Source organism: Microcella frigidaquae (assembly GCF_014200395.1).
GTDB classification, from domain to species: domain Bacteria; phylum Actinomycetota; class Actinomycetes; order Actinomycetales; family Microbacteriaceae; genus Microcella; species Microcella frigidaquae.
The window spans coordinates 2,428,753-2,486,423 of sequence record NZ_JACHBS010000001.1 but is presented as its reverse complement, the minus strand read 5'-3'; the positions used below and the strand labels follow the sequence as shown (position 1 = coordinate 2,486,423).

The window sequence follows — 57,671 nt, the reverse complement described above, 5'->3', positions numbered from 1 at the left end:
TCGCAGCATCCGTTGTTGACACGGTCTCAGCGGGCTCACGCGGAGCGAGGGCGGCAGTGAGCAGAGCATCGGGCACCTGCAAGAGCGCCGCGACGGCCGCAAGATCTGCCACCTCGGTCGCTGACAGCACGCCGTCACTCCACGCCACCGTGGCGAGCTGATCGAGGTACTCGACGTGCAAGCGGGTGGCCGTATCCCGCCCGATACCGAGCTCGTTCGCGACGGCCGCGAGCTGGCGCGACTCGTGCTCAGACAGGTGGCGATCGATGAGGCAGCGGTCGAGCAGCGCCAAGTACTCAATGTGCTCGGCCGGACCCGAGACATCAGGCAGGCGCTCGGCAATGCGCTGCAAGAACGGCACGGATGCTGCGCTCGCCCCGCGCGCCACCCAACGCTCGCGCCTGCTCAGATGCGAGAGAGGCGGCCAGCCGACGTTCAACGCCCGATCAATGCGGGCGTACCAGAACTCGCGATCAGTGCTGGCGATGTAGCCACCGAGAAGCTCGGCCGTCGCGTGCGCGTCGACGAGGGCACGATGAGCGTTGTCGAGGGGAATGTCGAACGCGGCACAGCAGTCGGCGAGGCTTCGCCCGGCACCGGGAATGAGATCGCGGGCCAGCTGCATCGTGCAGAGCGTCGGGGCGTCGTCAGGCAACGGATGGGGCGTGCGGCCGAACTCGGCGGCGAGAAAGCCGCGGTCGAATCGCGCGTTGTGCGCGACGAGCACCCGACCCGCGAGAAGGTCAACGAGATCGTCGGCAATGTCGGCAAAGGTGGGCGCATCGATGAGATCGGCCGCGCGGATGCCGTGCACGTGTTCGGCGCCAACATGGCGCTGCGGGTTGACGAGCGTCTCCCATTCCCCCGTGATCGTGCCGTTCTCGTCCGTGTGCACAACCGCGATCTCGATGACGCGATCGTGGCCGCCGGTGAACAGGCCAGTGGTTTCCAGGTCGACGACAGCGAATCCAGGCCCCGGCATCGAGCCTCCTCTCTTTGGAGTGAGGGTAGCTCACATCAAGATGAAGCGCGAGAGCCACAAGCGTTGCGTCAGTGCAACTCGGTGGCCTCGGGAACACGCGGGAAGGAGCATCCACGGCCCGTCACGCATCCACGCCTTGCACGACAACTTGCGTGCCTGGTCGCTCCCGCCTCAGAGCTCCTGTGCCGGCCTTCTCACCACGACCTTGCTGCCGCGTCCAGCCACCATGCGCCTTTCCGCGCACACTATCGCCATGTCAAGCGAAGAGCGGTACCATTAGTGACACCACAGCGGACGATTGATCGCGCCCTGCAGCAGATGCGCGCCGCGCCGATCGATCGACTGACGGAGGACGCCGAACCCAGAGAGACGAAGGGCAACCATGCGTGACGATCACTACACCTACCGGGTCTCGTGGTCGCCGGAAGACCACGAGTATGTCGCCACCGTGATCGAGTTCCGGTCTCTGTCGTGGCTCGCACCGGATCCGGCAGCGGCGTTGCTGGGGCTTCGCGATCTCGTCGCCCAGGTTGTCGACGAACTCGAGACCTCTGGCGAGCCGGTGCCCGAGCCCCTTGCCGAACGTCAGTTCAGCGGCGAGTTCCGGCTGCGGATTCCCCCCGCCCTGCACCGAGCGCTGGCCATAGAGGCGGCAGAACAGGGCGTGAGTCTCAACCGACTCGTCAGCGCCAAGGTCGCGCAGTAGGCCGACCCGCCTTCCGACAGGTCGATGTCGTTCAGGCTGACCAGCTCGCACACCGTGAACGGACAGCGGTTCGACGACCGTGACCGCTCCTCCTGAGCCTGAAGCATGCGACGACCACGCCCGCCATGCGCTTGTCGCTCACCGGTTCGAGCGATACGGGCTCAGACTGAGCCGTCAGAACGCGCGTCAACAGAATATTGACGCTTCAGTAGGTGAGGCCTAGAGTGGAGCCGCGAATCTTGGCGTCGGCACTCAAGCACGGGGTCCTGGTTGACGACATCAGGCACGCGTTAGATCTCCCCATGCGCCTCTACGCACTCGATGACAACGAGCTCGTGGCGATCGGCCCGGCGCGCAACGGAGAGCTGCTTGAAATCGTGCTCGCTGACCCCGAAGACGATGCGCGAGTCATCCACGCCATGCCCGCACGACGACGCTTCATCCGCTACCTCGAGGGGAGAGAGAAGCCGTGAAGACTCGAACGAGCCATCGCGACATCGAGAAGCTTCTCGACACGATCGACCTGAGCACGCTTGAGGTTGACGACCCAGAAGACCTGCGAAGGATCGGACGAGCGAAGCACGCCCTGCGCGATGCGGAAGCCGAGCTGCGAGCCGCCGTCGCCGCGTCACGTGCCACGGGGCGCAGCTGGGGACTCATCGGAATCGTTCTAGGCATCAGCAAGCAAGCTGCACAGCAGCGTTACGGTGAGACGTCACGCCCGAAGGGCCCCAGCGACTGACTCTGGCCGGCCGTTCAGTCGGCAGTCAGCACCACCAGCCGATCCGTCGCCCGCGACGCCCCCACGTACAGCAGATCGCGGTGGTGCTCCTTCGTCAGGTCGATGTCGGTCAGGACCACCGCCGGCGCCTCGAGGCCCTTGAACTCGTGGATCGTTCCCCACCGAATGCGCGTCGAATCTTCGATGCCCGTGCCCGCCACAGCGGGGGCGAGGCGCGACGTGAGGCGAGCATCCGCGGCGCCTGAAGACAGCGCCATGCCGACAGCGGAACGGTCGGCGCGGTAGGGCGAGAGGATCACCAGCTCGCGCACCGTGAACTGCTCCGACAGGATGCGCTCCACCGCGTCGGCAAGCAGCCGAATGTCGGACCAGGCCCCTACCGTTGCTGGCGATCGCGAGACACCCTCAGCACCCGGCTGACCGTTCACCACCCTGCGATCAAGAAAGCGAGAAGAGACTCATGGATCGTCGCCACATCGTGGGCTTAGCCGGGGCTGCCGTCTTGGCACTCGGCACCTTTCTGCCAGCCATCAGCGCTCCGGTGATCGGCACAGTGAATTACCTCGGCAACTTCCAGGGCGACGGTGTGATCGTGCTCGTGCTGGCCGCGATTTCAGCCGGCCTGGTGTTGCTCGGCTGGTTCCGATGGCTCTGGGTGACGGCGATTGGGGCGATCGCCGTGCTTTCGATCAGCATCGCGGTCTTTCTGACGCGACTGAGCGATGCGCAAGCCGATCTCGAACAAGAGCTGGCCGGAAACCCCTTCGCCGGACTGGCGGAAGGCTTCTTGGCCACGACACAGATCGAGGTGGGGTTCTTCGTCATGTACATCGGTGCGATCGTGCTGATCGCTGCGGCCGTGATCCGACGTCCGGCGGGTAACTCCAGTGAGGTACCTCCCACCCAGGACCACTAATGATTGATCGTCCAGCGCACAACGAGCACCGGCAGAGAACCAGCAAGCCCACTGGGAATCGAGCATGCGTGTGGCAATTGACGTAATACGTCGCCTAAGCGACTATTTATGTCATGGAAACCGCAACCCGCACCGCCGCATCGCAGCTTGGCGTCAGTCAGCGCCAGGTACAGCGAATGGTGCGAGCCGGACGCCTCGCACACCGAGACGTTGCCGGGCGCACCGTCGTTTCGGGCCGCGCGGTGTTGGCGGCGAGTCGGTCACGAGGGCGCGGACGCTCGTGGGATGAGCAGACGGTGCGAGCAGCCTGCGATCTTCTCGACAGCGGTTCGACGTCAGCGATCTCGGGAAGCCAACGCAGCAGACTTCGCGCTCGCCTGCGTGACCTCAGTGCCGCAGAGCTCGCCTACCACGTACTGGGCTCACGGGTCTCGCTCTGGCGTTCCACTGCCGCGAGCGGCGACACCATCGCCGAAGGTGACCAGTCGCTCACCTCGACGGGAGCAACTCTGCGTGTCGCCGTGACTCCCGACGCCAACACTCTCGCCCGACAATGGCGCCTCATCGAGGATGTCGACGGCGAGACAGTGCTCGTGGAGCTGGAGACTTCTGCTGGGGCCGTCGTCAGTGACATCGTGGTCTACGCCTACGGCGACCAACGTTCAAGCAGTGCCGCCCTCGAACGGCTCCGCGAACGTCAAGAGAAACTGCGGTGAGCGAGAAGGACGTCATTCCTCAGCCCTCGGGCGGGTGGACGCACCCGTGGCCCCGAGTGTGGGAACTGGCTGACGTTCTCCCGCTTGATCGATGGGTTCTCGTGGGCGGCCTCATGGTGCAGGCCCACGCCATCGCTGCGCGCGTTGAGACGACGCGAGTCACGGTCGACGTCGACGTGGCAGCGCGCGTGGAGGCGGGAGTCTTCAGTTACTCCTCTGCAGCCTCAGCACTTCTTGAGAGCGGTTACACCTTGGACGAGACGACCGCTCGTGCATACCGATTCCGCCGCGGAACCGACGTGGTTGACCTCATGGTGCCTGACCACGAACGGCCTCCACCGCGATTCGGGCGCAAACTGGTGTTGCAGATCGACGGCGGTCAACAGGCGCTCAACAGAACCGAGGTGCTGCACTTCGACGCGGGTGACCGAATCGTGGCTGTTCCTGCGCCAACACTTCACGGGGCGCTCGTGCTGAAAGCAGCCGCGCACCTGGTCGACTCACGAGATCGCGATCGACACCTCCTCGACAGCATGACGCTGCTGGCCTGCATCACGGACACCGAGCCGATCGTCGCCGACCTGCGCGGCTCCGACCGCTCAAGACTCACTCAGCTGCTTGACTCGCTCGCCGGGAACGGACTCATCGAGGCGCAGGTGCCTGCCGACACCGCAGCGCTTGCCCGACGCACTGCTGATGACCTCCGAAGAGGCCTGGCACGGTAAATCAGCCGTCGGTGCGAATCGCGAAACACCTAGCTCTGCCGGCCAGCCGTGAGCACCACCAGCCGATCCGTCGCCCGCGACGCCCCCACGTACAGCAGATCGCGGTGGTGCTCCTTCGACAGGTCGATGTCGGTCAGGATCACCGCCGGCGCCTCGAGGCCCTTGAACTCGTGGATCGTCCCCCACCGGATGCGCGTCGAATCCTCGATACCCGTGCCCGCCACGGCGGGGGCGAGGCGCGACGTGAGGCGAGCATCCGCAGCGCCCGATGACAGCGCCACGCCGACAGCGGAACGGTCGGCGCGGTAGGGCGAGAGGATCACCAGCTCGCGCACCGTGAACGGCTCCGACAGGATGCGCTCCACCGCGTCGGCCAGCAGGCGCTGCTGCTCGTCCGCCGTCGAGAAGGTCAGGCGCTCGACCGACACCTGGTCGTCATCGCTGCGGCGGTGCTCGCTGTACAGAGTCGGCTCGCCGATCAGCTCGGCCACGAAGCGGCCCACCTCGGGGGTGGTGCGCACGTTCGAGCGCAGCTGCAACTGCACGAGGCCGGGCAGGCGGCGCAGCAGGCGGTCGCGGGCCGACTCGGGGGTGGCCGGCGCGGCGGCCGAGTCGGCAGAAGGGGCAGCGGGCGCGGCCGCAGCATCCCCGTGCCGCCGGTAGATCACCTGGTGGTCGAAGTCGCCCGTCACGAACACCGGCGCCTGCGCCAGCCCGCCCACCAGCAGCGCGTCGAGCACGTCGAGGTAGGCGTCGACCGCCACGTCTTGCGCCTCGTCGAGCACCAGGTAGTCGAACTGCGGGCCGAGCTCGAGCGCCGCCTCGAGCGCCTGCTCGGGCAGGGTCACGTCGTACCAGTCGCGCTCGACGCGGCCTGAGTCGAGCTTGCGCCGCGCCTCGTTGCGCCCCGCGTGCCGGTCAACCACCTGCGCCATCAGGGCGTGGATGCGCCGCACCTCCACCCCGTCGCCGCACAGCTCGACCAGCCGCTGCTCGATGAGCCGGTTGAACACCACCACGAGGGTGCGCTGGCCGGCCGCCGCCGCACGGCGGGCGGCCTCGGCTGCCACCCACGTCTTGCCCGTGCCCGCCGGGCCCTCGAGCAGCAGCCGCGGGTTGCCGGCCACCAGATCGAGCACGCGCACCTGCTCGGCCGTGAACTGGGCCTGCTCCCGCTCGCGCCGTCGCGCCAGCTCTTTCGCGCTCAACTCGACGACGAAGCGCGGAATCAGCAGGTCGACCACGCGCTGCGTGTGCTCCGCATCCGGCTGGCCCGCGACCCGACGGTAGCTGGCGATCGTCTCGCCCAGGTGCGCACTCGCCTTCTCGAGGCAGCGGATGATCGCACCCCGCACCCGGTCAGCCCCCAGATCGGCGGCATCGAGCAGCTGCCACTCGTGCCACCCGATGCCGTTGCTGAACTTGCTCTTGCTGAGCTGCGTGAGCCACGCCGCGTGGAAGATCGGATACCCCACCGGGCGGGCGCCGCGCGACTGCAGGTACTCGATGATCGAGTGCTGCGCCCCCGACGCCTGCTCGAAGGGGCTGCGGGTCACCCAGTCGCGGCTGCCGTAGCGCCAGCGCCCCTCGCCGTCGGCCTCGATGCTCTCGTGCGACTTCACCTCGATGACGAGCACGCCGTATCCCGGCGCGATGACCACGAAGTCGGCCTCGCCCTGCACCTGGCTGACGTGGTGCGCGATCTCGAGCGAGTGGAACACCACCCAGTCGTCGGTGCCGGGAGCATCGCGCAGCGCCGCGAACACGGCGAGCTCGCCGGGCGGGGCGTCGTCGCCGACCGTCGGGGGCAGCATGCGGGCCATGAGGTGAGCCTAGGTCGGCTCGGTTGCCGGGGTGCCGCGCGACGCGGTGATGCGGAGGGCGCGCGAGGCGCAGCGGGCACGGCGGGGAGCGGGCAGGCCCTGCCCGTCAGCCAGTCGGCCCGTCAGCGGGGCGGCCTGACCTCCCCGAGCGCGAGCGGTCGCTGCCGCAGCATCATGCCGGCGAGGATCGTCAAGGCGGCCCCCAGCGCAAGCGGGAGAACCGCGCTGAAGCGGTCTCCAGCGCCCAGTGCCGGGAGTTCCTGGAGCGTCGTCTCAGGGGTCGGCTCGGGGTCTGGAGCGGGATCAGACTCGGTCGGCTCGTCGGGGGTTGACGGTGGTTCGGGCTCCGGACCGGAAGCCGCCGGGACGTAGGTGTAGCGGTAGCAGAGGTCGGCAGAGGCGGTGGTGTTCTGGATGTACTCGCCGTTGCCTCCGACACCCGTCGCGCCGATGGTGGTGTTCGACTGGAAGATGAGAGTCTGCAAACCGGAACCTGACCAGACTCCTGAATCCAAGGAAGTGAACGACCCGCCGAGCGACTCAACTCGCGTGTTGAAGACCGTCGGCCCGTTCGGGAGAGGGCCATTCGCCCAGGGGATCTCAAGCGGGAGGTAGATGGTGCTCGAGCGATCACTCGGCCCCGGTGGGAAGTTGGGGGTCACGGCCTCAGGCGGAATGTTCATCCATAGCTCGTATCGGGCGTTCACCGTGACATCAGCCGCAGGCTCAGTCAGATTGAGGTTCACCTGCATGCCGGCGGTCAGTTGAGCATCGAGAGAAACCTCGATCGACACGAAAGAGCCGAGTGCCGCATCGAACTTCTGAATTGCGAAGGTGTGGGCGGTGCCATTGAAGACCCGGAAGTCGGTGACGCGACTCGGCATCGTCGAGCACACCCACTCGGTCGTGACCGGCTGCGCCTCCTCCACAGGTGCCGCCTGTGCAGCCGTCGCGCCCGCGCCGAGCGTCATGAGTACGGTGGCGACGGCTGCAGCGATTGCGCGGCGCGCGCGAGCAGAGTCGATTCTGAGCATCGGAGTGCCTTCTTTCGAGGGGGTGGCAATGCGACGGAGCGTCGCCCTCGAAAATTAGCATTGCTCAGAAAAGGAGCACCCTCCTCCGTTCACGGGGCTGTGCAGAACTCCCCAGCCGGGCGCGGCGAGATCCGACTCAGTCGTCGAGCTTCGGCACGAACCACGGCGGATACACCGCGACCTTGGCCGTGACCCCCGCCGACTGCAGCAGGGCGCGCACCTCGTCGCGGCGGCGGTCGTTCGCGACCGCCACCAGCGCGACGAGGTCGAGCGACACCGGGCCGGGCACCAGCGCCTCCGCGGCCTGCAGGGCCTCGGGGGTGGCTGCGGCGCGCGCGAGCATCCGCTGACGGCCGTCGGCGCCGGCACCGAGACGCGTGGCCGGGGCCGCGGCATCGCCGTCCGACACGATCAGACCATCGCCCAGCGAGCGGATGTCCACGCCCAGCACCACGAAGTCCGTCGTCGCGGCGGCGCGAGCCGCGGCGCTCCACGTCGGGCCAGCCGCACCCTCCTGCACCTCGAGCCACCACGTCGCCTGCGGGGTGAGGCTGAAGGCGACGCAGTCGTCCACCGTGGATTCACGAGTGCCCGCGAGGGCACCCAGCTCGTCGGTGCCACCGACAGCGCGCGGGACGGCCGGTACCGGCGCCGTGGCCCGCAGCTCGCGCGCGAGCTCGCTCGCCAGCCGTAGCGCAGGCTGGGCCTGCGACGACGGCAGCAGGCGACCCTCGCCGAGGATCAGCGGCAGGTTGCTGATGTGCGTGACGTGGAAGACGCGCTGCGGCAGGTTCGGCGGCCGCACCTCGGCGGCCTTGCCGGTCGCGCCCGGGGCGGGACTGCGCAGGCTGCGGGCGGCCGGCTTCGGGCTGCGGCGCGCGGGCGGCGGAGCCACCGGCGCGGGAGGGGGGAAGCAGCTGGCGCACATCCCTGGCTCGAACCCGTGGATGCACTCTTCATCAGCCGCTGTCACTCCCCTACGGTACCCTCCCCAGCTCGGCCAGCCCGACCGTCGGGATCGCCACCCAGCCCTCGACCCGCGCGCGGTCGCGCTGCGCCGCGGTCGGCGGCACCGAGTGTCCGGCCCGATGCGCGAGCGCCACCAGCGCGGCAAGCACCGCGTCGAGCGCGTCGGCCGAGGCCCGCATGAGCGGCTCGTGGTCGCCGAGCTCGAGCCACGGGGCCGCGCGGCGCAGGTCGGCGATCAGCGCCGCGCGCGCATCCGTCGTCAGCTTGTAGCCCGGCCGGGCCAGCCCCCACACCCGCAGGGCCATCGCGGGGTACACCTCGACAACGGCACTCGGATGCTCTCCCGCCCGGTCGACCACCCGCCCGTCTCCCGCCAGCCGGTCGAGCAGCACCGCGCACCGCAGCGCCGTCATGCCCAAGCGGTCCGTGGCGACGCTGAGGGGCCGCGCGCCCGTGCGCTCGGTGACGACGCGGTCGGTCTCCCGATGCGCGAGACGCCGGCGCCAGGCGAGGTCGCCCGTGTCGTCGCTCGCCAGGCGCGCTCCGCTCGCCTGGCGGGCGACGAAGTCGACGAAGTCGACCGGCCAGCCGAACGCGCAGTCGATGCCGATCAGCGCGACGGTGCGGGTCTCGGCGATCAGGGTGTCGTCGTCGACGCCGAGCCGCAGGTGCTCGAGCGCGACGCTGCCCGGCTCGCGACCACCCGCCTCGACCCGCAGCACGGCGAGTGCCGTGCCCGCCGCCTCCGCGGCGAGGTCGACGCCCGCGACCCGCACCGTGCTCACGAGCGGTCGACGATGGCGACGGCAAGACCGTGCCCCGCACGCTCGAGCCGCCGATCGTTGGTCCAGAGCGCCGCGCATCCGGCCTTCTGGGCCGCGGCGAGGTGCAGGGCATCAGCCGATCCGAGGCCATGACGGGCACGGAGTTCGGCGGCGCGCACGAACTCCTCCTCGTTCAACGGAACGCGACCGATGCCGGCGAGCGTCTCCCGGTAGTAGTCCACCAGGGCGAGGTTGCCGCGCTTGAGCGGACCGGTCAGACACTCCATCACCACCAGCGGTGAGACAACCATCTCGTCATCGCCGTGATCGGCCAGCGCCTGACGCACGGCATCACCGCGCGCACCGTCGTCTTCGACGGCGTAGATGAGGATGCACGAGTCGAGGTAGATCACGCCCTACTCGCCCCAGCTCTCGCGAGCATCACGGAGGTCGTCGTCGACCTCTGCCGGCGTGCGCACGCTCGGGGGCGGATTGCGGACCAGGCGTTCGGCGAGCGCCGCGCCGGTGTGGCGAGGCGCGTCGACGGGCACGAGTCGCACGACGGGCCGCCCTCGCTTCGCGATCACGACGTCGTCGCCTCGCTCGGCGGCGGTCACGAGCTTCGACAGCTGGTTCCGTGCATTCAGGAGGTTGACCGGTTCCACCCTGTCCCCCTTCCTGGCGTGGTTACCTAGCCAGGTTACCGGAGAGCAGCCCGACCCGACAGGGCCAACTCACACGAACCGCACCGCGGCCTGCAGTCGCGTGCGCACCTCGAACAGGTCGGTGCCCCCGACCCCCACACCCGGCAGCCCGGTGCGGATCAGGTTCACGAGCCGCGAGCGCTGCACGAGCATCCCCTGCGCGCCGCGCACCGAACCGAGCTCGGCCAGCGAGTCGGCGGCCTGGTCGTCTTCGACCACGATGACCAGCGCCGAGAACCGCACCTTCGCGGCGCGCGCGAGCACCCGCGCCCGCCCACCAAGCATCGCGAGCGGCTTCTCGCCGGTGTCGAGCCCCTCGCCGATCAGCTCGCCGCGCTTGATGCGCACGGGCGCACCCCAGTCTTCGCTGAGCACCGCCCACAGGCCGGTCGGGCCGAGCACGATGTGGTCGAGCTTGTCCTCCGGGCGCGGGCCGGCGACCACGTCGTGCCAGACCGTGAAGCCCAATCCCAGGGTTGCCAGGGCCGTCGCCGAGCGCTCCTCCGCGATCGCCGCGGCCAGCAGGTGGCGGATCTGCCGGGGCGCCGAGCGCACCAGGGCCGCATCGAACGGGTCGGGCAGGTCGACGCCGCGCCCCGCCCACTCGCGGATATGCGACAGGTACTGCTCGCGATACCACCCGCCGGGATGCCCGTACGACTTCGCACTCGGGCGCGAGTCATGGCGCCCCGGGCCGGATGCCCCGCCGCCGTGCTGCCCCCACGACCGGGCCGCACCGCCGCCGCTCGAACCGGAGTCTGCCCCCGAGTCGTAGGCATACCGCGCCGAGGGGGTGCCCACTCGCTGCCAGGCGCGCTGCACGGCGTCGAACTCGGCCGCCGAGCCGCCCGTGTCGGGGTGCGACTGCCGCAGGCGCAGGCGGTACGCGCGCTTCAGCTCGTCGTCCGACGCGGTCGGGCTGACACCCAGCACCTCGTATGGGTTGGCGGCCAGCGGAGACTCGGACATGGTGAGCGAAAGCCTACGCTGGGCAGGTGAGCGACGACCTGAACGCGGCCCCTGCCGACACCGCACCCGCAGCACCCCGAGCCCTGCAGAAGCCCCACCGCCGCGAGCACCACGGCGACGTCGTGAACGACCCGTACGAGTGGCTGCGCGACAAGGACTCCCCCGAGGTCATCGCCCATCTCGAGGCCGAGAACGCCTACGCCGAGGCGCGGCTCGCCCACCTGGCCCCGCTGCGCGAGCGCATCGTCGACGAGATCAAGGGCCGCACGCAGGAGACCGATCTGAGCATTCCCGTGCGGGAGGGCGACTGGTGGTACTACGGCCGCACGGTCGAGGGGCTGCAGTACGGCATCCAGTGCCGCGTGCCCGCAAAGCGGATCGACCCGGCCGACCCGATGGACCCCGCCGCGTGGACGCCCCCGCCGCCGCTGCCCGACCCGAGCCAGCCGCGCGAGGGCGAGCAGATCGTCATCGACGGCAACGTCGAGGCCGAGGGGCACGACTTCTTCGCCATCGGCTCGCTCGACGTCAGCGACGACGGTCACTGGCTGCTGTTCGCCGTCGACACCGAGGGCGACGAGCGCTACACGCTGCGCATCCGCGACCTGCGCACCGGCGAGACGCTGCCCGACGAAATCACCGAGACCGCGGCCGGCGCCTTCTTCGACCCCAGCGGCCAGTACGTGTTCTACGCGACCGTCGACGACTCGTGGCGCCCCGACACCATCTGGCGGCACCGCGTCGGCACCCCGCGCGCGGAGGACGTGCAGGTCTTCCACGAGCCCGACGACAGCTACTGGGTCGGGGCCGGCCGCACCCGCAGCGGCCGCTGGCTCGTCATCGAGGCCGCGAGCAGCATCACCTCCGAAACGCACGTGCTCGAGGCCGCCGACCCCACCGGCACGTTCCAGGTCGTGCGGCCGCGCCGCCACGGTATCGAGTACGACCTCGAGCACGCCGTCATCGGCGGCCGCGACTGGTGGCTGATCACGCACAACGACGGCGCTCCCGACTTTCAGATCGATGCGGTGCCCGTGGATGCTCCGCACGAGCCGCCCGTCACCCTCGTGCCGCACGAGCCCGGCGTGCGCATCGAGGGCATCGACGCGTTCGCCCACGCGCTCGTGCTCGACTACCGGGCCGGTGGGCTGCCCCGCACGGCGATCGCGCGCCTCGCGCCCGACACCGCGCTCGAGGCGCTGCACTGGCCCGGCGCGACCGCGCCCGTCGAGGCGCGCGGTGCCTGGGTCGAGCTCGTCGCCCCGCTCGACGGCGAGAAGCTCGTCTCGCTCGGCACGCGCGGCAACCCCGAGTGGGCACAGCCGACCCTGCGCATCGGCTACACGAGCTTCACCGAGCCCGCGACCGTGGCCGAGCTCGACCTCGCCCGCCTCGACGAGGGGCCCGCCGCGATCACCGTGCTGAAGCAGCAGCCGGTGCTCGGCGGCTACACCTCCGCCGACTACGCCGAGCGGCGCGACTGGGCGATCGCGGCCGACGGCACGCGCATCCCGATCTCACTGGTCTGGAAGCGCGGGCTCGTGCCGAGCCTCGACGGCAGCGGCGACGGCAACAACGCCGCCGAGCCCGCGCCGAGCCCGGTGCACCTCTACGGTTACGGCAGCTACGAGTCGTCGATCGACCCCGGCTTCAGCATCCCGCGCCTGTCGATGCTCGACCGCGGCGTGGTGTTCGCGATCGCCCATGTGCGCGGCGGCGGCGAGCTCGGCCGCGCCTGGTACGAGAACGGGAAGACGACGAGCAAGGTGAACACCTTCACCGACTTCGTCGCCGTCGCCCGGCACCTCATCGACACCGGCGTGACGGTGCCCGAGCGGCTCGTCGCCGAGGGCGGCAGCGCGGGCGGCCTCCTCATGGGCGCCGTCGCCAACCTCGCGCCCGAGCTGTTCGCGGGCATCCTCGCCGACGTGCCCTTCGTCGACCCGCTCACGTCGATCCTCGACCCCGAGCTGCCCCTCACCGTGATCGAGTGGGACGAGTGGGGCAACCCCCTGCACGACCCCGAGGCGTACGCGTACATCAAGAGCTACGCGCCCTACGAGAACGTGACCGCGCAGCAGTACCCGCGCATCCTCGCCACCACCTCGCTCAACGACACCCGCGTGCTGTACGTCGAGCCGGCCAAGTGGGTGGCGCGGCTGCGCGACGTCGGGGCGGATGCGCTCCTGAAGTGCGAGATGGAGGCCGGGCACGGCGGCGTCAGCGGGCGCTACTCGGCGTGGAAGCAGCGGGCGTACGAGCTCGCGTGGCTGCTCGACGTGGTGGGAGCATCCGCGGAATAAAGCCTGATCAGGTGAGGGATGCTCCGCAAAAATCATGCGTCGGAATGCAGTTTTCTTGCTACCGTCGACCAAGTGACCGTGACGTCCCCCCTCGGCGAGAAAGCCGCCACCGCACGACTGTCCACCCTTCGCCACATCGCCGGCGTGATCAGCATCATCGTCGGGCTCATCGTGCTCGCGGCGCTCATCACCCAGATCACCGATCAGATCTCGGTGGGGCGGTTCAAGCCGACGCAGTACTTCGCCTTCTTCACGATCCAGACCGCGATGATCAACATCGTGGTGCTGATCACGGGCGGCATCATGGCGCTGCGGCTCGACCGCGACACCCGTCTCTACACGGCGATCCGGGCGAGCGCCTTCGCCTACGCCATCGTCACCGGCGTGGTCTACAACCTGCTGCTCCGCGACATCCCCAACGATGACGGCTACGTCGGGCCGACCTGGGCGAATGAGGCGCTGCACGTCTGGATTCCCATCTACTTCGCCCTCGACTGGCTGCTCACGCCCGGCCGCGTGCGCATCGCCTGGAGCACGATGTGGCTCGCCGTCAGCTTCCCGCTCATCTGGGTGGGCGTGACGATGGTGCGCGGCGCGCTGACCGGCTGGTACCCGTACCCGTTCCTCGAGCCGGACGGGCCCAACGGCGTCGTCGGTGTCGTCACCTACGTGGTCGCGATCGCGGCGTTCATCATCCTGCTCGCCGCCCTCGCCGTGCTGATCAACCGCGTGCACACGCGCGGCGTGCGCGGAGTCAGCCACGGTCGGCGCAACACCGGGCAGATCCCCGTGGTGCCGCGCGACCTGCGCTGACGTCGGACCGACTGAGTTGCGAATGTCGGTGGTGGGCGCTGAACTGTCCTCATGGACACCACCGCCCCTGGGCCGGGAGTGGCGAGCTGTCCGCAATGCGGAACGCCTGCACCCCTGCCCATTCACTACGGCTACCCCCAGCCGGAGCACATCCGTGCTGCTCTGCGCGGTGAGATCGCGCTGGGCGGCGTCGTCCATCACCCTGACCCGCCGCAGTTCGAATGCCGCGACGACGGCTGCGGGTATACGTTCACACCGTGAGCGCTGAAGGTCTCCGTGAACACTGAGGAGCACCTGCTGCTCGTCGTCTCCGCCGCGGGCGGCGAGGCCGGATCATCGGGCGGGCGACTCATCGACGCCGACCCCGGGCAACCGCACCTGTCGGTGCTCGACGTGGCGGCCACGCGCGGCGACGGCATCTTCGAGACGATCAGCCTCGGCGCCGGGCATCCGCAGGCCGTCGAGCTGCACCTCGACCGCTTCGAGCGATCCGCCCGCATGCTCGACCTTCCGGCTCCCGATCGGGCCTTGTGGCGGGATGCGGTGCTCACGATCGCCGCCCGCCTCGCCGCCCACGACGAGGCCTGGGTGAAGATCGTCCTCACCCGCGGCATCGAGGGGCACCCCGACCCGACCGGCTGGGCGTACGGCACCGTCTCGCCCGCGTTCCGCCGCGAGCGCACCGAGGGCATCGACGTCGTATTGCTCGACCGGGGGTTGCGCAGCGACGTCGCCGCGACCAGCCCCTGGCTGCTCGCCGGCGCCAAGACGCTCTCCTACGCGATCAACCGCGCGGCGGCCCGGGAGGCGCAGCGCCGCGGGGCCGACGACGTCGTGTTCGTCTCCAGCGACGGCCTGCTGCTCGAGGGGCCGACGGCGACCCTCGTGCTGCGCACGGGCGACCGGCTGCGCACGCCCCCGGACGCCCTGGGCATCCTGCCCGGAACCACCCAGGCCGACCTGTTCACGGCCGCCCACCTGTGGGGGCTCGAGGCCGTGGTCGAACCGCTGACTCCCGCCGACCTGGCCGAGGCCGACGCCGCCTGGCTGGTGTCGAGCGTGCGGCACGCGGCGCCGATCCGCTCGGTCGACGGTGTCGCGCGCGCGATCGACGCGCCCCTGACGGCGGCGATGAACGGCTTCCTCCGGGCACGACGCTCCTGAGCGCCCCGCAGCCGCTGTGTAGGGTCGAGAGCATGCACAGCACGATGGAGTGCCTCACGGAGTGGATGACGCGCCAGCGGTGGTACGCCGGCAAGGGCCGGGTGCCGCAGCTCGTCGAGGTCCACCGCGAGGACTGGCCGTGCGATGAACCGGATGCGAGCATCCGCGTTCTGCTGCTGCGCGACACCGCCAGCACTCCGCCGTCGCTGTACCACGTGCCGATCGTGGCGCGCACGACGATCCCGCGCGGCGCGGGCCCCGCGTTCATCGGCCGCGACGAGCACGACGACTACCTGTTCGACGGCCCGCACGACCCGATCTACGTGCGCGCGCTGCTGCGGCGGCTCGGGGTGACCCGCCACGATCAGGCGGGCCGCGTGCACACGGGCGAGCAGTCGAACTCGTCGATCATCGTCGACGGCGGCTCGGAGGCGCCCCTGGTCGCCAAGGTCTTCCGGCTCGTGCACCCGGGTGACAATCCCGACGTCGTCCTCCAGACGGCGCTGACGACGGCGGGCAACCGCAATGTGCCCCGGATGCTCGGCTCGGTGACCGCCGCCTGGACGGACCCGCTCGGTTCGGAGTCGCACACCGACGAGCCGGTGCGGGGTCACCTGGCCTTCGCGCAGGAGTTCGTGCCGGGCGTGCGCGACGGCTGGCCGCTCGCGCTGGAGGCCGCACGCGAGGGCGAGCCGTTCACGACCGACGCCGAGCGGCTCGGGCGCGTGACCGCCGCGGTGCACCAGGCGCTCGCCGCCTGCCTGCCCTCGCGCGAGCCCACCCTGGGTGACATCGTGGGCTTCGTGGCGGGCTGGCATCAGCGGCTGGCGGTCGCGATCAGCGACGTGCCGCAGCTGCGCGACCTGCGCCCGCAGATCGAGGCGGTCTACGACGCGGCCCGGGATGCGCCGTGGCCGCCGCTGCAGCGCATCCACGGCGACTTCCACCTCGGTCAGGTGCTGCGGCGACCGACCGGTGAGTGGCTCATCGTCGACTTCGAGGGCGAGCCGCTGCGCCCCCTCTCGGAGCGCTCGCGCGTCGACTCACCGCTGCGCGACGTCGCCGGCATGCTGAGGTCGTTCGACTACGCGGTCGGCTCCCTGCGCCGCGAGTCACGGGCGGCGGCTGGAGCCATCGACACGGCCTCTCTCGACCTGGATGCGCTCGCCCTCGAGGCGGAGCGCGCCGAGTGGGCGCGCATGGCGCGGGCCGCCTTCCTCGATGGGTACATCGCCGCGAGCGGCCTCGACCTGCGGGCCCACCGCGCCCTCCTCGACGCTTTCGAGCTCGACAAGGCCGTCTACGAGGCGATGTACGAGGCCCGCAACCGGCCCGGATGGCTGCCCATCCCGCTCGCCGCGGTCGCCTACCTCGTCTCGAGCTCGCGCGCCGCCAAGCGCTGACCCGCATCCCCGGCCCCCCCCGCCGACAATCGCTGGAGCCCCCGCGAGTCCGAGTCGCCGCAACCCTGGACCAGTGCGGTCTGCGCCGGCAGACGACCCTGCACCGCTCTATCCGCTCTCCCTTCGCGCGGACTCGTGAATCCACGGAACCCGCGCCCCCACCCACTCCGTCGATTCACGAGTCACAGCGGGCACTATCGGTCACCACTCCGTCGATTCACGAGTCTCAGCGGGCGCTATCGGTCACCACTCCGTCGATTCACGAGTCCACGAAGCCTCGCCCCGAGCAACCCCGGACCGCGGCCCCGACCCCCGGGCCCGGCCCTCACTGCTCCTCACCGCGGGCGACGAGCGACACCCGCATCACACGATCAGGTGGGCCTCGATTCGCTAGCCGGATAGACGCACGAGGATCGGGCGATGCTCCGACTGACTAATCGTTACAGCGGTCCGCCGCACGGCACGGGGGTTCTGCCACGACCGGTGTTGGCACGACTCGCACAAACGGGTGGCATCATCTCGACGCGAGAACTGCGATCCCTCGACGTCGACCAGGTCGCGCTTGAGGTTCTGCTGCGCCGCGGCGCTCTGCAAGCCGTTCGGCAGGGCTGGTACTGCACACCAGCGACACCCACCGTCGTCCGACTTGCGTGGCGTTTCGGGGGTCCCCTGGCATGCGTCAGTGCCGTGCAGTTCCTCGACGACATCGCGGGTCTCGAGCGGGACGCGGAGACGAACCGCGGACCCATGCCGGTGTTCGGGGTCGACGAGCCGCTGCACGTCTGCCTCCGCAGCGACGCGGTCTCCCCTCCGTCACCCGCCCTGCTCGCCCGTCGCTGGCGCGTTCCTGAGCCTCGGGAGCCGATCATCCACTGGAGCACTCGCGACTACGTCAGCGGCGACCGACGTGCCGTGAGCCGCGACGTCGCACTCCGTCAGGCGACGCGCTGCCGCACGATCACCGCGGCGACGCCGTCCACCGCCGACGGCTAGAGGCCGGCGCGAGCGGTGAGCGCCTCGGTGAGCAGCGTGATGAGCGCCTGCAGCTGCACGGTGCCCTCGGCCACGACCTGCTCGTCGCTGCCGTCGAGCGCCCGCGCCGCGAGACCCGCCTTCGAGTCGATCAGGTCGGCGATGCGGGCGTCGATCGTCTGTGCGGCGAGGATGCGCCAGGCCGTCACCGGCAGTTCCTGACCGATGCGGTGCACGCGGTCGATCGCCTGCGTCTGCTCCGCGGAAGTCCACGACAGCTCGGCGAGCACCACGTTCGACGCGGCCTGCAGGTTGATGCCGACGCCGGCGGCCGACAGCGAGCAGACGATCACGCTGACCTCGGGGTCGTTCGTGAAGCCGTCGATCGCCTCCTGGCGCGCCTTCGGCGTCTGGTCGCCGCGGATGCTCACCGCGCGCAGCCCGGCCGCCGCGAAGTGCGCCTCCGCCGCATCCATGACATCGATGTGCTTGGCGAAGAACACGACCTTGCCGACGTTGCGGGCCAGCTGCGCGGTGTAGTCGGCCGCGAGCACGGCCTTCGCCGTACCGATGCGCCGCACCATTGTGAAGACGTTGTCGCCACCGCTCGCCTGCTTCGACTCCTCCAGCTCGGCCGAGGCGACCAGGCGGATGAGGTCGTGGTCGATGCCCATCGGGGGCACCTCGCGCGCGGCGACCACGCGGCGGTAGCGCTCGACGAGCCGCCCGATGAGCGCCTCCTCCGAAGCGCGGATCGACCGCGCGGCCTCGTCGTCGAGCTCGACGGGGATGTCGGCGATGCGGCGCGCGGGGATGTCGGCAGCGACATCCACCTTCTTGCGGCGCACGATGCCCATCTCGATGACGCACTCGCGCGCCGCCGCGAAGAAGCCCGGATCCGCCGGGGTGAGTCCCGTCTCCTCGAGCGCCGACATGAGGCGGCCGAGCGGCTTCTTGTCGTCGATCCAGCCGAGGAACTTCCAGATCATCCGGAAGTCCTCGATCTGGTTGATCAGCGGGGTGCCGGTCAGCGCCATCATGAGCGCCTTCGGGTGCAGCACGCGGATGCTCTGGGCCAGCGACTGGACATGCCGCGAGCGCTGCGAGGTGGCGTTCTTGATGAAGTGCGCCTCGTCGACCACCATGCCCTTGAAGCCGAAGCGGCCGAGCCAGCCGACGTGGCGGTCGAGGATCTCGTAGTTGACGATGACGACGTCGGCGAACGCGTCCAGGTCTTCGCCGTCGCCGTGCACGACGGTGGAGCTGCGCTGCGGGATCCAGCGCTGCACCTCCCGCGCCCAGTTCGTCTTCACCACGTTGGGCACGACGACGAGCAGCGGGAAGGCGTGGGCCACGTTCGCCGCCATGAGCGCCTGGGCGGTCTTGCCGAGGCCCGGCTCATCCGCCAGCAGGAAGGTGCGGTGCCCGCGGCGCACGCTCTCGATGAGCCGCGCCTGGTGGCGCATGAGCTCCATGCCGCCGGGCGTGACGAGCGAGCCGGTCTCAGGCAGCGACATCGACGCCGCCTGCCCGCCCGCGCCGTACTCGAACGAGCGGAACAACGGCTCGATGAGCTCCCAGTTCGAGAGACGGCCCGCCGTCGGGGCGGGCGGCGTCAGCGCCGCGAGATCGGGTGCCAGGAAGGGGTTGGCGAGCTGCGCCTGCTTGACCGACTTCGGCACGACCTGCTTGGCGACCTCCGGGGCCACCGGCGCGGGTTCGGAGACGATGAGCAGGTCGTCCGGCTCGAGCTCGGCACCCGAGGCGAGCAGCATGTCGCGCCGCAGGGCCTTCGCCGCGTCGCTGACCTTGGCCTCCGGGGCGAGCAGGGCGATCAGCGAGGTGTCGCGCGCCGCCGTCTTCGCCATGATGCTCGCCAGCCCGTCGAGGCGCTTCAGCACCTCGGTGCGCTCGCTCTCCGGAACCTCGCGGTCATCCTTGACCCGCGCGCGCTCCTCGCGCACCAGCAGGGCCGCAACCTGGAACTTGGTGCGGTTGGAGGGGCTGACCTTCGCGCCGCGCTCGGCGGCGTTCTCGACCTCGCGCACGGCGCGCGCCAGGATCGGGATGATGCCCTGCTCATCGAGCGGGCGCCGGCGGCGCGTGGCGCCCCCGCGCGCGGGCGACGCCTTCTTCTGACGCTGGCCGGTCTGGGCCACGGCAACTCCTCGAGTGCTGAAGGGATCCGCAGCGCGATGAACAGCGACGCGGAACGACTGCCGACGCCGCAGACGATCACGGAGTCGAGATGCACACCCGCGTCTGACCCGGCCGAGAACTCGCGGTGGCGCGGCGTGCACTGTGAGTCTAGTGCACCCGGCTCCAGCGTGTGACTCCGCGTGACACCGCCCCGCCGCGGGCCCACGCCGCTCGCCCACAATAAGGGGGTGACACCCGTGACCCTCGCCCCCCGCACCGTGATCGACGGCGGGCTGGGCAGCTACCTCGAATCGCTCGGCCACGACCTGAGCGGCCGGCTGTGGAGCGCCCGCATCCTGCGCGACCACCCCGATGCCGTCGTCGACGTGCATCGCGACTACTTCGCCGCTGGCGCCGCGATCGCGATCACCTCCTCCTACCAGCTCTCGTTCGAGGGGCTCGCGAGCGTCGGCATCGACAGCCAGGAGGGCTTCGCCCTGCTCGAGCGCAGTGTCGCCCTCGCCGCGCAGGCGCGCGACGAACTGCGGCCCGACGGCCTCGTCGCCGCCTCCGTGGGCCCGTACGGCGCCGCCCTCGCCGACGGCTCGGAGTACCGCGGCGACTACGACCTCGACCGGGCGGGCCTGCGCGCGTGGCACGCGGCACGCCTGGAGGCGCTGCTCGCCGCCGAGCCCGACCTGCTCGCGATCGAGACGATCCCGAGTCGCGACGAAGCAGGCGCGCTCATCGACCTGCTGCGCGGCACGGGCGCCTCGGCGTGGCTGTCGTTCACCACCGACGGCGGCCGCCTGCGCACGGGCGAGAGCCTGGAGGACGCCTTCCGCGACGCCGAGGCGAGCGACGAGATCATCGCGGTCGGCGTCAACTGCTGCCACCCCGACGAGGTCGACCTCGCGCTCGCGGCCGCCCGCCGCAGCACGGGCAAGGCCGTCGTCGCGTACCCGAACAGCGGCGAGATGTGGAACGCGGTCACGCGCCGCTGGGAGGGCACCGCCGCGCTGCCCGACGGTCTCGTCGAGCGGTGGCTCGCATCCGGCGCCACTGCGATCGGCGGATGCTGCCGCGTCGGCCCGGAGGAGATCCGGGGTATCGCCGCTGTCGTCGCCGGCTGATTCCAGCCAGGTTTCCGCGGTTGTCTCCGGCCGAGCCCGGCACGGTCTCCGCGGCAGCGACCGCCCGGGCCGCGTGCGCGCCTACGCCGAGCCCAGGAAGCGGTGGAGGAAGGCGCGGGTGCGCTCCTCGCGCGGGCGCGAGAACACCTCGGCCGCAGGCCCCTGCTCGACGATGACGCCGCCGTCGAGGAACACCACGCGGTCGGCCACATCGCGCGCGAAGGCCATCTCGTGGGTCGCCATGACGATGGTCGTGCCGTCGCCCTTCAGCTCGCGCACCAGGTCGAGCACCTCGGCGACCAGCTGCGGGTCGAGTGCCGAGGTGATCTCGTCGAGCAGCAGCAGCTCGGGGTTCGTCGCGATGGCCCGCACGATGGCCACGCGCTGCTGCTGACCGCCCGAGAGCCGGTCGGGGTACGAGCGGGCGTGATCGGCGAGACCGACCCGGTCGAGCAGCGCGAGAGCGGTGGCCTCGGCCTGCGCGCGCGGCACCTTCAGCACGGCGCGCGAGGCGAGCGTGACGTTGTCGATCACGCGCAGGTGCGGAAACAGGTTGAACTGCTGGAAGACCACGCCGATGCGGGCCCGCACCGCGTCGGCGGTGACGCGCGGGTCGGAGATGTCGCGGTCGCCGAGCCAGATGCGGCCGTCGTCGATGCGCTCGATGAGGTTGATGCAGCGCAGCAGCGTCGACTTGCCGGAGCCGCTGGCCCCGATGAGGGCGATCACCTCGTGCGGGGCGACGGCGAGGTCGACACCGTCGAGCACGACGCGCTCGTCGAAGGTCTTGCGCACGCCCTCGAGGCGCAGCACGGGATCGGTCATACGAGGCTCCCCGCCTGCTCGCGGGCCCGCAGCCGGGCCGTGTACCAGTCGGTCAGCCGGATCATCGGCAGGGCCAGCAGCACGAACAGCAGCCCGGCGAGCACGTACGGCGTGAAGTTGAAGCTCGCCGCGGTCTCGATCTGCGCGGCGCGCACCGCGTCGACGACGCCGAGCACCGAGATGAGCCCGACGTCCTTCTGCATGGCGACGAAGTCGTTCATGAGCGCCGGGGTGACCTTGCGCACCGCCTGGGGCAGCACGACGATGCGCATCGTCTGGCCGTGGCTGAGCCCCAGCGAGCGCGCCGCGAGTCGCTGTGAGGGGTGAACCGCCTCGATGCCCGCGCGGAACACCTCGCTCACGTACGCCGAGTAGGTGAGGATCAGCGCGATCGTTCCCCAGAACTGCGCCGAGTTGCGCGGGAACAGCTCGAGGCCGGGGATGCCGAAGCCGACCAGGAACAGCACGATGATCAGCGGCAGGCCGCGGAACAGATCGGTGTACGCCGCCGCGAGCGCCCGGAGCGGGAACCAGACCGGCCCCCGCAGGGTGCGGATCGTGGCCAGGATCACGCTCAGCACGAGCACGCCGATGACCGCGAAGAACAGCACCTGGATGTTCACCCACAGCCCGGCGATGACCCGCGGCCAGGCGGAGATCGCCGTCTCGAGGTCGAAGAAGCTCTGCTGCACGCGCTCCCAGCCGGGAGTGTTCACGACGGTCAGCCAGATGATGACCGCGAAGACGAGCGTCGAGACGAGCGACACAAGCACCGAGCGCACGTTCTGCGTGCGCCGGTACGCGCGCCGCCCGATCTCGACGTCGCTGATCGGGTGGTGAGAAGGCACTACTGCAGGATAGGTGCGCCCGCGTCGGCGCCCAGCCACTGGGCGGCGATCTCGTCGAGGCGGCCCGAGTCGCGCAGAGCATCCACCGCGGCGGTGACGAGCGGCGTCAGCGGGCTGTCCTTCTCGAGCACGAGGCCCCAGTCGTCGCTCACGCCGGCGTCGGCGGGCAGCTGGCCGAGCAGCACGCCGCCCTCGAGCACGACGGCGGTGAGGAAGAACGCGGTCGGCAGGTCGACGACGATGGCGTCGACGGTGCCGTTCTGCAGGGCGAGCACGGCGTCATCGTTGGTGTTGAAGGCCTGAGCGCCGGCGGCCGGGGCGATCTGCTCCTCGATGGCGGTGAAGCTCGTCGTGCCGGTGGCAGCGCCGATGAGGAGGTCGCTCAGCTCGGCGAGGCTCGTCGCGCCCGCGGCGGCCGAGGCCTCGGTGGTGATGATGGCCTGCGGAGTCGAGTAGTACGGGCTCGAGAAGTCGACGTTCTCGGCACGCTCGTCGGTGATCGTGTACTGCTGCAGGTTGAAGTCGAAGTCCTTCGGGCCGGGCTGGATCGCGGCCTCGAACGTGGTGCGCACCCAGACCACGTCCTCCGGCGCAAAGCCGAGCTCCTCGGCCACGGCGTAGGCGATGGCGGCCTCGAAGCCCTCGCCCGTGGTCGGGTCGTCGTCGATGACGTACGGGAAGTACGCGGGCTCGCCGGTGGCGATCGTCAGCTTGCCCTCGGTGACGTAGAGGCCCTCGGTGGCCTCCGGCTCGCCCTCGGTAGCGGCGGGAGCGCAGGCGGCGAGCAGCAGGGCGGCGGTCGCGGCGAGCGCGGCGGCCGTGGTGGTGCGACGGGCGATGCGGGACATGCGGGCATCCAATCGACAGGAAACGGACGGTGAAGGGTGCCTTCATTCTGCTATGCCGGGGCCCAGACACCGCACCCGGTGACGATCTGTTACGGGCGGGCAGTCAGGATGCGGAGCGCAGGATGGCGCAGGCTCAGACCCCGCGGGCTCAGACCCCGCCGCCTCCTCCACCGCCGCCACCGCCGCCGGACGAGCCGCCGCCCGACGAGCCGCCCGAGGAGCTCGACCCGGAGTAGCTCGACGACAGGGTCGAGCTGACAGAGCCGACCCCGGCGGCGAAGGCGCCGACCGAGAACGGGCGGCTGCTCGAGAACCAGGTCGGGCTCTGCCCGTCCTCGTAGAACTCGCCGAGCTCCTTCGCCCACTCCTTCTCATGGTTGGTGAGCACGGCCCAGGGCAGCAGCCGCTCGACGAGCTTCAGACGCTCGTCGCGACTCGTCGCGTCGATCGGCTCGCGCAGGGCGCCCTCCGGCGACTGCAGCACGCGCATGCGGTCGGCCTCGGCGAGCTCGATGTACCTCTCCAGACCCTTGAGATGGTCGACGACCTCGGCTCCCTCGGCGGTCAGCGGCTGCCGGTACAGGCAGCCCGCGACCACGAAGAAGCACAGGATGCCCACCGGGATGAGGAAGCCGCCCAGGTCGCCGCCGCGCCCCTCGTCGGTGACGAGGACGCCCGCGATGAAGGCGACGATCTGCGCCGCGATGACGAGGGCGGAGAGCCCGCCGGCGTGACGGGGCGCCACCGCGCTGCGCCAGCCGCGCTTCTGGTTCGCCGTCTGGATGCGCAGCAGCTGCTTCTGGATGGCGGTGCTGAGCGAGGTGTTCTGCGCGGTCAGCGTGTGCTCGGCGCCGCCGCTGAGGCTGCCGCCGAAGAACTTTCCGAGCAGGGCGCGCTCCTCCCCCTCGACGCCGAGCGCCGATTCGAGCCGCAACCGCCACGTCGAGCGCATCCCGAACCAGCCGCCCGGTGCCTCGATGATCGTGATCACGCGGCGCACGGCGAAGTCGACGAGCTGGCTCGCCACGGCGCGGGAGCGGCGCTTGGTGAGCACCGCGGCCTCGAGCAGGCTCACGCCCTTCGGCGGGAGGTACTCGGCGACGATCACGGGGCGGCCCGGAGCATCCCGATAGCGCGTCAGGCGCAGCACGACCGCCCAGATGGCCGTGATGACGGCCACGGCGACCCCCAGCAGCTGCAGCCAGGCCCAGGGGCTGGCGAGGTACGAGCGGTCGAAGAGCGTGAACGTGCCCGGCTCGAAGCCGATCGCGATGGTGACCGTCTGGAACGGCGCGATGGCGAGCTCGTCGACGGCGAAGGTGTCGCCGGTCAGCGTGATCGCGCAGCGATCGGTCGAACCGGCGTAGCCGCGGTAGCAGGCCTCCTGCCCGAGCAGAGCACTGCGCAGGCCGTCGTTGAGCACGACGCGGGCGGAGACGCGGGCGAACGGCTGCGCCCAGTCGGTGCCGTTCAGGTTCCAGTAGAACTCCTCGGCACCCGAGCTCTCGAAGAAGTCGACGACATCGCGCTGGCTGTAGGTGATCACGTAGGTCTGCTCGCCGCGCACATACTGCCCCTCGGGCACCGCGGCGATCACGTCGACAATGCCGGAGCCATCCTCGACCTCGTAGGGTCGCGGATTGCCGTCCTCATCGGTCACCGAGATCACCCGCAGGCTCGTCGTCCGCCCCTGGTAGGTGGCGGGCAGCGAGCGGCGGATGCCGCGGTTCTGGTCGAACTCGGGGAACCGCGCGACGAGCGTCTCCGTCGTCAGCAGGGTCGCGTGGCCGTCGGCGTCGCGCCCGAGGCGATACTCGACGTCGAACGAGTCGAAGGTGAAGTCGTCGACGCCGGTGCGCACCGTGTCCAGCGTCGGCAGGCGCTCGACACTGACGGCGGCGAAGGCCTCCGTGCGCTCGACGGGACCGCTCGCGAGCGGGGTGGGCAGGGCTCCGCGCACGGCGACGACGACGGCGGCCACGATCAGGCCGAGCACGATCGAGCCGGCGATGGTCGGCAGCAGCAGTCGGCGCATGGCTCGACGCTACCCGCTGGCGGTGTTCCGCTGAAGGGTCGGCCTACGCTGGGGGTGTGGTCGCTGACGCCCTGCTGACGGATGCCGCTGCCGACGCCCGGGCGGTGGAGCGGCTGCGCGCGCTCGTGCGCATCCCCACGATCTCGCGCCCGACGAGCGGCCCCGGCCCCCGCGCCGACCGGGACGCGTTCGAGCGGTTCATCGCCGCCCTCCCCGAGCTGTACCCCCGCGTGCACGCCGCGCTCGAGCGCGAGCGGCTCGGCGCCGACCCGGACGCCGAAGGCACCGTCGCCGGCCATGGCTACACCCTGCTCTACCGCTGGCCGGGCAGCGACCCGGCGGGCACGAGCAGCCCGACCGTGCTGATGGCGCATTACGACGTGGTGCCCGCCACCGCTGAGGGCTGGCAGCATCCGCCGTTCGCGGCCGAGCTGGTCGAGCACGAGGGCGAGCCGACCGTGTGGGGGCGCGGGGCGATCGACGACAAGGGCGCCCTGGCCGCGTTGCTCGAGGCGGTGGAGCGTCTGCTCGAGGCGGGGTTCACCCCGCGCCACGATGTGCTGCTGCTGTTCGGGCACGACGAGGAGGTCGCCGGCACGGGTGCGCGAGCCGTGGTGGCCGCGCTGCGCGAGCGGGGCATCCGCCCGTCGCTCGTGCTCGACGAGGGCGGCGCGATCGTCGAGGGCGTCTTCCCCGGGCTGCGCGAGCCGGCCGCGCTGATCGGGGTGACCGAGAAGGGCATCACAACCCTGCGGCTTCGGGTCGAGCAGAAGGGCGGCCACGCGGCCAGCCCGCCGCCGCTCGCCGCGACCGAGCGCCTTGCGCGAGCCCTGCTGCGGCTGAACGCGCGACCGGCGCGGTCACGGCTCGACGCGACGACCCGCACGATGATCCGCACCCTGGGGTCGCGGGTGCGGGGGCCGCTCGGGGTCGTGTTCCGCCGCGTCGATGCCGTCGCTCCCCTGCTCGTTCCGGTGCTGCGGCGCCGCGGACCGGAGACGACCGCGCTGCTGCGCACGACGCGCGCGGTGACCGAGCTGCGGGCCGGGCACGCTGCGAACGCGCTGCCGGAGAGCGCGGAGGCGACGGTGAACATCCGCATCGCGCCCGACGAGTCGGTGGCCGAGGCGGTCGCCGCGGTGCGGCGGGCGATCCGCGACGAGTCCGTCGTGATCGACGTGCTCGAGCCGAGCGAGCCCTCCCCCGTCTCCCCCGCCCGCGGGCCGGCCTGGGAGGACCTCGCGGCCGCGATCGACGAGGTCGTGCCGGGCCTGCTGGTGAGTCCCTACGTGATGATGCAGGCCAGCGACGCGCGATTCCTCACCGCGATCAGCGAGCACGTCTACCGCTTCACGCCCTTCCGCCTGAGCACCGACGAGCGGGCGTGCCTGCACGCTCGGGACGAGCGGATCCGCGTCAGCAGCTACCTCGAGGGCGTGCGGGTGTACGCCGCGCTGCTGCAGCGGCGCTGAGCTCCGGCGGGCTGTCGCCGGACGGTCAGACCTCGATCGGACAGAAGATGTCGAGGTCGAGCTCGGGGTCGTAGCCGCACAGGAGATAGAGGATCACCGGTTCGCGCGGAGCGGGCCGCGGCCTCTGCTGCGCTTGACGGGCTGCTTCCTCTGCCGCCGCCCGTCGTTCCTGCTCGGCCTTCTTCGCGGCATGGCTCGCGGTGACCTCGGTGCCCGCGGAGAGCACGTCACGGATGAGGGCGGCGCGACCGCTGTAGCTGCTGGGGAGGCCCTGGGGAACGACGGCGAGTGCGAGCACTGCGGCATCCAGCGCCGCGAGGGCGGCGTCGGACGCGAGTGGCGCGGCCGCGCGGGACGCACGGGCGTGCTTCAGGATCGCGCGCGTGTGCTGATTGAGCGCGTCGATGAGTTCACGCTGGTCGCCGAGAAGCAGGCGCGACTGCGCGACGATGAGGTCGTGCGGTGTCGCCGCGTCGAGGGCGCGATCGAGTTCCTCCGCGAGCATGTCGTGGGCATCCTGCAGCTGTGCCTGGTCGGCGGGCACGACCGACGGCGCGTCTCCGGCCGTGGCCAGCACTGCGGCCGAGATCGCGAGCAGCTCGGTGGATGCGGAGCGCGCGTCGAGCAGCAGGGCGAGCTCGGCGACCCGCAGGCGCTCGCGCTCGCGATCCGCGGCCGCGGCGTGCGCCGTCGCGACCCCGCCCCAGGTGAGCGAGCCCGCGATGAGCGCGACGATGAGGGCCGTGGCCATCACCGCCCAGCGCGGCGATCGACCGGCAGCAGGCCCGCCGGTGTCATCGTCGGCGTGCGGATGACTCGCGCGATCGGGCATGAGGGCTCCTCGTTTCAGGCTCAGTGTCGCACGCCAGAGCGCGCTTCCGCGACCGCCGTGACCCCGGGCCGCCTCAGCCGCGCGCCGCGGCGTGCACGCCGGCGAGCCGGCGGGGAGCATCCGTCACCACCCCGTCGACCCCGAGGTCGAGGGCGCTCTGCCACAGGTCGGCACGATTGAGGGTGTAGACGATGAGCGTGAAACCCGCCGCGCGCAGCCGGGGGGCGGCCTCCGGGTCGACCGTGAACGAGCGCAGGCTCGTGACGATCGTCGTCGCCCCGACGAGAGCGGCATACGCGATCGGGTCGTCGGGCAGCCGGCGCACGATGACCGCGCGGGGCAGCGACGGCGCCTCGCGCCACAGCGCGAACAGCGTGGGCAGCTCGAAGCTGGCGAGCACGACCCGATCCTGCACCCCGTACCGGTAGATGCCCGCGATGATCTCCCGCATCGGTTCCGGATCCCACAGGCCCTTGAGCTCGATCAGTGCACGTGCGTCGGAGGCCTGCAGCAGCGGCAGCACCTCGTCGAAGGTCGGGATGCGCGTGCCCGCCCAGCGCGAGCCGTACCAGCTGCCCGCGTCCAGGGCCTGGAGCTCGGCGAGCGTGCGCGTCGCAAGGGGCCCGACACCGTCGGTGGTGCGGTCGAGCAGCTCGTCGTGGAAGACGACGGCGTGCCCGTCGGCGGTCATCCGCAGGTCGAACTCGAGCACCTCGGCGCCGCTGCTCAGGGCCGACTCGACGGCGGGAAGGGTGTTCTCGGGGGCGGAGGCCGGGTCGCCACGGTGGGCGACGGTGAGCGGCACGCCGTCGTTGAGCCCGAGCGAGCCGAGCGGCTGCACGGCGTAGACGGTCGCGGCGCTGTGGTCGATGGCGAGCACGGCGACGAGGGCGAGCGTGGCGGTGAATGAGGCCGCGATGCGGCGGGCGGAGTACGGGCGGCCGGTGCGGATGGCGCGATCGAGCGGGCGCGGGAGGGCCTGCAAGGGTCGAGCGATCGGCATGGGTATCGCCTCCGGAACGGGTCACCGCGTCATTGCGGTGCCGCCATGCTAGCGCAGCCGTTACCGTTTCGTGACCTGAATCTGCGTCGCCGCCGTGCGGGCGATCGTGGTCGCCATGCCGCTGAAGACGATGCCGTGGAACGGCGTCACCCCGAACCAGTACAGGCGGCCCCCGAGCCCGCTGGGGAAGAACACGGCGCGCTGGATCAGACGCGACCCACCCCCCGGCCGCGGCTCCACGGTGAACTCGAGCCAGGCCCGACCGGGAACCTTCATCTCCGCCCGCAATCGCAGGAAACGCCCGCGGTCGATCTCCTCCACACGCCAGAAGTCGACCGCGTCTCCCGCCGCCAGGCGATCGGGATCCCGGCGCCCGCGACGCAGTCCCACTCCCCCAACCACCTTGTCGAGCCAACCCCGGGCCGCCCACGCGACCGGCAGCGAGTACCAGCCGTTCGCCCCGCCGATGCCCTCGACAACGCGCCAGAGCGCTGCGGGCGGCGCGGCCGACTCGACGACCTGGCGGTCGGTGAAGACGGTGTGCCCGCTCCAGTCCGAGTCGCTCGGCAGCCGGTCGCTCGGAGCGCCCTGCACCGTGGCGTTCTGCCAGCTGGTCTCGACCTCGCCCTCCCGCATCTTGGCGAGGGCGTACCGCACCGCCAGCCGGTAGCCCGTGAGGCCGCCCTCCGGTGGCGGGATGTACTGATCGATGTCGTGCTCGCGGCAGACGGCGTCGTTCTGCAGGCTCGAGATGATCGGCACCGCGAGCGATCGCGGAATCGGGGTCACGAGGTTCACCCACTGGCTCGCCAGGTACGGAGTCAGCACGGGCAGGCTCGCGATCCGCCGCTGCTTGAGCCCCGCCTCCACCGCGTACCCGTTCATCATCTGCCCGTAGCGCAGCACGTCGGGGCCGCCGATGTCGAAGGTGCGGTTGACGGTCGCCGGAAGGGTCGCCGCGCCGATCAGGTAGTGCAGCACGTCGCGCACGGCGATCGGCTGGATGAAGTTGCGCACCCACTTCGGGGCCGGCATGTACGGCAGCACCTCGGTCAGATGCCGGATCATCTCGAAGCTGGCGGATCCGGAGCCGATCACGACGCCCGCCTGCAGCGCCACCGTCGGGACCCCGCTGGCCATCAGAATCTCGCCGACCTCCTTGCGGCTCCGCAGGTGCGTCGACAGCTTCCCCTCGGGATGCAGGCCGCCGAGGTAGACGATGCGCCCCACACCGGCGGCCGCGGCCGCTCGCGCGACCGTCGAGGCCACATGGCGTTCGGTGCGCTCGAAGTCGCCCGCACTGCTCATGGAGTGCACGAGGTAGTAGAGGACATCCACCCCCACGACCGCCCGCTCGACGTCGGTGGCGCGCGTGAGATCGCCCGGGAGCACCTCGACCTGGTCCACCCACGGAACATCGCGCAGGCGTGCGGGGTCGCGGACGATGACGCGCACCTCGTGCCCGGCCTCGAGCAGCCGCGGAACGAGCCGGCCGCCGATGTAGCCGGTCGCCCCGGTGACGAGCATCCTCATGCCGGTCACGGTAGGCCCGCGGGCTGGGAGTTGCCCCGCACGCGCGTCGCCGCCCAGATTCGCCTCGAACACGCGAACCCGAGTCGGGCACGCGCCCGTTTCGCCCAAATCTGGCAGGAATCGGCTCGTAGAGTGAGGGGCGTGCAGGGTGCGGGCGAGGAGGAACGGCGAGCGAGCATCCCGCCCCGCGTCGTCGCCTGGTTCGCGCAGAACGCCCGCGACCTGCCCTGGCGGCGGCCCGGCTTCAGCGCGTGGGGCGTGCTCGTCAGCGAAATCATGTTGCAGCAGACGCCCGTCGCCCGCGTGATCCCGCGGCTGGAGCAGTGGCTCGACCGCTGGCCCACGCCCGATGCGCTCGCCGCCGACTCCCCCGCCGAGGCGGTGCGCGCCTGGCAGAGCCTCGGCTACCCGCGTCGGGCCCTGGCCCTGCACGCGGCCGCCATGGCGATCAGCGAGCGCCATGCGGGTGTCGTCCCCGACGACATGGATGCTCTTCTCGCCCTCCCCGGAATCGGCGACTACACCGCCCGCGCCGTCGCCGCGTTCGCCTACGGCAGGCCGGTGCCGGTGGTCGACGTGAACACGCGCCGCGTGCTCGCCCGCGCGGTGCACGGCCAGGGCGAGGCGGGGCCCGCGCGCACCCGCGCCGACCTCGCCGCCATGCAGGAGCTGCTGCCGAGTGACCCGACCGAGGCGCAGGCGTTCAACGCCGGAGCGATGGAGCTCGGCCAGACTGTGTGCGTCGCCCGCAGCCCGCGATGCGAGGCCTGCCCGATCGCCGAACTCTGCGCCTGGCGCGCGGCCGGCTACCCCGCGTACACGGGTCCGGCGGCGCCCCGGCAGGCGCGCTACGAGGGCAGCGACCGTCAGGTGCGCGGGCTCATCATGCGCGCGCTGCGGCACAGCGACGGGCCGGTGCCGGCCGAGGCGATCGAGCTGCTCTGGCCCGATGCCGTGCAGCGGGAGCGCGCGCTCGCCGGCCTGCTGCGCGACGGCCTCGCTGTCGGCGCGCCGGAGACGGGCTATCGCCTGCCCGACTGAGGCCGCGACGGCGGCACGCTCCGGGGCGCACGCTCAGGGTGCCGCGCCCGCCGTTCGGTACGATGGCCGCACAGCACCCGCCCTGATCGGAGGATCGATGGAGAAGCGCCCCCTGACCCGCAGCGAGAAGTTCACGGTCGGGCTGTTCGGTGTGATGACCGTGCTGATCGTCGTTCCGGGTCTGGTGTTCGCCGCCGCCGCGATCTTCAACACCGGCACGATCTACCTGCCCTACGACTTCACCTTCTAGGCGTCGCCGCAGGAGCGGGTCGACTCAGTCGTCAGCCTCCTCGTCGCGCTCGCGCGGGGTGACGTAGGGGTCGGGGTCGCCGGCGTACTCGGCGGTCGCCGCGAGGGATTCGGTCGCGGCATCGCGCTCCCGCGCCTCCCGCAGCAGCGCCTCGATCGAGGCGGCGTTCTCGGGGATGCCGTCGAGAATGAACTCGATGCTCGGGGTGAGCCGGGTGTTCAGGTTGCGGCCGACCTCGGTGCGCAGCATCCCGGTCGCCGCCTTCAGCGCAGCGGCGCTGTCGGCGCGCTCCTCGTCGGTGCCGTACACCGTGTAGAAGATCGAGGCGTGCTGCAGGTCGCCGGTCACCTGCACGTCGGTGATCGTCACGAACCCGAGGCGCGGGTCGCGAAGACCCTTCTCGAGCCGCTGCGCGACGACCTCCTTGATGCGGTCGGCGACCTTGCGGGCGCGGGGGTTGCCTGCCATGAGCGTCTCCTGACTGCCGCTGTGCCCAGAGGGGCGGTGGATGCGGGCCCGCCCCGCACAGAACGTGACGGGCCCGCTCGGCGCACGCCCGGAGGCGCGCGCGGTCCGCGCTAGGCGCGCACCTTCTCCTTCATCTCGATGGTCTCGATCTCGTCGCCGATCTGGATGTCGTTGAACTTGCCGAGACCGATACCGCACTCGAAGTCGGTCTTGACCTCGGTGACGTCATCCTTGAAGCGGCGGAGCGACTCGATGGCGAGGTTGTCGCCCACCACGACGCCGTCGCGGATCACGCGCGCCTTGGCGTTGCGCGTGATCGTGCCACTGCGCACGATGACACCGGCGATGTTGCCGAACTTCGACGAGCGGAAGACCTCGCGGATCTCCGCGACGCCCGACTGCACCTCCTCGTACTCCGGCTTGAGCATGCCCTTGAGCGAGCTCTCGATCTCCTCGAGCGCCGAGTAGATGACGGAGTAGAAGCGGATGTCGACGCCCTCGCGCTGAGCGCGCTCGCGCGCCTTCGTGTCGGGCCGCACGTTGAAGCCCACGATGATCGCGTTGTCGATCGTCGCCAGGTTCACATCGCTCTCGGTCACGGCACCCACACCGCGGTGGATGATGCGCAGCTGCACGCTATCGTCGACCTCGATCTTGAGCAGCGCCTCCTCCAGGGCCTCGACGGCACCGGAGACGTCACCCTTGATGATGAGGTTGAGCGACTCGACCTTGCCGTCCTCGAGAGCCTTGGTGAAGTCCTCGAGGCTGATGCGCTTGCGCGCCTTCGCCAGCTGGGCGTTGCGCTCGGCGGCCTCGCGCTTCTCGGCGATCTGCCGCGCGGTGCGGTCGTCGTCGGTGACGATGAAGGTGTCGCCGGCGCGCGGAACGCTCGACAGACCCTGCACCTGTACCGGACGCGAGGGGTAGGCCTCGTCGACCTTCTCGCCGTTCTCGTCCATCATCGCCCGCACGCGGCCGTAGGCCGTGCCCGCGACGATGGCGTCGCCGACCCGCAGGGTTCCCGACTGGATGAGCACGGTCGCGACCGAGCCGCGGCCCTTGTCGAGCCGGGCCTCGATGGCGACACCACGCGCGGTGCGGTGGGGGTTGGCGCGCAGGTCGAGCCCCGCATCCGCCGTCAGGAGGACCGCATCGAGGAGCTCGACGATGCCCTTGCCCTGAAGGGCGGAGACATCGATGAACATCGTGTCGCCGCCGTACTCCTCCGCGACGAGACCGAACTCGGTGAGCTGCTGGCGCACCTTGGCGGGGTTGGCCCCCTCCTTGTCGACCTTGTTGACCGCGACGACGATCGGCACACCGGCGGCCTGCGCGTGGTTCAGCGCCTCGACCGTCTGCGGCATGATGCCGTCGTCGGCGGCGACCACGAGGATCGCCACGTCGGTCACCTGCGCACCACGGGCACGCATGGCGGTGAACGCCTCGTGACCCGGGGTGTCGATGAAGGTGATGGCGCGCTCGATCTCCTCGTGCTCCGTCCAGATCTGGTAGGCGCCGATGTGCTGGGTGATGCCACCCGCCTCACCGCCGCCGACGTTCGTCTTGCGGATCGCGTCGAGCAGACGGGTCTTGCCGTGGTCGACGTGGCCCATGACGGTGACCACGGGCGGACGGATGACGAGGTCGTCCTCGTCCTCCTCCGCGTCGAGGTCGATGTCGAAGCTCTCCAGGAGCTCCTTGTCCTCGTCTTCGGGCGAGACGATCTCGATGCGCCAGCCCAGCTCGGCGCCGAGCACCTCGAAGGTGGCGCCGTCGAGAGACTCGGTCGCCGTGGCCATCTCACCGAGGTGGAAGAGCACGGTCACGAGGTTGCCGGGAGGGCAGCTGATGCCCGTCGCCGTCTCGAGCTTGTCGGCGAAGTCGGTGATCGAGGCGCCCTGACGCAGACGGATGACCGTCTTGCCGTCGCCGCGGGGAACGCTGACGCCGCCAACGGTCGGCGCCTCCCGCATCTCGAACTCTTGCCGCTTCGTCCGCTTCGACTTGCGGGCCTTCGACTTGCCGCCACCGCGACCGAACGCGCCGGCCGTGCCGCCGCCGGGGCCGCGACCGCGGCCGCCACCGGCACCGCCCGGACGGGGCGCGCCGAAGCCGCCGCCGCCCGCACCGGGACCGCCGGGGCGGAAGCCGCCCGCGCCGGCCGGGCGACCGGGGCCGCCCGTGCGCTGCTGGAAGGGAGCGCGCGGGCCACCGGGACGACCCGCACCGTCGGGGCGCGGGGCACCGGGACGCGGAGCTCCCGGACGCGGAGCGCTCGGGCGCGGGATCGCGCCGCCGCCCGGACGCGGCATGCCCTGGGTCGACGAGAAGGGGTTGTTGCCCGGGCGCGGGGTACCGGGGCGCGCCATGCCCTGCTGGGAGGCGAAGGGGTTGTTGCCGGGGCGCGGAGTGCCGGGCGCGGCCGGAGCCTTCGCGGGCGCGTCACCCTCTGCCGCGGGAGCGGCCGGCGCGGCCGGGGTGGTGGGAGCCGCCGGAGCCGGAGCAGGGGTCTCGGCAGCGGGCTGCTCGGGAGCCGGAGCGGGGGCCGGTGCGGGCGCCGCGGGCTTCGCGGGGGCCTTAGCCGCCGGCTTCTCCGCGGCCTTCGGGGCCGTGATGCCCTCGGCCTCGAGCGCGGCGCGCAGCTTGCGCGCAACGGGCGGCTCGATGGTCGACGACGGACCCTTGACGAATTCGCCGAGCTCCTTGAGCTTCTCGAGGGCGACCTTGCTTTCGATGCCGAGCTCGCTCGCGATCTCGTGCACGCGTGGTTTTGCAGCCACAATTCTCCTGTCTGGGTCCGCTCCCAGGCAGGGGCGGACCGTTAGTGCCTAACGGAACTCATTTCGAGCCGCTCATGACTTGTCCATGTGCCGATCAGCCTGTTCTCTGGTGGGTTCTGCCCCGGTGGTGGGCGCAGACCCGATGGACGCCAGAACCCCTGCCGCGTCGAGCGGACCCGGCACGCGCAGCGCGCGGGCCCAGGCCCGCCGCACGGTGGCGGTTTCGACGCAGTCGCGGGTGCCGTGCACCCACGCGCCCCTGCCCGGAAGTCGGGCCGGAGCATCCACCACGACAACCCCATCGCGCGCCACGACCCTCGTGAGCGAGGAGCGCGGAGCCCGCTGGCGGCAGCCGAGGCAGGTTCTGACGGGTTCCATTGTAGCCCCCGGGCTACTCGTCCATCACCGAATCGGGCTGGATGTCGATCTTCGCGCCCGTCAGCTTCGCGGCGAGGCGAGCGTTCTGGCCCTCCTTGCCGATGGCGAGCGACAACTGGTAGTCGGGCACGAGGGCGCGCACGGCCTTGGTCGCGGGGTCGATGACGAAGGCGCTCGAGACCTTCGCGGGCGACAGCGCGTTCGCCACGAAGGCGGCCAGGTCGTCGGAGTGGTCGACGATGTCGATCTTCTCACCGCCCAGCTCGGCGGTGACGGCGCGCACGCGCTGGCCGAGCTCGCCGATGCAAGCGCCCTTCGCGTTCACACCGGGCTCGGTCGAGCGCACCGCGATCTTCGTGCGGTGGCCGGCCTCGCGGGCAAGCGCCGTGATCTCGACGACGCCGCTGGCGATCTCGGGCACCTCGAGCGCGAACAGCTTGCGCACGAGCGAGGGGTGGGTGCGGCTGACGGAGATCTGCGGGCCCTTGAGTCCCTTCGAGACGCTCGTGACGTAGACGCGGATGCGCGCGCCGTGCGGGTACTCCTCGCCCGGCACCTGCTCCTCCGGCGGCAGGATCGCCTCGACGGCGCCGAGGTCGATGTGCACCATGCGCGGGTTGGGGCCCTGCTGGATCACACCGGCGACGATGTCGCCCTCGCGGCCCTTGAACTCGCCGAGCACGCGGTCGTCGCCGATGTCGCGCAGCCGCTGGTTGATGACCTGCTTGGCGGCGAAGGCGGCGATGCGGCCGAAGTCATCGGGGCTGTCGGGCACCTCGCCCACGACCGTGCCGTCCTCGGCGAGCTCGGGGATGTACACGGTGACGTGGCCGGTCTTGCGATCGAGCTCGACGCGGGGCTGCGGGTGCGGGTGGTCGGTGCCCCGGTGGTCGTCGCGCCCGGTGTGCTTGAGATAGGCGGTGAGGATGGCCTGCTCGATGATCTGGACGAGCTCGTCGAACGGGATCTCCCGCTCGCGCTCCATCATCCTCAGGATGCTCAGGTCGATGTCCACGTCGGTACCTCCGCTATTCGGTTGAGACGCGCCTCCCGTGAGGGATCGCGGTGCGACCCCTCACGATACCCGAGTCGGTCTAGCCCGCGGCGCGCAGCCGCGGCAGCACCTCGTGCAGCGCGACCTCGTCGCGCTCGCCCGTGGCGCGGTTCCACAGCTCGACACGACCGTCGGCGGCACCCCGGCCGACGACGACGATGAGCGGCACACCGATGAGCTCGGCGTCGCCGAACTTCACGCCGGGCGAGACCTTCGGGCGGTCGTCGTAGAGGGTGTCGAGGCCCGCGGCGTCGAGCTCGGCGACGAGCGTCTCGGCGACCTCGTAGGCGACGTCGTCGCGGCCCGCGGCGACCACGTGCACGTCGAAGGGCGCGACCTCGCGGGGCCAGATGAGGCCCTTCTCGTCGTGCGCGTTCTCGGCGATGACCGCCATAATGCGGGTGACCCCGATGCCGTACGAGCCCATGGTGACGGTGACGAGCTTGCCGTTCTCGTCGAGCACCTGCAGGCCGAGCGCCTCGGCGTACTTGCGCCCGAGCTGGAAGACGTGGCCGATCTCCATGCCGCGCGCGAGCTCGACGGGGCCGCTGCCATCGGGCGCGGGGTCGCCGGGGCGCACCTCCGCGATGTCGGCGACGCCGTCAGCCGTGAAGTCGCGGCCGGCGACCAGGTGGTAGACGTGCTTCTCGTGCGCGTTGGCGCCCGTGACCCAGGCGGTGCCGTCGGCGACGCGCGGGTCGAGCAGGTACCGGATGCCCGTGCTCGAGGTCTCCCCCAACACCGGGCCGTTCGGGCCCCACGGGCCGATGTAGCCCTTCACGAGGCCGGGGTGCGCGGCGAAGTCCTCCTCGGTCGCGGCCTCGACGGCCGCGGGCGCGAAGGCCACCTCGGCCCGCTTCATGTCGACCTCGCGATCGCCGGGAACGCCGACGACGACGAGCTCGCGCGTGCCGTCCAGAGCGGTGAGCCGCAGCACGACGTTCTTCAGCGTGTCGGCCGCCTCCCAGGGGCGGTCGTCGCGCGGGTAGCGCTCGTTCGACAGGGCGACGAGGGTCGCGATCGTGGGGGTCTCGGGCGAGTCGTGGATGATCGCCGCGGGCACCCCGCTCGCATCGACCGGCGCGGCGGCCGGGGTGCGGTACGCCTCCACGTTGGCGGCGTAGCCGCCGGCTGAGCGCACGAAGGTGTCTTCGCCGATGGCGATGGGGTGCAGGAACTCCTCGCTGCGCGAGCCGCCCATGGCACCGGCGTCGGCCTGCACGATCACGTACTCGAGACCGAGGCGCTGAAAGATGCGCTCGTAGGCGTCGCGCTGCGCCTGGTACGAGGCGTCGAGGCCGGCGTCGTCGACGTCGAACGAGTAGGCGTCCTTCATCGAGAACTCGCGGCCGCGCAGCAGGCCGGCACGGGGCCGCGCCTCATCGCGGTACTTGTCCTGGATCTGGTAGATGCAGAGCGGGAGGTCCTTGTACGACGAGTAGAGGTCCTTCACCATGAGGGTGAAGACCTCCTCGTGCGTGGGGGCGAGCAGGTAGTCGGCCCCGCGGCGGTCCTTCAGCCGGAAGATGCCGTCGCCGTACTCCTCCCAGCGACCCGTAGCCTCGTAGGGCTCGCGCGGCAGCAGCGCGGGGAAGTGCACCTCCTGCGCACCGGCGGCGGCCATCTCCTCGCGGACGACCTGCTCGACGCGGCGCCGCACCTTGAGCCCGAGGGGCAGCCAGGCGAACACCCCCGGCGCCTGGCGGCGGATGTACCCCGCCCGGACGAGCAGGCGGTGGCTCGCGACCTCGGCGTCGGCCGGGTCGTCGCGGAGCGTGCGGACGAAGAGCTGGGAGAGGCGCGTTGTCACCTGGTCAGACTACCGGCGCGACGCAGCATGAACCTTCTTCGCCTCGGCACTGGCGGCCTGAGGCAGAATGGAAACAGGCCTGCGAGCGATGGCAAGGGGGGGGCTTGGATCGCTCGCAGGCCCTTCCCGTCTCGCGGAGAATCGCGTGGCGGGAAACCTGCACGACGGAAGAGCCCCCCTGAGCGGCCCCTGCGAGCCTCGCACCGATCCCCCCGGTGCTGCCAGTCGGCTCCCCCGGCCGATGTTCACACCATAGTGAGCGGACGCGTCTCCAGGTCAGTCCCCCAAAGGGGGGATTGGTGAGTTCCCCAGAAAGCGGAAGCCCCCGCCGCGAACGACGGGGGCCTCAACTCGTGGTACTGGGACCGCTATCGGCGAGCACCAATCGGACGCCGGTTGGTCGCGAACGCCACCGCCCCGCCCGCGAGGAGCAGAAGCGCAGCCGCGCCGAAGCCGAGCGAAAGGATGTCGGTGCCCGTCTCGGCCAGTTCGGGCTCCTCCTCTTCCTCCTCAGGAGGAGTGGACGTTCCGGCCGCAATGCCGAGTGCGCCGTTCCAGATGTCACGCACGCCGTTCTCGAGCTCACCGGAGTCGGGGTACCAGTCGTAGGCGTGGTAGACGTACTTGCCCGTACCGATCGCGAACTCGGCGATGCCGATACTGTCGTTGGCGGCGCTCGAGTAGAGCGGGGTGATGACAGCGAGCTGCTCAGGCGAATACGCCGAAACTTCACCGAGGCCACCCGTGTAGTTGCCGTTGGGGAGCTCGGCCGGGAGGCTCGTGTCGCCGCCGACACGCTGCCACGGGCCGTTGCTGTCGTTGTTGCCGAAGGCGCTCGTGAAGTCAACCCCGGTGAGCGCGCTCACGATGGCGCCGTGCGTGTACGAACCGGTACCGACAATGGTTCGCCCGGCGCTGACCCAGGTGCGGATCACTTCGAGTGCCTCGTCACTGATGGCACTCGAGCCCCCCGGAAACCAGTTGTCACCTTCGGGCAGCACGAGCACGCTGGCCCCGTCCAGCACGGTGGTCCAGGTCGCGGCTGACGCGTCACCGCCATCAGTGACCCGCATCGAGCTGGCCCCCGGGAGGAGGGTGGTCGCGATGTCCCAATCCTCTTCCTCCGGGTCAGTGAAACCCGAGGCGGAGAACACCACAACCACTGGGCCCGCAGGGGTGTCACCGGCATATGTGCCGGGCACGAGCGGATTCGGCAGAGCCGCCGCAGCGGGCCGCACGATCGTCGAGCCGTCATCTTGCTGATTGCCGAAGGCAGCCGTCGGGGCGAGGACGATCGCGGCCGTGACGACCGCGAGCACACCGCGTCGAACGCTGAGGGGGGGACGCTTCATTGTTCTCCAGTTTCGAAGGAATGCGGGGATCCGCGCCCCGAGTCTAGAGGGTGAAACGACTTCGCAAAAGCGCGGGCGAGCCCCGCGAAAGGGACACTCGTCTCAGGCGGTGACGACCTCGGGCGACCCGAGCGGGGCATCCGGCATCGACGCGGCCAGGCGGTTCGCCTCCTCGATGAGGGTCGCGACGATCTCCGACTCGGGAACGGTCTTGATGACCTCGCCCTTGACGAAGATCTGGCCCTTGCCGTTGCCCGAGGCGACGCCGAGGTCGGCCTCGCGGGCCTCGCCGGGGCCGTTGACGACGCAGCCCATGACCGCCACGCGCAGCGGCACGGTCATGCCCTCGAGGCCCTTTGTCACGTCTTCCGCAAGCGTGTAGACATCGACCTGGGCGCGGCCGCAGGAGGGGCACGAGACGATCTCGAGCTTGCGTTCGCGAAGGTTCAGGCTCTCGAGGATCTTCAGCCCGACCTTGACCTCCTCGGCCGGCGGGGCCGACAGTGAGACGCGGATCGTGTCACCGATGCCCTCGCTGAGGAGGATTCCGAAGGCGGTCGCGCTCTTGATGGTGCCCTGGAAGGCAGGGCCGGCCTCGGTCACACCGAGGTGCAGCGGCCAATCGCCCCGCTCGGCGAGCTGGCGGTAGGCCTTCACCATGACGATCGGATCGTTGTGCTTGACCGAGATCTTGAAGTCGTGGAAGTCGTGCTCCTCGAACAGGCTCGCCTCCCACACCGCGCTCTCGACGAGGGCCTCGGCGGTCGGCTTGCCGTACTTCTGCAGCAGGCGCGGGTCGAGCGAGCCGGCGTTGACGCCGATGCGGATGCTCACCCCGGCCTCCTTCGCCCGCTTGGCGATCTCGGCCACCTGGTCGTCGAACTTGCGGATGTTGCCGGGGTTGACGCGCACCGCCGCGCAGCCCGCATCAATCGCCTGGTAGACGTACTTGGGCTGGAAGTGGATGTCGGCGATGACCGGGATCTGGCTCTTCTTGGCGATGATGTGCAGCACGTCGGCATCGTCCTGGCTCGGAACAGCCACCCGGACGATGTCGCACCCGGTCGCCGTCAGCTCGGCGATCTGCTGGAGGGTCGCGTTGATGTCGGTCGTCGGCGTCGTCGTCATCGACTGCACGCTGACCGGGTGGTCGCTGCCCACCATGACCTTGCCGACCTTGATCTGGCGGGTCTTGCGACGGGGGGCGAGGGTCTCCGGGACCTTGGGCATTCCGAGATTCACTGCAGGCACGGCGGTCAGTCTACGCATCCGCGCTGAGCGGCATTCGACAGAAACGCGCGGGCTAGAACAGGGTGACCGGGTTGACGATGTCGGCGTAGATGAGCAGGGCGCTCATGAGGCCGAGCACGAGCACGACCGCGAGGGTCACCGGCACGAGCCGGGCGGTGTCGATCGGGCCCGGATCGGGCTTTCCGCGCACCTGGGCGAACCAGCGGCGCAGCGACTCCCACAGCGCCGCGGCCACGTGGCCGCCGTCGAGCGGCAGGAGCGGGATCAGGTTGAACACGAAGAGGGCGACGTTGAGAGAGGCGAGCAGCCCCGTGAGGAAGCCGATGCGCTCGACCACCGGGATCGTGTCGATGCTCGCGATCTCGCCGGCGATCCGCCCCACGCCAACGACGCTGATCGGACCGTTCGGGTCGCGCTCCTCCGGCCCGAAGGCCGCCTGCGCCACATCGATCATGCGCTGCGGCAGATTGATGATGATGCCGACCACGGCCGAGATGTTGTCGCCGACGGCGGGCAGCACGGCGGCCACCGGCTGCTGCACGGTCTCGTACGCGGGCGCGATGCCGACGAAGCCGACCTGCTCGGTGAGCGCCTCGCCGTCCGGGCCCTCCACGACGCGGCCGCGATCGTCGAGCACGTAGCGCTCCGTGAGCAGGGGCGTCAGGGCGGTCTCGACGGTGCGTCCATCGCGCTCGACCGTGAAGCCGAGGCTGTCACCGGCTGACGCGCGGATGGTCGTGAGCACGTCATCCCAGGTCTCGATCGGGGTGCCGCCGATCGCCACGATGCGGTCGCCGGGCTGCAGGCCCGCCTCCGCACCCGGGGCGGCCGGATCGCCGGGCGCGCACTCCTGCCGCTCGCTGGTGGCGGGCAGCACGCACTCGTTGACGCTGCCGAGGGTCGTCGACGGCTGCGCCACCCCGAAGCCCATCAGGACGACGGCGTACAGCACGACCGCGATGACGAGATTCATGAACGGCCCGCCGAGCATGATGATGATGCGCTTGCCCACCGGCAGCCGGTAGAACGTGCGGTGGTCCTCCCCCTCGGCGATCGTGTCGGCCGAGGCGCTGCGGGCATCCTGCACGAGGGTGTCGAAGAAGCCCGTCGATGCGGTGCGCGCCCGCTGCCCGGCGACCGGCGGGTACATGCCCGCCATCGAGATGTAGCCGCCCAGCGGAATCCACTTGAAGCCGTACTCGGTCTCGCCGCGACGCCACGACACGATCGTGCGGCCGAAGCCGATCATGAACTGGCCGACACGCACGCCGAACAGCTTCGCGGGCACGAAGTGCCCCAGCTCGTGCAGGGCGATCGAGACCACGAGGCCGATCACGACGACGAGGATGCCGACGATGTACAGCAGCACGGACTCCACGACGGGCACTCTAGCGATGTCAGCTAAGCGGACGCGATGAGCGCGCTGCGCCTATCGCGACGCGATGAGCGCGTCGGCCTCCCGGCGGGCCCAGGCCTCCGCCTCGAGGACGCCCTCGAGCGTCATGGGGTGCGGCTCGTGCCGGTCGACGACGGCGCGCACGGTGTCGACGATGTCGAGGTAGCCGATCGCCCCATCGTGGAAGGCGTGCACCGCCTGCTCGTTCGCGGCGTTGAACACGGCCGGGAACGTCGCCCCCGCCTCCCCCACGCTCTTCGCGAGGGCGACCGCGGGGAACGCCTCGTCATCGAGAGGGGCGAAGGTCCAGGTGGATGCGGTGCTCCAGTCGAGCGGAGCCCCCACGCCCGCCACCCGGTGCGGCCAGTCGAGCCCCAGGGAGATCGGCAGGCGCATGTCGGGCGGCGAGCACTGCGCGATCGTCGAGCCGTCGACGAACTCCACCATCGAGTGCACGATCGACTGCGGGTGCACCGTGACGTCGATGCGGTCGTACGGCACCCCGAACAGCAGGTGTGCCTCGATCACCTCGAGGCCCTTGTTGACGAGGGTCGACGAGTTGGTGGTGATCACCCGGCCCATGTCCCACGTCGGATGCGCGAGCGCCTCGGCGGGCGTCACCCCGGCCAGCTCGGCGCGGGTGCAGCCCCGGAACGGGCCCCCGCTCGCCGTCAGCACCAGGCGGCGAACCTCGGCGGGCGTCCCGGCGAGGAGCGCCTGCGCGATCGCCGAGTGCTCGCTGTCGACCGGCACGATCTGCCCGGGCGCGGCGAGGTCGGTCACGAGGGAGCCGCCGACGATGAGGCTCTCCTTGTTGGCGAGGGCGAGCGTGCGCCCCGCTTCCAGGGCGGCGAGCGTCGGCGCGAGCCCCACCGAGCCGGTGATGCCGTTGAGCACGACATCGCACGGCACGTCCCGGACCAGTTGCGCCGCATCCTCCGCTCCGAGCGCCACGTGCGCGACACCGTGCGCGCGCGCCTGCTCCTCCACGAGCTCGCGGTTGCGGCCGGCCGCGAGGCCGACGACGCGGAAGCGCTCCGGGTTCGCCGCGATCACCTCGAGGGCCTGCACGCCGATGGAGCCGGTGGAACCCAGGATGATGACGTCGCGCATGGTGTTCATCATGCCCGACCGAAGTCGGGCATCCGTCGCCTAGGAGACGATGTCGATGATGGTGACCAGGAAGAGGAGGTCCTGCCCACCGAGCGGGTGCGCCTCGGGGTCGGCGCCGTACGCGAGGTCGGCGGGGATCGACACCAGGAGGGTCGTGCCGACCTGCTGTCCGATGAGGCCGGCGGCGAAGCCCTGGATGACGCCGGTCACCGGGAACGTCGCGGGCTCACCCCCGAAGCTCTGGTCGAAGATCTCGCCGGTCTGCCAGCTGGTGCCCTGGTAGTCGACCAGCACCGTCGAGTCGGCACCGACCGTGTCGCCGTCGCCCTGCTCGAGCACGGCGAGCGAGAGCGCCTCCGGAGCGCCCTCGGCGGGCAGGGTCACGACGGGCGGAGTCTGGCCGAGGTCGACCTCGGGCACCCCGGTCGTCCACTCCTCGGGGGTCACCGGCTCGGGCTGCGCCTGGATCTCGATCACGTCGATGACGAAGACGAGCGACTCGGTGCCCGAGAGGTTGAGGGCGGGAACCCCTTCCTCGCCGAAGCCGTCCGAGGGCGGAACGACGATCGTCAGACGGCTGCCGGGCGTCGAGCAGGCGAGCGCCAGCGAGATGCCGGCGAACTGCTCGGCCTCGGTATCGATCGTGAACGTCGCCGGCGTCGCGCCGCCGAACCCCGTGGTCTCGATCTCGTCGCCCGACTCGCCGTTGTACAGCGAGTACTCGAACACGATGGTGTCGCCGTTGGCGGCGGCATCGCCCTCGCCCTCCTCGAGAACGGTACGCTGCGTCGACTCGGCCGTCAGCGGAGCGTCGAAGTCGATGACGGGCGCGCTGCCGAAGGCGCCGTCCACGGCGACCGCGTTCGACGCCTCACCGGGAGCGAGGCAGCCCTCGTTCACCGCGGGCGCGGACGGCACGCAGGCCGCGAGCGACACGAGCAGGGCGGCGCTGAGGCCGGTGGAGAGCAGAACGGAGCGACGACGCACGGGAGGATCCTCACGGTGGACTGAGCACGAAAGCTCCATCCTCCCACGCCCACCCTCGGTGCGGGCTCCGAGATCGCTAGCGATCGGCGATGAGGGTGGTCGGCTCGTGCCCGACGGGGAAGCTCACCGAGTTGGCGATGAAGCACAGCTCGCCCGCCCGGTGGTGGAGCGCCGCGGCCCGGCCCGCATCCTCGTCGGTGTGGTGCGCCGCCAGCGTCACGACCGGCCGCAGCGTCGCCTCGATCAGGCGGCCCCCATCGCCTTCCTGCTGCAGGGTGCCCGATGCGCTGTCGCGGTAGTCGACCACGACGATGCCGTTCACGGCGGCGACGTGCAGGTAGCTGAGCATGTGGCACTGCGCGAGGGCCGCGATGACGAGCTCCTCCGGGTTCCAGCGGTCGCGATCGCCCCGGAAGACGCGATCGCTCGAGCCCGCGATCTCATGCTGCTTGCCCTCGGCGGTGATGCGGTGGTCGCGGCCGTAGGAGCGGTAGGTCGCGGTGCCCTCACCGCGGTTGCCGGTCCACTGCACCTCCACGGCGTAGCCGTGCTGATCGTGCGGCATGCGGGCTCCTCCCCTCCAGGCCCGCGGGAGGGCCGGGAGTACACTCATCCCACCATGCCCAGCGCCCCGCCCGCATCCGCGCCGCGGCGCGAGCCCCGCCCGCTCGATGCCGACGGCTGCGTCGAGCTGGCCCGCATCGAGCGCTCGGGTCTCATCGAATCGCGGCACCTCGGAGCGGCAGCGGTCGTCGACCGTGACGGCACGGTGCTGCGCGCCGTGGGCGACATCGAGGCGACGACGTTCCCGCGCTCGGCGCTCAAGCCGCTGCAGGCGATCGCGATGCTTGAGCTCGGTGCGCGCTTCACGGATGCGGAGCTCGTGCTCGCCACGGCCAGCCATTGCGGCAGCCCCGAGCACCTGGCGGTCGTCGAGGGCATGCTGCGGGCCGACGGGCGCGACGCCGCGGCGCTGCAGTGCCCCGTGCAGGCCCCGCTCGGATTCGATGAGCGCGCCGCCCGCGCGGCCCAGGGCCTCGCGCCCACCCGGGTCACCCTGAACTGCTCGGGCAAGCACGCCGGCATGCTGCGCGCGAGCGACGCGGTCGGGGGCGACCCGGGGGCCTACCTCGATCTGGACCACCCGGTGCAGCGCCACGTCGTCGACGTCGTCGAGCGGTTCACCGGCGAGCCCGTGCACCTCTCCGGGTTCGACGGCTGCGCCGCGCCCCTGCACGCCACGAGCCTGCGCGCGCTCGCCCTGGCCACGGCCCGCGTCGCCGCGGGCACCACGCCGGAGGCCGCACGGTTCATGCAGGCGGTCGCCGCCGAGCCCTGGGCGATCGACGGCCGGGGCCGGGCCAACACGCTCACGATCGAGCGCCTGGGCGGCATCGCCAAACTGGGCGCCGAGGGTGTCGTCGTCATCGGCACGCCGAGCGGTGTCGCCGTCGCCGTGAAGGTGCTCGACGGCTCGATGCGCGCCACCACCCCGGTCGCGCTGGGCGTGCTGGCGCGCGTCGGCGCGATCGACGCGGATGCGGCGGCCGAGCTCATCGAGCGCACCAGCGAGCGCGTGCTCGCGGGCGACCGGCCCGTGGGATCGCTGCGCGTCAGCCTCGACTGAGGTTCAGCCGGGGCCGACGCGCAGCGCGCATCCGGACGCGGTGCTAGACGCTGGCCAGTCGGCGGCGGCGGATGCCGGCCGAGATCTGGGCGATCAGCACGAGGGCGATGGCCAGGAAGAACACGGCCGAGGCGATGACGTTCGCCTCCGCCGGGATCCCTCGGGCGGCCGCCGTGTAGATGTAGCTCGGGAACGTCACATCAGCACCGCGGTTGAAGTTGGTGATGATGAAGTCGTCGAAGCTGAGCGCGAACGACAGCAGCGCGGCCGCCACAATGCCGGGCAGAAGCATCGGGAAGGTGATCCGCCAGAACACCTGGACGGGGCTGGCGTAGAGGTCCCGACCGGCCTCCTCGAGCGCCGGGTTGAGGCTCACGACGCGCGAACGCACCGTGACCACCACGAAGCTCAGGCAGAACAGCGTGTGCGCGAGGATCACCGTGCCGATGCCCTTCGGAACACCCGCCTGCAGGAACTGCGCGGCCAGACCGGCGCCGAGCACGACCTCGGGGGTTGCCATCGGCAGGAAGATCAGCAGCGTCGTCGCGTTGCGGAACTTGAACCGGTACCGCACCAGCGCGATGGCGATCATCGTGCCGAGGGTGGTCGCGAGCACCGTCGCGGCGAGCCCGATGAGGAGGCTGTTGCCGAAGGCCTCGCACACGCCCTGGGCCTCGCACACCGTGAACCAGTTGTCGAGCGTGAAGCCGTTCCAGATGATGTTCGTGCGCCGCGAGTCGTTGAACGAGAACGCGACCGTGTAGGCGATCGGGATGAGCAGGAAGACGAACGCCATGATCGAGTACACCCAGATGGCGTACTTGCCAAAACCTTTCACAGCAGGTCCTCCGTTCCGCTGCGCTTCACGTAGGCCGCGACCAGCACCAGGATGAACGCCATCAGGATCAGCGACAGCGCCGCTGCGGCCGGGAAGTTCTGCAGCACCAGGAAGTTGGCCTCGATCACGTTGCCGATCATCGCCGTGTCGGTCGCACCGAGGAACTCGCGTGAGGCGTTGATGTAGTCACCCGCGGCCGGGATGAAGGTCAGCAGCGTGCCCGACATGACGCCCGCCGCCGAGAGCGGCAGGGTGACGGTGCGGAACGTGGTCGCCGGGCTGCCGTACAGGTCGTTGCTGGCCTCGAGCAGCCGCAGGTCGAGCGAGACGAGTGTCGCGTAGATCGGCAGCACCATGAACGGGATGAAGTTGTACGTCAGACCGAAGATGACCGAGAACGTCGTTCCCGTGATCGAGACGCCCGGCGGCAGAGCGCCGAGCGACGACAGGATGCCCGCCACGGGCCCTTCGACCGAGAAGATCTGCTTCCAGGCCAGCGTGCGGAGCAGGAAGGAGATGAAGAACGGCGCGATGACCAGCACCAGTGCGAGCGACTGGATGAGCGGGAACGGCCGCAGCGTGATGCCGATGAAGTACGCCAGCGGGAACCCGATGAGCAGTGCGAACAGCGTCGCCAGGGCGGCGTAGCCGGCCGAGCGGAGGGCGTGCGACCAATACTGCTCCATGACCGACACGTAGTTCTGCCAGTTGAAGGCGTTCACGTACTGCCCGAAGATCAACGGATCGGGCTCCTGGAGGCTCGTGATCACCAGCGAGATCAGCGGGGTGACGAAGAACAGGACCAGGTAGAAGATGCCCGGCAGCAGCAGGAACAGGGCGATCGGGCTCCGGCGGCGGGCGGCGGGTTCGACCGCCGGCGCCGAGGCCCCGCCCGCGAATGCGGTGAAGGCCATCGACTACGCCTCCTCGAGTTCCGCTTCGAGGTCCTTGCGCGTCTGCACGGCGATCATCGAGGTGTCGAGATCGGCGTGGAAGCGGGAGATCGGCTCGGCCTCCGCCTCATCGGCGAGACCGAACGCGTGGTCGACCGCCCAGCTCAGCCAGACGGTGTCGCCGTCGTGGTGCAGCGTCGAGATCGACGTGTTCTGCGCGAACACGCTGATCGCGCCCAGGTGCGGGATCGTCACCTCGTACTGGGTGCTGACGCCGCTGAATGAGACGTCGGTGATGCGGCCGGGGCCGACCACGGTGCGACCCGACTGCGGCTTCGGCTCGCTGTCGTGCAGCGTGACCTTCTCGGGGCGCACGCCGACCGTGACGCGACCGCTCGTGCGCTGCGCCCGCGTCGTCGGCACTTCGATCTTCGATCCGGCGGCGTCGATCACGATCGAGGTGCTGGAGCTGGAGATCACGTCGCCGGTGAAGAGGTTCGACTGGCCGAGGAACTTCGCCACGAACGCCGTGTGGGGCAGCTCGTAGAGGTCCTGCGGAGCACCCATCTGTTCGATGCGGCCCTTGTTCATGACGGCGACGGTGTCGGCCATGGTCATGGCCTCCTCCTGGTCGTGCGTCACATGCAGGAAGGTGAGACCGACCTCGCTCTGGATGTCCTTCAGCTCGACCTGCATCTGACGGCGCAGCTTCAGGTCGAGGGCTCCGAGCGGCTCGTCGAGCAGCAACAGCGCGGGTCGGTTGACCACGGCTCGGGCCAGCGCCACGCGCTGCTGCTGCCCGCCGGAGAGCTGCGTCGGCTTGCGCCCGGCGACATGGTCGAGCTCGACCAGCTGCAGGGCTTCGTGCGCGAGAGCATCCGCGTTCTGGATGCCACGCCGCTTCAGACCGAACGCGACGTTCTGCAGGATCGTCATGTGCGGGAAGAGGGCGTAGCTCTGGAACACCGTGTTGACGGGGCGCTGGTACGCCTTCGTCGCGGTGACGTCCTTGCCGCCGATCAGGATGCGGCCCGCGGTGGGCTCCTCCAGACCGGCGATCAGGCGGAGAGTGGTCGTCTTGCCGCAGCCCGACGGGCCGAGCAGCGCGAAGAACGACCCCGCGGGGATCGTCAGATCGAGCTCCTCGATCGCCGTGAAGCCGGGGAAGCGCTTGCTGATGCCGACCAGTTCAAGGTCGGCACCCGCCTCGGCGAACCCGCTCTTCGGAACCTCGTTGTTCGTCACCTCGGTGGTACTCCTTCAGATTGTGCGGATCAGGCGCCGAGCAGGATCGCCTGGAAGGCGGCCTGGTACTCGTTCTCCTCCTGGGCCGTGAGGCCGCGGAAGATGCGCGCCTGGGCGAGCGTCTCCTCGTTCGGGAAGATCAGCTGGTTCTCGGCGAGCTCGGGGTCGATCGCGATCGCGGCCTCCTTCGCGCCCTCGACCGGCGTGATGTAGTTCACCCACGCCGCGACCTCGGCCGCGACCTCGGGCTCGTAGTAGTAGTTGATCAGGGTCTCGGCGTTGGTCTTGCGCGTCGAGCCGATCGGGATGAGGAAGTTGTCGTTCCACAGCGTGGCGCCGCCCTCGGGGAGGACGAACTTCCACTTCTCGTAGCCGGCCTCGAAGTTGAGCAGCGTGATGTCGCCCGACCAGCAGATGGCGGCCAGGGTGTCGCCGTTCACGAGGTCCTCGGTGTACGCGTTGCCGCGAACGTTGCGGATCTGGCCCGACTCGACCTGGGTGCGGAAGATGTCGAGGGCAGCGTTGAACTCGTCGGCGGTGAAGTCGCCCGAGATGTCCACGCCGTTCTCGAGCATGATCACGCCGATGGTGTCGCGCATCTCGGAGAGCACGCCAACGCGGCCCGCGAGGTCGGGGCGCCACAGGTCGCTGACCGAGCGCACCTCGCCGGTCTCCTCGACGTTGTAGGCGATGCCGGCGAAGCCGCCCTGCCACGGCAGCGAGTGCACGCGGCCCGGGTCGAACTGCGGGTTCTGCAGGCTCGGCACGAGGTTGGCCGCGTTGGGGATGTTGGCCTTGTTGAGCTCCTGGGTGTAGCCGAGCTGGATCCAGCGGTTGACCATCCAGTCGGTGAGGCAGACGGTGTCAGCACCGATGTCCTGGCCGAGAGCGAGCTGGTCGCGCACCTTGGCGAAGTAGGAGTTGTTGTCGTCGACGTCGATCAGGTACGTGACCTCGATGCCGGTCTGCTCCTGGAAAGCGAGCAGCGTCGGGTAGTTGCCCTCGTCGTCCTCGTCGATGTAGAACGGCCAGTTCGCCCAGTTGAGCGTCGGGTCGTTCGCCGAGTTGTCCTCCGCCGGCGTGAGCTCGGTGGTGCCGCCGGGGGTGCAGGCGGCGAGCGCGAGAGCGGTCGCGCCGGCGCCGGTGCCGGCGAGCATCGCGCGACGCGACATCTGAGCACGCTTGGCCTGCGCGATGAGGCTGCGGATCATCGGGTCTTCGGGAAGGGGACGGTTCATGACGTGCTCCTTAGACGAGTGCCGGTACATCGGTGTCCGACCGCGCGGCGCGGTGCGGTGCGTCGATACTGTCACACCGGGCGGGCGCATCGCACCCTCAAACGGCTGTTTCGAGCATCCTGAAACACAAATGTCACGAAATCAGCACTCGATCGCAAAAAACGGTGCGGAATCCATTGCGGAAAGCCGCTACGCTGGGGGCGCAACGCAGCGCGGCGCGGCCTGAAGCCTCCGCGCGCTTCCCTTCGCGAGGAGACACTGATGAAGATCGCCGTTCCGGCCGAGATCAAGAACAACGAGTCGCGGGTCGCGATCACGCCGCCGGGCGTGCACGACCTCGTCGCGGCCGGCCATGAGGTGATCATCCAGTCCGGAGCGGGTGCCGCCTCGTCCATCTCGGATGACGACTACCGCGCCCAGGGCGCTCGAATCGTGTCCGACGCGGCCACGGCCTGGGGCGAGGCCGACATGGTGCTCAAGGTCAAGGAGCCCATCGCATCGGAGTACGGTCACTTCCGCGACGGCCTCGTGCTCTTCACCTACCTGCACCTCGCCGCCGAGAAGGAGCTCACCGAGGCTCTGCTCGCCAGCGGCGTCACCGGCATCGCGTACGAGACCGTGCAGCTGCCCTCGCGCGCCCTGCCGCTGCTGGCCCCGATGAGCGAGGTCGCGGGACGCCTGGCGCCGATCGTCGGTGCGACCGCCATGATGCGGCCGCACGGCGGCCCCGGCCTGCTCGTCTCCGGCGTGCCGGGCACCCACCCCGCCAACGTCGTCGTGCTCGGCGGCGGTGTCGCGGGCACCAGTGCGGTCGCCATGGCCGTCGGCATGGGGGCCCAGGTGACGGTGCTTGACACCAACATCCAGCGCCTGCGCGAGCTGGACGCGCTGTACAGCGGCCGCGTGAAGACCATCGCGTCGAACGGGTTCGAGATCGAGAAGGCGGCCGTGCAGGCCGACATGCTCATCGGCTCGGTGCTGATCCCCGGCGCGAAGGCGCCGAAGCTCGTCAGCAACGAGCTCGTCTCGCGCATGAAGCCGGGCAGTGTTCTCGTGGACATCGCCGTCGACCAGGGCGGCTGCTTCGCCGACACCCGGCCGACGACCCACGCGGAGCCGACCTTCGCCGTGCACAACAGCATCTTCTACTGCGTGGCCAACATGCCCGGCGCCGTGCCGTCGACCTCGACCTACGCGCTCACCAACGCGACCATGCCGTACGTGCGCGCGATCGCGAACCACGGCTGGCGCGACGCCCTCCGGGCCGACAGCGCTCTCGCCCTCGGCCTCAACACCCACGCCGGCGCGGTCACGAACGCCGGTGTCGCGGCGGCGCACGGCCTCGAGGCCGTCGCGGTCGCCGACGCGCTCGCCTAGCCGCCCGCGCGGTGCGGGTCGGCCGGCGACGGCAGGCCCGCACGTCGCGGCGGGGCACCGCCCGGCTCGATGAGCCAGCACTCCCCCCGTTCGCTCTCGATCGGGGGTGGACTGGCACGCACCCCGAGGAGGGCGCGCAGTTCGCCGGGAGTCACCCCGACGGCGAGCACCGGGCTGCGCCGCCGCAGCTGGGTGAGGGTCGCCCACGCGGCCTGCCACGTCTCGGGATCGCCCACGAGCAGACGCCCCGGGGCGCCGTCGGGAACCTCCGGTACCGCCCCGGTAGCCGCCATCAGCACCGCATGCGCGGGAAACGCTCGCCGCAGCGTGTCGAGGGCGCGTTCCGGCGCAGCGGCGATCACGACGGTGTCGCGGTCGTCCGGGGCGCTCCACGGCTCGGCGGCGCCCGGTTCCGACACGAGCGCGGCACGGGGAGCGACGACCTGCACCTGCCGGTCGCACCACCAGCCGCGGCCGGGAGGTGCCGACCGGTCGAACAGCCCGCGGGGTGCGCCGCTCAGGGCGTGATCCTCGGCGTCGAGTGCCCGCAGCAGCAGCCGAGCGGCGAACCGCGCGCCGAGCAGCGAACGGGATGCGGTGGCCGGGCCGACTGTCGCGGCGGCCCCTCCCCCGCGACCGCGAAGCGCTCGGACCGCGGAGTCCCACAGCGCCAGCAGCTCGGGGCCGCGCTCAGCGGCCGCGGCGACGAGGACATCGAGGTCGTCGGCCAGCAGGATCGGGCCGGGCGGGGTGACGGGCAGGGTGCCGGGCGGAGTTTCCGGCGGTGACGCCTCGGCTGCGGCGGCGATGCGCTCGAGCCGCTCCCAGGCGCCCGGGAGCGTGACCGGCAGCGCGATCACGGTGCGGCCCTCGGCGCGCGCCGCCTCGGCGAGGGCGGCGAGTGTCGACGAGCGACCGCTGCCGGGGCATCCGATCACCCCGAGTGGTCCGTCCTCGAGGGGACTCCAGGTGGCGACGAACCGACGGAGCTCGCCGGGATCGTCCCCGAGCCCGAAAGCGAGATCGCCCGCGGGAGGCGCGACCGTCTGCGGACCGTCGGCCACCGTGCGCGCCCGGGCACCGGCGTCGCGGGCCGACGCCAGGTCGTCCGCGCGCACCAGCGCCGGGAGCGGCGGCAGCCACGGCTCTGGATGGCCCGGGGCACCCGCCCAGCGCGCGGCCACCGCGGCGATGTCGTCGCCGTCGATGGCCGCGACCTGCACGGTGGTGTCGCCGCTCGGCCCGACCACCACCGCGCGCCCGGCTGGCGCGGTCGCGAGCGCTCGACCGAGGGCTCCCACGAAGGCGGCGCCGGCCGTCTCGGGCAGCCGGAACGCGACCCGCACAGCGCAGTTGGCCGCCACGGCATCGCGCACGGCGACCGCCGGATGCTGGGTGCCGAGCACCAGATGGACACCGAGCGACCGGCCGCGGGCCGAGAGGTCGGCGAAGGCTGCATGCAGCTCGGGCACGGTGTCGATGAGCGCCGCGAACTCGTCGACGAGCACCGCGAGGCGCGGCACGAGGTCGGGAGCCTGTGATGCGTCGCGAAGACCGTGCTCGACGAGCAGCCGCTCGCGCCGCCGCAGCTCGGCTCGCAGCCCGAGCAGCGTGCGCTCGGCGGCCAGCGGGTCGAGGTCAGTGACCAGGCCGACGGCGTGCGGCAGCCGGAGAAGGTCGGTGAAGGTGGCGCCGCCCTTGAAGTCGACGAACAGCAGCTGCAGCTGTGCGGGCGATCGGTCGGCGGCCCACCCGAGGGCGAGGGTGCGCAGGAACTCGCTCTTGCCGCTGCCGGTCGTGCCGCCGATGAGGAGGTGCGGACCGTCGCCCTCCGGATCGACCGTCACCGTCTCGAGGCCCTCGGGCCCCGCGCAGAGCCCGATCGGCACACCGCGCGCTGCCGTCTCGGAGGGAAGCTCACGCCAGGCGACCAGGGCCGGGAGGCTCACCGCACCGTCGCGCGCTCGGGCGGCGAGCGCGGCGCGTTCACGTGCGCTCGGCAGCTCGGGCCGGCCGACGAGCACCGCGCCGTCGGGGGTGACGACCTCGATGCGGAGCGCCGAGGGGACGCGGAGGACGGGACCCGAGAACGATGAGGGGTGCGACGCGGAGGCGCGGTGCACCCGCACCCCCGGCTCGAGGGCGAGCCACGCAGCCAGGGCGTCCACTGCCCGCCCGGAGCCGGACACCTCGACATCGCCGCGACCGATGAGGATCGGTCGGGCGGGGTTGACCCGTGCGCGCTCCAGCAGCCGCGCGAGCCGGTGCTCCGGCTCGCTGGTGCCGGCCAGCGTGATCGGCTCGGGCGCGATGCCGCTCGCGCGCGGGCCCATGCCGACGCGCAGCGGAGCATCCGTCTGGGGCACCGCCCCCGCACCGGGTCGAGGCGACCGCGCATCGTCGTCGCGCCGCTCGGCCGCGTGAGCCGCGTCGATGGCGGCAGCGAAGGCCGCGCACTCACGGTCGAATCGCTCGGCCTCCTCCCGCCGGTGACGGCGCGCGGCGCGGCGACCGTCGACCATCGTCGCGACCGCGATAATCGGGCTCAGCAGGGCGAACACGAGCACGAAGGCTGAGCCGGTGATGGCCCCGATGATCACCGCGCCGACGACGGGCATCACGACGGCGATCACCGGGAATCCGACGCGGGCGGGCGGGCGCGGGAGCGCGGGCGGAGGAGGCAATCGGGTCACGGGCCCAGAACAGCAGACGGGATGCTCAGGGCGGTCCCGCGCGCGGGGAGCGAGCATCCCCTCGCCGAGATCGAGCCCTGGGGAGGGGTGCTCAGCTGACGACGACGAACTGCTCGCCGATGTCGATGCGCGTGCCGCGGACGACCGGGTAGCGGTTGCCGGGCGTGCACGGGCGCGGCTCGGCGCCCGGCTCGCGGATCACCGTGCCGTTGCCGGAGTGGCGGTCGGCCACCCAGAACGTGCCGGCCTCCTGCCCGAACTCGAAGTGCGTCTTCGACACCGAGCGGCCCGGGTCGACGATGGTCACCAGGTGGTCCACGTACTCGCCAGGCTCGGGGCGGGGGTTGCGACCGGCGAGCCCGGAGCCGAGCACCGTGTAGCTCTCGCCGGTGCTGAACTGCAGCACGAAGCGGGCACCGCCCGTGCCGCGCGGCACGAGGCGCGTTCTCTCGTCGTCGATAGCGGGGGCGGCGACGGCGACGGCGGGGGCGGCGGCGGCGGGCGCGGGCGGCACGCTCGGCGCCTCCGACATGGCGGCGACGGTCGACGAAGCGGGCGGGATTGCCGGAAGAGGAGCGGTCGGCAGTAGTGACGGCAGCGGGGCCAGCGCCGGGATGCGCTCGATGATCCGCGTCTGCGCGGAGAGCGAGGAACCGCACTCGGCGCAGTAGAGGTCGTCGGGCTCGGGCACGAGTCCGCACGAGGTGCAGGGAGCGACCCTGGCGGGCTCCGTCGCGGGCTCGGAGTCCCGCGAGAGCCGCAGCTCCGGCTCCGGTTCGGGACCAATCTCGGGCGCGGCCGCGGCGACCGCGTCGACGAGCGGCAGGGCGGGTGCGTCCACGACTGCGGCGCCGGGCACGACGCTCGGACGCGCGGCGACCGACCGGCCGCACTCGCCGCAGAACAGGGCGAAGGCGGGCAGAGCCGCGCCGCAGTGCTCGCACGTCACCGTCGTCGCCCCCCCGTCGTCCGTCCGCGGCCAGGATACCGTCGCAGCGACGTCATCGAGACGGCGGCCCGCCAGCGCTCCCGGCGGTTGCGCCCCTCCGCGAGGGATGCCCGCAGCGCGTCCGCCGCCTCCCACACGCGCTCGGCCTCGTGCTCGGAGGGCGGCTCGGGGGCGTAGACAGCACGATCGGTGACGCGCGCGAGCACGAGCGCGCTCGGCCGCCCGATCGCCTGGGCAGCCTCGGTGCGGGTGGCGGCCACCGGCAGCTCGACGCCGTAGTCGCGGGCCTGGTCGGTGACGTCGTGCCATCCGCCGAGGATGCGCAGCGCGGGGTCGGCGGCCGTCCGACGGCGCCGCCGCCGATGGAGCTTCGCCGCGACGATGCCGAGGAACGGCGCGGCGAGGAGGGCCGCGACCAGGAGGACGACGCCGAGCACACGGAGCACCGCGAGCACCGCCTGCCAGAAGGGGTCGAGGCCGGTGTCGTCGCGCGCCTCGATCTCCGGCGGGGCGAGCTCCTCGAGCGGTGGGGCGTCGTCGACCGGCGGCTGCACCGCGTTCTGCGGCCGGGAGACCGGCACCGGGTCGTCGGGCTCGGTCGGGGGCAGCTCGCGACGCTGGGGGGCCACATCGACCGCGACCCATCCCTCGGCGGTCGCGACCTCGACCCAGGCCGTGCGGTCGCTCTCGAGGAGCGTCGTCGTCGCGGCGCCCGGCAGCGGGCCGAACCCGATGATGACGCGGGAGGGGAAGCCGAGCTCACGGGCGAGCAGCGCGCCTGCGGCCGCGAACTGCTCGGCATCGCCGATCATGAGCGGCGCCGAGAACAGCTCGTCGAGGCGGTCGAGCGAGTGCCCCGACCGGCTCGGCGCCTCGTCCTCGGCGATGCCGTGGCTGAGGTAGCCCTGCTCGCGCAGGCTGGTGAGGGCGCGCTCGAGGCGAGCCCCCTCCCCCTCGATGCCGGCCGTGACGCCGTCGAGCCACTCCCGGAGAGCATCCGGAACCGCGGTGATGGCCGGAACGGCCTCGGCACCCGGCACGGCACGCGAGAGCGGCGTCGCGGGGTTCGTCGGAATGACCGCGTCGACGGTGTAGCGCACACCGGTCGGGGGCCCGCCGACGAAGGCGGCCGTACCAGTGGTGGCATTCAGCACGAAGCGGTCGCGCAGGTCGGCGGCGCTCTCTCCGGAGAATGCGATGGACTCGAGCTCGCCGACGGTCGGCAGCCATACGCCGCTCGGACGGCGGAGCTCGATCTCGACGCGGACCCGGTCGCCAGGCACGGCCGCGAGATCACGGCGGGTGGGGATGCGCACAAAGCTGCCCGAGGGGCTGTCGACCCGGTCGCTGCCGACGGCGAAGACGGTGCCGTCGTAGCTGTCGAGCGCGGCGACCCGCAGCCGCGATCCCTCGGGCGCGCCAGCGATCACCACGGCGGTGAGGTCCGCGACCTCCGTCGCGAATGAGGCGCGGTAGGCGCCGAGCGGGCTCGGCTGCGCCAGTGGATCGAAGGGCGGGTCGACGAGGCTCCGCAGCACCGTGCGGTCGCCGGGCGGCGGCACGACGGCGACGAGAGCGGCGCCCGCGGCGCCGGCCACGAGCAGCAGCGTCGTGGCCGCGGCGAGGGCGCGCGCGCCGGTGCGGCCCGCATCGGCGCGGCCCGCGTCGCCGACCGCGGCGGCGCGGCGATGCCGCCGCCACACGGCCTGCCAGAGCAGCAGTGTCGTGGCGAGCGCGATGGTCGTGCTGATCGGCAGCGCGGCCGTCTCGGGCCCGAGGGCGATGGCGAGCAGGAATCCGGCGAGCGGGACGAGCGCGGCGAGCTCCCCGCGCTTCAGCCGCAGGGCGAGCGCGAGGGTGGCGAGCGGACCACCGAGCAGGAGCACCAGTGCGGGCACGAGGAGCGCCTGGTAGGCGCCGACGGGGAGGTCGATGGTGATCAGCTGCCGCCAGCCGAGGGCCACGCCGGCGACGAGGTCGAGCAGTCCGCCCGGCTCGGGCAGCACGCCGTACACGGTGCGGCCGGGCACGGCGAGCGGCACCCCGACGACGAGGGTGGCCGCGACGGCGGCGGCGAGCATCCCGATTGATGGCCAGCGCAGCAGCACCCCGGTGAGCGCGATGCCGATGCCCAGCGGGATCGCGACGGCGGCGAGCACCACGAAGGCGACGTCGCGGTAGATGGACCACAGCACCACGGCGATGATGGCCCAGCTGAGCGCCGTCGCCGCCGTGGCGGTCACGGTGATGGCGCGCGGAGGCGCGACCGGCGGCGTGCGGCGGGGCCGCGGGCGGCGGGATGCGCTCACCACGTCTCCTCCCCCCGCATGGCTCGCCGCAGCTCGCTGAGCGAGCCGATGGTCAGCACGGTGAAGCCGCCCAGCCGGCGTCGGCCGGGGATGGCACCGGGGTCGCACTGCAGCGCGACGACGGCCACCGAGGGAGGGAACGCGCTCGCGGCGGAGCGCAGCCGCGACGCGGTCACGGTCGAGCCGACGACGAGGAAGGCGATGGAGACGCCGCGGGCGTCGTCGCCGGCAAGGCGCGCGACGTCGAGG

General features: G+C 71.2%; 53 protein-coding genes (2 of these 53 only partly in view). 17 read left to right on the top strand and 36 right to left on the bottom strand.

Annotation, left to right across the window (positions count from 1 at the left end):
* A protein-coding gene (locus BJ959_RS12160; protein WP_153982465.1) for an exonuclease domain-containing protein crosses the window boundary here: on the bottom strand, positions 1-982 show its 5' portion. The gene continues 245 nt to the left of window position 1, outside the view; 982 of the gene's 1,227 nt are visible here — the first part of the coding sequence; it begins with the start codon at positions 980-982; its stop codon lies off the left edge, out of view.
* Positions 983-1,364: 382 nt separating this feature from the next.
* Here BJ959_RS12160 and BJ959_RS12155 point away from each other — a divergent pair, with 382 nt between their 5' ends.
* From BJ959_RS12155 to BJ959_RS12145, 3 genes are all read left to right on the top strand, one after another.
* Positions 1,365-1,688, top strand: a complete 324-nt coding sequence (locus tag BJ959_RS12155; RefSeq protein WP_153982464.1) for a type II toxin-antitoxin system HicB family antitoxin — start codon at positions 1,365-1,367, stop codon at positions 1,686-1,688.
* Positions 1,689-1,990: 302 nt separating this feature from the next.
* Complete coding sequence (locus BJ959_RS12150) at positions 1,991-2,161, top strand: hypothetical protein (RefSeq protein ID WP_153982463.1); 171 nt, start codon at positions 1,991-1,993, stop codon at positions 2,159-2,161.
* The gene (locus tag BJ959_RS12145) at positions 2,158-2,430 is read left to right on the top strand and encodes a hypothetical protein (protein ID WP_153982462.1); all 273 of its coding nucleotides are present in this window, start codon (positions 2,158-2,160) and stop codon (positions 2,428-2,430) included. The genes BJ959_RS12150 and BJ959_RS12145 overlap by 4 nt, the downstream gene beginning before the upstream one ends.
* 14 nt (positions 2,431-2,444) lie before the next feature.
* Here the strand turns inward: BJ959_RS12145 and BJ959_RS12140 are convergent, their stop codons facing one another.
* Positions 2,445-2,771, bottom strand: a complete 327-nt coding sequence (locus tag BJ959_RS12140; protein WP_153982461.1) for an ATP-binding domain-containing protein — start codon at positions 2,769-2,771, stop codon at positions 2,445-2,447.
* A gap of 119 nt (positions 2,772-2,890) precedes the next feature.
* Between BJ959_RS12140 and BJ959_RS12135 the strand changes: the two genes are divergently transcribed.
* From BJ959_RS12135 to BJ959_RS12125, 3 genes are all read left to right on the top strand, one after another.
* On the top strand, positions 2,891-3,346 hold the full coding sequence (locus tag BJ959_RS12135) for a hypothetical protein (protein WP_153982460.1): 456 nt from the start codon (positions 2,891-2,893) through the stop codon (positions 3,344-3,346).
* 113 nt (positions 3,347-3,459) lie between these two features.
* Positions 3,460-4,062 carry a MerR family transcriptional regulator gene (locus tag BJ959_RS12130; RefSeq protein WP_153982459.1) on the top strand — a complete coding sequence of 201 codons (603 nt, stop codon included), beginning with the start codon at positions 3,460-3,462 and terminating at the stop codon, positions 4,060-4,062.
* A complete protein-coding gene (locus BJ959_RS12125) occupies positions 4,059-4,787 on the top strand; it encodes a hypothetical protein (protein ID WP_153982458.1) in 729 nt (242 codons plus the stop codon). The genes BJ959_RS12130 and BJ959_RS12125 overlap by 4 nt, the downstream gene beginning before the upstream one ends.
* 29 nt (positions 4,788-4,816) lie before the next feature.
* Here the strand turns inward: BJ959_RS12125 and BJ959_RS12120 are convergent, their stop codons facing one another.
* From BJ959_RS12120 to BJ959_RS12090, 7 genes are all read right to left on the bottom strand, one after another.
* On the bottom strand, positions 4,817-6,610 hold the full coding sequence (locus BJ959_RS12120; protein WP_153982457.1) for an NERD domain-containing protein: 1,794 nt from the start codon (positions 6,608-6,610) through the stop codon (positions 4,817-4,819).
* 122 nt (positions 6,611-6,732) lie between these two features.
* Positions 6,733-7,581 carry a choice-of-anchor E domain-containing protein gene (locus tag BJ959_RS12115; RefSeq protein ID WP_165879016.1) on the bottom strand — a complete coding sequence of 283 codons (849 nt, stop codon included), beginning with the start codon at positions 7,579-7,581 and terminating at the stop codon, positions 6,733-6,735.
* A 199-nt stretch (positions 7,582-7,780) separates the two neighbouring features.
* A complete protein-coding gene (locus tag BJ959_RS12110; protein WP_153982455.1) occupies positions 7,781-8,539 on the bottom strand; it encodes a DarT ssDNA thymidine ADP-ribosyltransferase family protein in 759 nt (252 codons plus the stop codon).
* Positions 8,540-8,621: 82 nt separating this feature from the next.
* Positions 8,622-9,398 carry a DUF429 domain-containing protein gene (locus BJ959_RS12105; protein WP_341799993.1) on the bottom strand — a complete coding sequence of 259 codons (777 nt, stop codon included), beginning with the start codon at positions 9,396-9,398 and terminating at the stop codon, positions 8,622-8,624.
* Positions 9,395-9,790 carry a PIN domain-containing protein gene (locus tag BJ959_RS12100; protein ID WP_153982454.1) on the bottom strand — a complete coding sequence of 132 codons (396 nt, stop codon included), beginning with the start codon at positions 9,788-9,790 and terminating at the stop codon, positions 9,395-9,397. Before BJ959_RS12100 ends, BJ959_RS12105 begins: the two co-directional genes overlap by 4 nt.
* Positions 9,791-9,793: 3 nt before the next feature.
* Positions 9,794-10,042: a type II toxin-antitoxin system prevent-host-death family antitoxin gene (locus BJ959_RS12095; protein ID WP_153982453.1), complete on the bottom strand. Its 249-nt coding sequence runs from the start codon at positions 10,040-10,042 to the stop codon at positions 9,794-9,796.
* A 69-nt stretch (positions 10,043-10,111) separates the two neighbouring features.
* Positions 10,112-11,050 carry a J domain-containing protein gene (locus BJ959_RS12090; protein ID WP_153982452.1) on the bottom strand — a complete coding sequence of 313 codons (939 nt, stop codon included), beginning with the start codon at positions 11,048-11,050 and terminating at the stop codon, positions 10,112-10,114.
* A 26-nt stretch (positions 11,051-11,076) separates the two neighbouring features.
* Here BJ959_RS12090 and BJ959_RS12085 point away from each other — a divergent pair, with 26 nt between their 5' ends.
* The 5 genes from BJ959_RS12085 to BJ959_RS12065 all read left to right on the top strand — a co-directional run bounded on the left by BJ959_RS12085 (position 11,077) and on the right by BJ959_RS12065 (position 17,726).
* Positions 11,077-13,353, top strand: coding sequence for a prolyl oligopeptidase family serine peptidase (locus BJ959_RS12085; RefSeq protein ID WP_153982451.1), 2,277 nt, complete (start codon positions 11,077-11,079; stop codon positions 13,351-13,353).
* Between the two features lie 72 nt (positions 13,354-13,425).
* Positions 13,426-14,166 (top strand): Pr6Pr family membrane protein, encoded by a 741-nt coding sequence (locus tag BJ959_RS12080; protein WP_153982450.1) that lies wholly within the window; start codon positions 13,426-13,428, stop codon positions 14,164-14,166.
* Positions 14,167-14,442: 276 nt separating this feature from the next.
* Positions 14,443-15,330 (top strand): aminotransferase class IV, encoded by an 888-nt coding sequence (locus tag BJ959_RS12075; RefSeq protein WP_153982449.1) that lies wholly within the window; start codon positions 14,443-14,445, stop codon positions 15,328-15,330.
* A 32-nt stretch (positions 15,331-15,362) separates the two neighbouring features.
* On the top strand, positions 15,363-16,733 hold the full coding sequence (locus tag BJ959_RS12070; RefSeq protein WP_153982448.1) for a maltokinase N-terminal cap-like domain-containing protein: 1,371 nt from the start codon (positions 15,363-15,365) through the stop codon (positions 16,731-16,733).
* A gap of 687 nt (positions 16,734-17,420) precedes the next feature.
* Positions 17,421-17,726: a hypothetical protein gene (locus tag BJ959_RS12065; protein ID WP_153982447.1), complete on the top strand. Its 306-nt coding sequence runs from the start codon at positions 17,421-17,423 to the stop codon at positions 17,724-17,726.
* Here BJ959_RS12065 and BJ959_RS12060 read toward each other — a convergent pair.
* On the bottom strand, positions 17,723-19,864 hold the full coding sequence (locus tag BJ959_RS12060) for an SNF2-related protein (protein WP_153982446.1): 2,142 nt from the start codon (positions 19,862-19,864) through the stop codon (positions 17,723-17,725). The genes BJ959_RS12065 and BJ959_RS12060 overlap by 4 nt on opposite strands.
* 237 nt (positions 19,865-20,101) lie before the next feature.
* Between BJ959_RS12060 and mmuM the strand changes: the two genes are divergently transcribed.
* Positions 20,102-20,977, top strand: coding sequence for a homocysteine S-methyltransferase (gene mmuM / locus BJ959_RS12055; RefSeq protein ID WP_341799992.1), 876 nt, complete (start codon positions 20,102-20,104; stop codon positions 20,975-20,977).
* Positions 20,978-21,058: 81 nt separating this feature from the next.
* On the opposite strand, the gene BJ959_RS12050 is transcribed toward mmuM, so the two are convergent.
* The 4 genes from BJ959_RS12050 to BJ959_RS12035 form a co-directional block, all read right to left on the bottom strand.
* Complete coding sequence (locus tag BJ959_RS12050) at positions 21,059-21,802, bottom strand: amino acid ABC transporter ATP-binding protein (protein ID WP_153982444.1); 744 nt, start codon at positions 21,800-21,802, stop codon at positions 21,059-21,061.
* The gene (locus BJ959_RS12045; RefSeq protein WP_153982443.1) at positions 21,799-22,650 is read right to left on the bottom strand and encodes an ABC transporter permease subunit; all 852 of its coding nucleotides are present in this window, start codon (positions 22,648-22,650) and stop codon (positions 21,799-21,801) included. Before BJ959_RS12045 ends, BJ959_RS12050 begins: the two co-directional genes overlap by 4 nt.
* Positions 22,650-23,498, bottom strand: a complete 849-nt coding sequence (locus BJ959_RS12040; RefSeq protein ID WP_153982442.1) for an ABC transporter substrate-binding protein — start codon at positions 23,496-23,498, stop codon at positions 22,650-22,652. The genes BJ959_RS12045 and BJ959_RS12040 overlap by 1 nt, the downstream gene beginning before the upstream one ends.
* A gap of 148 nt (positions 23,499-23,646) precedes the next feature.
* Entirely contained in the window at positions 23,647-25,533 is a 1,887-nt protein-coding gene (locus tag BJ959_RS12035; RefSeq protein ID WP_153982441.1) for a DUF2207 domain-containing protein, read from the bottom strand.
* 56 nt (positions 25,534-25,589) lie between these two features.
* On the opposite strand from BJ959_RS12035, the gene BJ959_RS12030 reads away from it, so the two are divergent.
* Positions 25,590-27,005 (top strand): M20/M25/M40 family metallo-hydrolase, encoded by a 1,416-nt coding sequence (locus tag BJ959_RS12030; RefSeq protein WP_341799991.1) that lies wholly within the window; start codon positions 25,590-25,592, stop codon positions 27,003-27,005.
* A gap of 25 nt (positions 27,006-27,030) precedes the next feature.
* Here BJ959_RS12030 and BJ959_RS12025 read toward each other — a convergent pair whose 3' ends face one another.
* The 3 genes from BJ959_RS12025 to BJ959_RS12015 all read right to left on the bottom strand — a co-directional run bounded on the left by BJ959_RS12025 (position 27,031) and on the right by BJ959_RS12015 (position 30,373).
* Entirely contained in the window at positions 27,031-27,837 is an 807-nt protein-coding gene (locus BJ959_RS12025; protein ID WP_153982440.1) for a hypothetical protein, read from the bottom strand.
* A 73-nt stretch (positions 27,838-27,910) separates the two neighbouring features.
* Positions 27,911-28,840: a glycerophosphodiester phosphodiesterase gene (locus BJ959_RS12020; protein ID WP_153982439.1), complete on the bottom strand. Its 930-nt coding sequence runs from the start codon at positions 28,838-28,840 to the stop codon at positions 27,911-27,913.
* A gap of 60 nt (positions 28,841-28,900) precedes the next feature.
* Positions 28,901-30,373, bottom strand: a complete 1,473-nt coding sequence (locus tag BJ959_RS12015; RefSeq protein ID WP_153982438.1) for an SDR family oxidoreductase — start codon at positions 30,371-30,373, stop codon at positions 28,901-28,903.
* Between the two features lie 141 nt (positions 30,374-30,514).
* Here BJ959_RS12015 and BJ959_RS12010 point away from each other — a divergent pair, with 141 nt between their 5' ends.
* Together BJ959_RS12010 and BJ959_RS12005 are read left to right on the top strand one after the other, a co-directional pair.
* Positions 30,515-31,414: an A/G-specific adenine glycosylase gene (locus BJ959_RS12010; protein ID WP_165879015.1), complete on the top strand. Its 900-nt coding sequence runs from the start codon at positions 30,515-30,517 to the stop codon at positions 31,412-31,414.
* 97 nt (positions 31,415-31,511) lie between these two features.
* Positions 31,512-31,664: a hypothetical protein gene (locus BJ959_RS12005; RefSeq protein ID WP_153982437.1), complete on the top strand. Its 153-nt coding sequence runs from the start codon at positions 31,512-31,514 to the stop codon at positions 31,662-31,664.
* Positions 31,665-31,688: 24 nt separating this feature from the next.
* Here the strand turns inward: BJ959_RS12005 and rbfA are convergent, their stop codons facing one another.
* From rbfA to BJ959_RS11950, 11 genes are all read right to left on the bottom strand, one after another.
* Positions 31,689-32,132 carry a 30S ribosome-binding factor RbfA gene (gene rbfA / locus BJ959_RS12000; protein WP_153982436.1) on the bottom strand — a complete coding sequence of 148 codons (444 nt, stop codon included), beginning with the start codon at positions 32,130-32,132 and terminating at the stop codon, positions 31,689-31,691.
* 110 nt (positions 32,133-32,242) lie between these two features.
* Positions 32,243-34,912, bottom strand: a complete 2,670-nt coding sequence (gene infB / locus BJ959_RS11995) for a translation initiation factor IF-2 (protein WP_341799990.1) — start codon at positions 34,910-34,912, stop codon at positions 32,243-32,245.
* Positions 34,913-34,984: 72 nt separating this feature from the next.
* A complete protein-coding gene (locus BJ959_RS11990) occupies positions 34,985-35,290 on the bottom strand; it encodes a YlxR family protein (protein WP_153982435.1) in 306 nt (101 codons plus the stop codon).
* Between the two features lie 13 nt (positions 35,291-35,303).
* Positions 35,304-36,305, bottom strand: coding sequence for a transcription termination factor NusA (gene nusA / locus BJ959_RS11985; protein WP_153982434.1), 1,002 nt, complete (start codon positions 36,303-36,305; stop codon positions 35,304-35,306).
* A gap of 79 nt (positions 36,306-36,384) precedes the next feature.
* Complete coding sequence (locus tag BJ959_RS11980) at positions 36,385-38,154, bottom strand: proline--tRNA ligase (RefSeq protein ID WP_153982433.1); 1,770 nt, start codon at positions 38,152-38,154, stop codon at positions 36,385-36,387.
* A gap of 368 nt (positions 38,155-38,522) precedes the next feature.
* The gene (locus BJ959_RS11975; RefSeq protein ID WP_153982432.1) at positions 38,523-39,506 is read right to left on the bottom strand and encodes a hypothetical protein; all 984 of its coding nucleotides are present in this window, start codon (positions 39,504-39,506) and stop codon (positions 38,523-38,525) included.
* Positions 39,507-39,608: 102 nt separating this feature from the next.
* On the bottom strand, positions 39,609-40,757 hold the full coding sequence (gene ispG / locus BJ959_RS11970; RefSeq protein ID WP_183321993.1) for a flavodoxin-dependent (E)-4-hydroxy-3-methylbut-2-enyl-diphosphate synthase: 1,149 nt from the start codon (positions 40,755-40,757) through the stop codon (positions 39,609-39,611).
* Positions 40,758-40,809: 52 nt separating this feature from the next.
* Positions 40,810-42,135, bottom strand: a complete 1,326-nt coding sequence (locus BJ959_RS11965; protein WP_341799989.1) for a M50 family metallopeptidase — start codon at positions 42,133-42,135, stop codon at positions 40,810-40,812.
* Positions 42,136-42,186: 51 nt separating this feature from the next.
* Complete coding sequence (gene dxr, locus BJ959_RS11960) at positions 42,187-43,266, bottom strand: 1-deoxy-D-xylulose-5-phosphate reductoisomerase (protein WP_153982431.1); 1,080 nt, start codon at positions 43,264-43,266, stop codon at positions 42,187-42,189.
* Between the two features lie 39 nt (positions 43,267-43,305).
* Complete coding sequence (locus tag BJ959_RS11955; RefSeq protein ID WP_165879014.1) at positions 43,306-44,253, bottom strand: FKBP-type peptidyl-prolyl cis-trans isomerase; 948 nt, start codon at positions 44,251-44,253, stop codon at positions 43,306-43,308.
* A gap of 76 nt (positions 44,254-44,329) precedes the next feature.
* The gene (locus BJ959_RS11950; RefSeq protein ID WP_153982429.1) at positions 44,330-44,818 is read right to left on the bottom strand and encodes an OsmC family protein; all 489 of its coding nucleotides are present in this window, start codon (positions 44,816-44,818) and stop codon (positions 44,330-44,332) included.
* Between the two features lie 54 nt (positions 44,819-44,872).
* Between BJ959_RS11950 and BJ959_RS11945 the strand changes: the two genes are divergently transcribed.
* Positions 44,873-45,880: an asparaginase gene (locus tag BJ959_RS11945; protein WP_153982428.1), complete on the top strand. Its 1,008-nt coding sequence runs from the start codon at positions 44,873-44,875 to the stop codon at positions 45,878-45,880.
* Between the two features lie 43 nt (positions 45,881-45,923).
* Here the strand turns inward: BJ959_RS11945 and BJ959_RS11940 are convergent, their stop codons facing one another.
* From BJ959_RS11940 to BJ959_RS11925, 4 genes are read right to left on the bottom strand one after another with little or no spacing between them, the layout of a single operon-like run.
* A complete protein-coding gene (locus BJ959_RS11940; RefSeq protein ID WP_424960749.1) occupies positions 45,924-46,718 on the bottom strand; it encodes an ABC transporter permease in 795 nt (264 codons plus the stop codon).
* Entirely contained in the window at positions 46,715-47,632 is a 918-nt protein-coding gene (locus BJ959_RS11935) for an ABC transporter permease (protein WP_153982427.1), read from the bottom strand. The genes BJ959_RS11940 and BJ959_RS11935 overlap by 4 nt, the downstream gene beginning before the upstream one ends.
* Before the next feature lie 3 nt (positions 47,633-47,635).
* Positions 47,636-48,856 carry a polyamine ABC transporter ATP-binding protein gene (locus BJ959_RS11930; RefSeq protein ID WP_153982426.1) on the bottom strand — a complete coding sequence of 407 codons (1,221 nt, stop codon included), beginning with the start codon at positions 48,854-48,856 and terminating at the stop codon, positions 47,636-47,638.
* A 29-nt stretch (positions 48,857-48,885) separates the two neighbouring features.
* Complete coding sequence (locus BJ959_RS11925; protein ID WP_153982425.1) at positions 48,886-50,094, bottom strand: ABC transporter substrate-binding protein; 1,209 nt, start codon at positions 50,092-50,094, stop codon at positions 48,886-48,888.
* A 261-nt stretch (positions 50,095-50,355) separates the two neighbouring features.
* Between BJ959_RS11925 and ald the strand changes: the two genes are divergently transcribed.
* Entirely contained in the window at positions 50,356-51,471 is a 1,116-nt protein-coding gene (ald, locus tag BJ959_RS11920; protein WP_153982424.1) for an alanine dehydrogenase, read from the top strand.
* On the opposite strand, the gene BJ959_RS11915 is transcribed toward ald, so the two are convergent.
* From BJ959_RS11915 to BJ959_RS11900, 4 genes are all read right to left on the bottom strand, one after another.
* Complete coding sequence (locus BJ959_RS11915; protein ID WP_153982423.1) at positions 51,468-54,104, bottom strand: FtsK/SpoIIIE domain-containing protein; 2,637 nt, start codon at positions 54,102-54,104, stop codon at positions 51,468-51,470. The genes ald and BJ959_RS11915 overlap by 4 nt on opposite strands.
* 151 nt (positions 54,105-54,255) lie before the next feature.
* Positions 54,256-55,113, bottom strand: a complete 858-nt coding sequence (locus BJ959_RS11910; RefSeq protein WP_165879013.1) for an FHA domain-containing protein — start codon at positions 55,111-55,113, stop codon at positions 54,256-54,258.
* The gene (locus BJ959_RS13045) at positions 55,110-57,422 is read right to left on the bottom strand and encodes a transglutaminaseTgpA domain-containing protein (RefSeq protein WP_153982421.1); all 2,313 of its coding nucleotides are present in this window, start codon (positions 57,420-57,422) and stop codon (positions 55,110-55,112) included. Before BJ959_RS13045 ends, BJ959_RS11910 begins: the two co-directional genes overlap by 4 nt.
* Positions 57,419-57,671, bottom strand: the 3' portion of a protein-coding gene (locus tag BJ959_RS11900; protein WP_341799985.1) for a DUF58 domain-containing protein. Its footprint extends 1,160 nt past the window's final position; only the last 253 of its 1,413 coding nucleotides appear in the window; its start codon lies beyond the right edge, outside the window; it ends in the stop codon at positions 57,419-57,421. Before BJ959_RS11900 ends, BJ959_RS13045 begins: the two co-directional genes overlap by 4 nt.

Excerpts from the sequence above, each read along its gene's own strand:
- BJ959_RS12155 (WP_153982464.1), top strand. The coding sequence starts at position 1,365 with ATGCGTGACGATCACTACACCTACCGGGTCTCGTGGTCGCCGGAAGAC.
- BJ959_RS12150 (WP_153982463.1), top strand. The coding sequence starts at position 1,991 with ATGCGCCTCTACGCACTCGATGACAACGAGCTCGTGGCGATCGGCCCG.
- BJ959_RS12135 (WP_153982460.1), top strand. The coding sequence starts at position 2,891 with ATGGATCGTCGCCACATCGTGGGCTTAGCCGGGGCTGCCGTCTTGGCA.
- BJ959_RS12130 (WP_153982459.1), top strand. The coding sequence starts at position 3,460 with ATGGAAACCGCAACCCGCACCGCCGCATCGCAGCTTGGCGTCAGTCAG.
- BJ959_RS12120 (WP_153982457.1), bottom strand. The coding sequence starts at position 6,610 with ATGGCCCGCATGCTGCCCCCGACGGTCGGCGACGACGCCCCGCCCGGC.
- BJ959_RS12115 (WP_165879016.1), bottom strand. The coding sequence starts at position 7,581 with ATGACGCTCGGCGCGGGCGCGACGGCTGCACAGGCGGCACCTGTGGAG.
- BJ959_RS12090 (WP_153982452.1), bottom strand. The coding sequence starts at position 11,050 with ATGTCCGAGTCTCCGCTGGCCGCCAACCCATACGAGGTGCTGGGTGTC.
- BJ959_RS12070 (WP_153982448.1), top strand. The coding sequence starts at position 15,363 with ATGCACAGCACGATGGAGTGCCTCACGGAGTGGATGACGCGCCAGCGG.
- BJ959_RS12050 (WP_153982444.1), bottom strand. The coding sequence starts at position 21,802 with ATGACCGATCCCGTGCTGCGCCTCGAGGGCGTGCGCAAGACCTTCGAC.
- BJ959_RS12040 (WP_153982442.1), bottom strand. The coding sequence starts at position 23,498 with ATGTCCCGCATCGCCCGTCGCACCACCACGGCCGCCGCGCTCGCCGCG.
- BJ959_RS12035 (WP_153982441.1), bottom strand. The coding sequence starts at position 25,533 with ATGCGCCGACTGCTGCTGCCGACCATCGCCGGCTCGATCGTGCTCGGC.
- BJ959_RS12025 (WP_153982440.1), bottom strand. The coding sequence starts at position 27,837 with ATGCCCGATCGCGCGAGTCATCCGCACGCCGACGATGACACCGGCGGG.
- BJ959_RS12020 (WP_153982439.1), bottom strand. The coding sequence starts at position 28,840 with ATGCCGATCGCTCGACCCTTGCAGGCCCTCCCGCGCCCGCTCGATCGC.
- BJ959_RS12015 (WP_153982438.1), bottom strand. The coding sequence starts at position 30,373 with ATGAGGATGCTCGTCACCGGGGCGACCGGCTACATCGGCGGCCGGCTC.
- BJ959_RS12005 (WP_153982437.1), top strand. The coding sequence starts at position 31,512 with ATGGAGAAGCGCCCCCTGACCCGCAGCGAGAAGTTCACGGTCGGGCTG.
- rbfA (WP_153982436.1), bottom strand. The coding sequence starts at position 32,132 with ATGGCAGGCAACCCCCGCGCCCGCAAGGTCGCCGACCGCATCAAGGAG.
- BJ959_RS11990 (WP_153982435.1), bottom strand. The coding sequence starts at position 35,290 with ATGGAACCCGTCAGAACCTGCCTCGGCTGCCGCCAGCGGGCTCCGCGC.
- BJ959_RS11975 (WP_153982432.1), bottom strand. The coding sequence starts at position 39,506 with ATGAAGCGTCCCCCCCTCAGCGTTCGACGCGGTGTGCTCGCGGTCGTC.
- dxr (WP_153982431.1), bottom strand. The coding sequence starts at position 43,266 with ATGCGCGACGTCATCATCCTGGGTTCCACCGGCTCCATCGGCGTGCAG.
- BJ959_RS11950 (WP_153982429.1), bottom strand. The coding sequence starts at position 44,818 with ATGCCGCACGATCAGCACGGCTACGCCGTGGAGGTGCAGTGGACCGGC.
- BJ959_RS11945 (WP_153982428.1), top strand. The coding sequence starts at position 44,873 with ATGCCCAGCGCCCCGCCCGCATCCGCGCCGCGGCGCGAGCCCCGCCCG.
- BJ959_RS11935 (WP_153982427.1), bottom strand. The coding sequence starts at position 47,632 with ATGGCCTTCACCGCATTCGCGGGCGGGGCCTCGGCGCCGGCGGTCGAA.
- BJ959_RS11925 (WP_153982425.1), bottom strand. The coding sequence starts at position 50,094 with ATGAACCGTCCCCTTCCCGAAGACCCGATGATCCGCAGCCTCATCGCG.
- ald (WP_153982424.1), top strand. The coding sequence starts at position 50,356 with ATGAAGATCGCCGTTCCGGCCGAGATCAAGAACAACGAGTCGCGGGTC.